This window comes from Pseudomonas flavocrustae (genome assembly GCF_029872515.1).
Classification (GTDB): Bacteria; Pseudomonadota; Gammaproteobacteria; order Pseudomonadales; family Pseudomonadaceae; genus Chryseomonas; species Chryseomonas aestiva.
In genome coordinates, this window is sequence record NZ_JAPDIQ010000010.1 from 110196 (window position 1) to 166049 (window position 55854).

Here is a 55854-nt window from a genome sequence, read left to right on the forward strand (position 1 = left end):
TCGGCACGGCCCCGAGCTGTTTAAGCTCGAAAAAGCCGGGCGTCGCGGGATCGCGGTGACCCATTCGGATCACGTCGCTACACGGGGAGTGGCCTGTCATGACCAACGAGAAACTCAAGCCGACCCTCGGCACCCTGCACCTCTGGGGCATCGCCGTGGGGCTGGTGATCTCCGGGGAATACTTCGGCTGGAGCTACGGCTGGGGCGTCGCCGGGACCCTGGGCTTTCTGATCACCGCGCTGGTGGTGGCGGTGATGTACACCTGCTTCATCTTCAGCTTCACCGAACTGACCACCGCCATTCCCCATGCCGGCGGGCCCTTCGCCTACAGCCGGCGCGCCTTCGGTCCTACGGGGGGTACCATCGCCGGCATCGCCACCCTGATCGAATTCGTCTTCGCGCCGCCGGCCATCGCCATGGCCATCGGCGCCTACCTCAACGTGCAGTTTCCCACCCTCGATCCCAAGCTTTGCGCGGTGGCGGCCTATTTCATCTTCATGACGCTGAACATCCTCGGGGTGAGCATCGCCGCCACCTTCGAGCTGGTGGTCACGGTGCTGGCGGTGATCGAGCTCTTGATCTTCATGGGGGTAGTGGCGCCGGGCTTCAGCCTGACCAACTTCACCAGCGGTGGCTGGGCTGGCCAGGATCAGTTCTCCCTGGCCGCGGTGGGTGGCATGTTCGCCGCCATTCCCTTCGCCATCTGGTTCTTTCTCGCCATCGAGGGCGCGGCCATGGCCGCCGAGGAAGCCAAGGACCCCAAGCGGACCATTCCCAAGGCTTACATCGCCGGCATCCTCACCCTGGTGACCCTGGCCATCGGCGTGATGATCTTTGCCGGCGGGGTGGGCGACTGGCGCGCCCTGTCCAACATCAACGACCCGCTGCCGCAGGCCATGAAGGGCGTGGTGGGCGAGGGTTCGGTGTGGCTGCACCTGCTGGTGGGCATCGGCCTGTTCGGCCTGGTGGCCAGCTTCCACGGCATCATCCTCGGCTATTCCCGGCAATTCTTCGCCCTGGCTCGTGCCGGCTTCCTGCCCCGCGGCCTGGCCAAGCTGTCGCGCTTCCAGACCCCGCACCGGGCGGTGCTCGCGGGTGGCGTGGTGGGCATCGCCGCCATCTTCAGCGACGGCGTGATCAGCCTGCAGGGCCTGACCCTGACCGCCGCCATGATCACCATGAGCGTGTTCGGCGCCATCGTCATGTACATCATGAGCATGCTCAGTCTGTTCAAGCTGCGCCGTAGCGAGCCGAACCTGGAGCGTACCTTCCGCGCCCCGGGCTATCCAGTGGTGCCGGCCATCGCCCTGGTGCTGGCGGTGGTCTGCCTGGTCGCCATGGTCTGGTACAACCCGGTGATCGCCAGCGTCTTCGTGGTGCTGATGGTGATAGGCGCGCTGGTCTGCGGTCTCAGCCGTAGACAGGGCGACATTGCACCCGACGCTGCCTTCGGCGAGGCCTGAGAGCCTGTTCAAAGTCTGCTGCGCGTCGGCCAAGCGGCGTTGAAAATGGTTTCGGAATGCTCATTTACCACTCGTAAACTCGAGCGCGAGTCCGATCCGCTTCCTCAGCCATTTTCGCCTTGTTTGTCTCTAGCTTGCGAGCCTTTGAACAGGGTCTGCGCAGCGCAACCCGAGGAGGTAGCATGAGCGGTTTCCAGCACAGCGTGGGCGGCCAGACCTGGCGTTTCGCCGATCTCAAGGAGCTGCTGGCCAAGGCCACCCCGGCGCGTTCCGGGGACGTCCTGGCCGGGGTCGCCGCCGGCAGCGACGTGGAGCGGGTGGCGGCGCAGATGGCGCTGGCCGAAGTGCCGCTCAAGCACTTTCTCAGCGAGGCGGTGATCCCTTACGAGGCCGACGAGGTCACCCGGCTGATCCTGGATACGCACGATGCCCAGGCCTTCGCCCCGGTCGCCCACCTCACCGTGGGCGGCTTCCGCGACTGGCTGCTGGGTGCGGCGGCCGACGAGACCAGTCTCGCCGCCCTGGCCCCAGGGCTGACCCCGGAAATGGTCGCCGCGGTGTCCAAGATCATGCGCATCCAGGACCTGATCCTGGTGGCGCAGAAGGTCCGGGTGGTGACCCGCTTTCGCAATACCATCGGCCTGCGTGGACGACTGTCGACCCGGCTGCAGCCCAATCATCCCACCGACGATCCGGCCGGCATCGCCGCCAGCGTTCTCGACGGCCTGCTCTATGGCAACGGCGATGCGGTGATCGGCATCAACCCGGCCACCGACAGCACCAGCGGCATCTGCGAACTGCTGAAGATGCTCGACGCCGTGATCCAGCGCTACGAGATTCCCACGCAGGCCTGCGTGCTGACCCACGTCACCACCAGCATCGCCGCCATTGAGCGCGGCGCACCGGTGGACCTGGTGTTCCAGTCCATCGCCGGGACCCAGGGCGCCAACGAGAGCTTCGGCATCAGCCTGGCGCTGTTGCAGGAAGGCTATGAGGCCGGGCTGTCGCAACGCCGTGGCAGCCTGGGCGACAACCTCATGTATTTCGAGACCGGGCAGGGCAGCGCCCTCTCGGCGGGGGCCCACCACGGGGTCGACCAGCAGACCTGCGAGGTGCGCGCCTACGCCGTGGCGCGCAAATTCAAGCCGCTGCTGGTGAACACCGTGGTCGGCTTCATCGGCCCCGAGTACCTCTATAACGGCAAGCAGATTATCCGCGCCGGGCTGGAGGATCACTTCTGCGGCAAGCTGCTCGGCGTGCCCATGGGTTGCGACATCTGCTACACCAACCATGCCGAGGCCGACCAGGACGACATGGACATGCTGCTGACCCTGCTGGGTGCGGCGGGCATCAACTTCATCATGGGTATCCCGGGCTCGGACGACGTGATGCTCAACTACCAGACCACCTCCTTCCACGATGCCCTCTATGCCCGCCAGGTGCTGGGCCTGCAACCGGCACCGGAATTCGCCGCCTGGCTCGACCGCCTGGGCATCCTGCGCCTGGAGGACGGCCGCTTCCGCCTCGGCGAGGGCTTGCCGGCACCATTCCAGCGGGTATTGGCGCAGATTTGAATGGTTTTTCGTAGGTTGGGCTGAGCGTTAGCGAAGCCCAACGTTGCCAGGCTCGACTCGTGCCTGTTGGGCTTCGACGGTGGGGCTGTCTCAACCCAACCTACGAAAGGCCGAGTGCCCTGTCCATCCCGTACCTGTTGGGCTTCGACGATGGAGCTGTCTCAACCCAACCTACCAAGGAGGTTGCCATGAAGGACTCCGACACCGCCCGTCCCGATCCCTGGGCCGAATTGCGTCGCCTGACCCCGGCGCGCATCGCCCTGGGCCGGGCCGGCACCAGTCTGCCGACGTCGGCCCAGCTGGACTTCCAGGCCGCCCATGCCCAGGCGCGCGATGCCGTGCACCTGGCCTTCGATCACCAGGCGCTGCGCGAAGGCCTGACTGCCCAAGGCCGCGAGACCCTGGTACTGAAGAGCGCCGCGCCGGATCGCCACACCTATCTGCAACGGCCGGATCTGGGGCGCAAGCTGTCCGCGGAGTCCGCTCGCGAACTCGGCGCCTATGCCGCCGAGCATCCCGAGGGCTTCGACGTCGCCGTAGTCATCGCCGACGGCCTCTCGGCCCTGGCGGTGCATCGCCATGCGCTGCCGTTCCTGGAGCGCCTGGTCGACCAGGCCGGGGCCGAGGACTGGCGCTGGGCACCGGTGACCCTGGTGGAGCAGGGCCGGGTAGCCGTGGGTGATGAAATCGGCGGGCTGCTCAAGGCGCGCCTGCTGGTGATGCTGATCGGCGAGCGCCCTGGTCTGAGTTCGCCCGACAGCCTCGGCCTCTACTTCACCTACGGCCCGCGCCCGGGCCTCAACGACGCCTATCGCAACTGCATCTCCAATGTGCGGCTGGAAGGCCTCGCCTATGGCCTGGCGGCGCACAAGCTGCTCTACCTGATGCGCGAAGCGGATCGCCGCAAGCTCTCCGGCGTGCAACTCAAGGACGAAGCCGAGGTGCCGCTGCTGGAGGGTGACGAGGAGAACGCCCGGATCGGCAACTTCCTTACCGCTCAATGAGCGGGACTGGCCGTCATCCTGCCTTGAGCGTCTTGCGCAGGAAGTACCGCGCAAAGCCCGGCGGATAGTCCGCCAGTTCGCCGAACACCTCGTAGCCCAGCCGCTCGTAGAAGCCGCGGGCCTGGAATTCGTGGGTGTCGAGCCAGGCGCCGTGGCAGCCGCGGGCCAGGGCTTCGGCCTCGGCGCGCCGCAGCAACTCGCGGCCGGCGCCCTGGCCGCGAGCGGCTTCCTCCACCGCCAGCAACTGCACATAGAGCCAGCCATAGCTGGTGTAGCCCCAGAGTCCGCCGAGGGATTCGCCGCCACGGGTCAGGCTGATGACCAGGGCCCGGTAGCCGCTCGGGCCAGCCTGGCTGTCGTTGTAGCGTCTCAGCGGCGCGGCGATGGCCTGGCGCAGGTCTTCGCGCGCTTCGTCGGTCAGGTGGTAGTCCAGTAGCGCTGCGGGCATGGCGATGGTCTCTGGAAGGGTCTGCCCGAGCATAGCGCAGCACCGCTGCGTGACCGCCGGGTTCTGCCGCTTTCGCCGCGCCGGCCTTGGGGTAGCATGACCCTTTGCCCATTTCGCGGGGGAGCCATGGACATACGTGAAGGTCGCGCCCGGGTCGGTGCTCTCGAACTGGCCTATGAGGACTGGGGCGATCCCGCCGATCCGCCGCTGCTGCTGATCATGGGCTTTGGCGCCCAGCTGCTGCTCTGGCCGGAAGGCTTCTGCGAGGCCTTGGTACGCCGGGGCCTGCGGGTGATCCGTTTCGACAATCGCGACGTCGGCCAGTCCTCGCGGCTGAGCTGGCCGGGTGGACGGCCGCCTTCGCTGTGGCCGGTGCTGGGGCGGGCGCAACTGGGCAAGCCCAGTGCGGTGCCCTATCGCCTGGAAGCCATGGCCGCCGATGCGGTCGGGCTGCTCGATCACCTGGGGCTGGAGCGCGCCTTCGTGCTGGGCGGCTCCATGGGCGGCATGATCGCGCAGATCCTCGCCGCCGACTGGCCGCAGCGGGTCGCGCGGCTCGGCATCCTGTTCTCGTCGACCAATCAGCCGCTGTTGCCGCCGCCCTCGTTCAGGCTGCTTGGCAGCCTGCTGCTGCGGCCGCCGACCGATCTGCCGGCGGAAGCGGCGCTCGCCCGGCAGAAGGCCCTGCTGCGCGGTATCGAGAGCCCGCGCTATCGGCAGCGCGAGGTGGATCTCGAACGACTGGTGCAACGGATCCTGGCGCGCGGGGTGGATGTGGACGGGGTGCAGCGGCAGCTGTTCGCCCTGCTCGGCAGCGGCGATCTGCGGCCCTTTGCCCGGCGCATCCAGGCGCCGACCCTGGTGGTCCATGGGGCGCGGGATCCGCTGTTGCGTCCGGCCTGTGGCCGCGCCGTGGCCCGGACCATTCCCGGTGCCCGCTTCGAGTTGATACCCGACATGGCCCACGACCTGCCGGCACCGCTCTGGCCGAGACTGAGCGAGCTGTTCGCCGACTTCTTCCTGGCGCCCTGAGCCGGGCTTCAGCCTCTGAGGCGCGGGCGCAGCCCGTCGATGAGCAGGGTTTCCAGGCCGCGCAGAACCTCGTCGAAGAAGGCTGGATCCTGCAGGGTACGGCCACAGAGTGCCTGCACCTGGACCCTGAAGTCCGCATAGTGTTGGGTGGTGGCCCAGAGGCTGAACATCAGCTGGTACGGGTCCACCGGTGCCAGCCGGCCGGCATCGATCCAGGTACGGATCACCCGGGCCTTCTCGTCTATCAGATCGTGCAGGCTGCCCTGCAATTCCGGCAGCAGCAGCGGCGCGCCCTGGACCATCTCCAGGCAGAACAGCCGGGACTCGGCGGGATAGTCGCGGGACATCTCCAGCTTATGGCGCAGATAGCCGCGCAGGGCGTCGAGGGGATCCTGGTCTTCGCTGAAGGTGCGCAGGGGACTCAGCCAGGTCGCCAGCAACTGGCGCAGCACGGCGACATAGAGCTCTTCCTTGCTGCTGAAATAGTAGAGCAGGTTGGTCTTGGAGACGTCTGCCTGCAGGGCCACCTGATCCAGGCTGGCGCCGTGCAGGCCGAAGCGGGAAAAGATATCGAGCGCGGCGCCGAGGATCTGGGCGCGCTTGGCTTCTATCTGACGCTGCCGGCGTTGCTGGGCGGCAGGGCTGGGTTGACGCGGCTTGCGTGGCGGAGGATCACTGGCCTGACTCACGAACTGCTCCTTGGGCCTTCTTGGACATCTGACGCGGACCGACCGCTGGACGAGCAGGAGGGCCGGCTTCAGGCGCGGTCGTTGAGATTCGCACCTTCCTGGTGACGAATCGTCGGCGGACGCCAGAGGGTAGCGCGCCGGTCTCCAAACTCTAGCATGGCCCGACATCCTGCATGCCCCGGATTCGGGCGCCTTGCACAAACTAGGTGCTCTGATCTGGACCAAATGGTCTGGATATATTTCTAGATTTCCCCCAAGTGTTTGATTGGCTTGAAATTTCAAGACTTGGCAAGCTTTCTGCTCCGATCCTGCAGCCACGGCGCATCTCGATGCGCCTCGATTCCTGACTGCGGGAGAGTGCGAGCGATGAACATCGGTGTCTTCATTCCCATCGGCAACAACGGCTGGCTGCTGTCGGAAAACGCGCCCCAGTACCGGCCCACCTTCGAGCTGAATCGCGAGATCGTGCAGCGCGCCGAGCACTACGGCTTCGACTTCGCCCTGTCGATGATCAAGCTGCGCGGCTTCGGCGGTAAGACCGAATTCTGGGACCACAACCTGGAGTCCTTCACCCTCATGGCCGGGCTGGCGGCGGTGACCTCGCGCATCAAGCTGTTCGCCACCGCCGCGACCCTGACCCTGCCGCCGGCCATCGTCGCGCGGATGGCCGCCACCATCGACTGCATTTCCGGTGGCCGCTTCGGCGTCAATCTGGTCACCGGCTGGCAGAAACCCGAATACAGCCAGATGGGGCTCTGGCCGGGGGATGAGTTCTTCGCCAGCCGCTATCAATACCTCGGTGAATACGCCCAGGTGCTGCGCGACCTCTGGGGCACCGGCCAGTCGGATTTCCAGGGCGCGCACTTCCGCATGGAGGACTGCCGGGTCAGTCCCCAACCCCAGGCGCCCATGGAGATCGTCTGCGCCGGGGCGAGCGACGCCGGCCTGGCCTTTGCCGCCGAACACGCCGATTACAGCTTCGTCTTCGGCAAGGGCGTCAACACGCCCAAGGCCTTCGCCCCGGCGGTGGAGCGGCTGCAGGCGGCCACCGCCAAGACCGGGCGCGAGGTCTCTTCCATCGCCCTGTTCATGATCATCGCCGCCGAGACCGACGAGGCCGCCCGCGCCAAGTGGGAGCACTACAAGGCCGGTGCCGACGAGGAGGCCATCGCCTGGCTGGGCGCCCAGGCCGCCGCCGACACCAAGTCCGGCAGCGACACCAACGTGCGGCAGATGGCCGATCCGACCTCGGCGGTCAACATCAACATGGGCACCCTGGTGGGTTCCTTCGCCAGCGTGGCGCGGATGCTCGACGAGATCGCCGAGGTGCCCGGAGCCAGTGGGGTGCTGCTGACCTTCGACGACTTCGTCCAGGGCGTGACCGACTTCGGCGAGCGTATCCAGCCGCTGATGCAGAGCCGTCGTCACGTCGACCTGCTCAAGGAGAGTGCCTGATGAATGCCGTGGAAACCCTGGCGGGCTATGCCTTGCCTGCGAGCGACACCGAAGCCGTGACGCTGCCGGCGCGACCCGAACCGCTGCGGCTCAAGGCCAGCGAGACCGCCCTGATCGTGGTGGACATGCAGAATGCCTATGCCAGCCAGGGTGGCTACCTGGATCTGGCCGGTTTCGATGTCTCGGCCACCGGCCCGGTGATCGAGAACGTCGCTGCGGTGGTGGAGACCGCCCGCGGCGCGGGTATCCAGGTGGTCTGGTTCCAGAATGGCTGGGACCCGGAGTATCGCGAGGCGGGCGGGCCGGGTTCGCCCAACTGGCACAAATCCAATGCCCTCAAGACCATGCGCAAGCGACCCGAACTGCAGGGGCAGCTGCTGGCCAGGGGTGGCTGGGACTATGCCCTGGTCGACCGGCTGCAACCGGCGGCCGCGGACCTGGTGGTGCCCAAGACCCGCTACAGCGGCTTCTACAACACCCACCTGGACAGCCTGCTGCGCGCCCGTGGCATCCGCAATCTGGTGTTCGTCGGCGTGGCCACCAATGTCTGCGTGGAGTCGACCCTGAGGGACGGCTTCTTCCTCGAATACTTCGGCGTCTGCCTGCACGACGCCTGCCATCAGGCCGGGCCTCGTGCGGCCCACGAGGCCGCACTGTTCAACATCGAGACCTTCTTCGGCTGGGTCGCCAGCTGCGCCGACTTCCACACCACCTTCGCCAAGGACTGAGCCACCATGCCCAAGCAAGCCGTGATCCCCGCCGGTACCGGTACCCCCATCGCCCCCTTCGTGCCCGGCAGCCTGGCCGATGGCGTGCTCTATGTCTCCGGCACCCTGCCGTTCGATGCCGAGAACAACGTGGTCCACGTCGGCGACGCCGCCGCCCAGGCACGCCACGTGCTCACCACCATCCAGGGCGTGGTGGAGGCGGCTGGCGGCAGCATGGCCGACGTCACCTTCAACATGATCATGCTCACCGACTGGGCGAACTACGCCGCCATCAACGCGGTGTACGCCGAATTCTTTCCCGGCGAGAAGCCGGCGCGCTATTGCATCCAGTGCGGCCTGGTGAAGCCCGACGCCCTGATCGAGATCGCCAGCATCGCCCATGTCGGCTAGCTCCCGCGCCGTACCTACCCCCTCTCCCTCTGGGAGAGGGCTGGGGTAAGGGAAGCCCCAACCACTGAACCACCGAGGACCGCCCATGCACTTCGAACTCCATGGCCGCCAGGACCCGGCGGCCGAGACCCTGCTGCTCAGCTCCGGGCTGGGCGGCGCCGGGGCCTTCTGGGCGCCGCAGCTGGCGGCCCTCGGCGAAAGATTCCGGGTGGTGGTCTACGACCAGACCGGCACCGGCAGGAGTCCGGCCGAGCTGCCGGCGGATTACCGCATCCAGCATATGGCCGAGGACCTGCTGGCCCTGGCCGATCGCCTGGAACTCGACAGCTGCCTGTTCATGGGCCATGCCCTGGGCGGTCTGGTGGGCCTGCAGGCCAACCTGCTGCGTCCGGGCCTGATCCGCCGCCAGGTGCTGGTCAATGCCTGGAGTCGACCCAATGCGCATACCGCGCGCTGCTTCGCCCTGCGCCAGCGCCTGCTGCGCGACAGCGGCGCCGCGGCCTATGTCCAGGCCCAGGCGATCTTTCTCTATCCGGCCACCTGGATCGCCGAACACGGCGAGCGCCTGACCGCCGACGAAGCCCATGCCCTGGCGCACTTCCCCGGCGAGGCCAATGTGCTGCGGCGCATCGGCGCGCTGCTGGCCTTCGACCTGGACGCCGAGCTGGCGCGCATCCCGGTGCCGACCCTGGTGCTGGCCAATCGCGACGATGTTCTGGTGCCCTGGACCTCGTCCCAGCGGCTGGCCGCGAGTCTGCCTCGGGCCAGCTTCCAGTTGCTGGAGTGGGGCGGCCACGCCTCCAGCGTCACCGATTCCGCCACCTTCGACCGGGTGGTGCTCGACTATCTCAGCCAAGATCTGGAGGCGTAACGCCATGTCCGTTGCCCATGCCTTGCCCCTGTCCGCCGCCAGCCCCGCCGCCCCGGTCGAACGCGACCTCTTCCGCGGGGCCATGGCGCGCCTGGGCGCCGCGGTCAACCTCGTCACCACCGATGGTCCGGCCGGACTGGCCGGCTTTACCGCCACCGCCGTGTGCAGCGTCAGCGATACTCCGCCGACCCTGCTGGTCTGCCTCAACCGCAGCGCCTCGGTGCACCCCGCCTTCAGTGCCAACGGCGTGCTCTGCGTCAACGTCCTGGCCGCCGGCCAGCAGGCGCTGGCCAACCTCTTCGGCGGCAAGACCGCCATGGCCGAACGCTTCGCCGCGGCGCGCTGGACCCGCCTCGCCACGGGGGCGCCGGTGCTGGACGGTGCCCTGGTGGCCTGCGACTGCCGCATCGCCGAGGTGCAGTCGGTGGGTAGTCACGATCTGCTGCTCTGCGAGGTGCTGGGGGTGGCCGAGCCGGGTGGCGAAGGCGGATTGCTGTACTTCGACCGGCGTTATCACGAGCTGGCTTAGCCAGGGCTGCCGGACTTCGGCGCTGGCGCCGTCTCAGCGCCAACCTGCGTCAGAACGTCCGACGAACCCGCTCCTCAGGCGCGCACCAGCAGCGCCTTGTCGCCTCCCTCACGCACCCAGAACAGCGTCGCCCCGGCCACGGCGGCGGGCATGAACAGGGCGTTCAGCCCGGGCACCAGCAGCGCCAGGTAGGTCACCCCGCCAAAGCCCAGGCAGCGCAGGCGGCGGGTGCGCAGCCAGGCGAGCATGCTGCGGAAATCCAGCTGGTGGTTGTCGGCGGGGAAGTCGATGTACTGCACCGCCATCATCCAGACGCCGAACAGGATCCACAGCGGCGCGGCGATCAGGTTCAGACCGGGGATGAAGGTCAGCACCAGCAGGCCCAGCGCACGCGGCAGGTAGTAGCCCAGCTTGCGCAGTTCACGCTGCAGGGTGCGCGGCACCATGGTGACCAGTTCGGCGAGATTGAACGGCGGGAAATCGTCCTGGCCGCGTACCATGACCTCGACCTTTTCCGCGAGAAAGCCGTTGAAGGGCGCCGCCACCAGGTTGGCCAGCATCGTGAAGGTAAAGAAGATGATCGCCAGCAGCAGGAGCACGAACAGTGGCCAGAGCAGCCATTCGACGAAGCTCGCCCAGGCCGGCAGGCTCGGCATCAGCTGCTCCAGCCAGCCCTCGAAGCCGCGCACGGCAAAGGTGAGGATGGCCGCGTAGAGCAGCAGATTGATGGTGAGCGGGATGACCACGAAGCGGCGCATGCCGGGGCGAGTCACCAGGCGCAGCCCTTCGGCGAAATAGGCGGAGCCGGACAGCGGAGCGACAGCCATGAAGATTCCTGACGGGGAGCGGGAATGCACAGCTTACCTCAGGGCTCGATTGCCGCAGCGGTCGACATAGGCGCGCCCTATGGTCTGGATTTAGAATGGTCGCTTCTGTGGAGGGGCGGTACCCGTTAGGCTGAGCCCCATCCCTGGACCCGGTGTCCGCCTATCGGCGCCGGTCGCGCCGTCGCCAGGAGCGACCGGCGCTGCGGAACGGCTCCGCACGCACACCGGCCGGCATGCCCATGGGGCGCGCCGGCCTCTCTACTCTTAGGTCTGCCGGAGATCCCGGCAGGGAGAATGTCATGTCTGAAGCCAGCACCTCGCGCCATTCGCGCCTCATCATCCTCGGTTCCGGTCCGGCCGGTTACACGGCTGCGGTCTATGCCGCCCGCGCCAACCTCAAGCCGCTACTGATCACCGGCATGCAGATGGGTGGCCAGCTGACCACCACCACCGAGGTCGACAACTGGCCGGGCGATCCCCACGACCTGACCGGTCCGGCGCTGATGGAGCGGATGCGCGAGCACGCCGAGCGCTTCGAGACCGAGATCGTCTTCGACCACATCAATGCCGTGGACTTCGGTGGCAAGCCCTACACCCTCAAGGGTGACAGCGCCACCTACACCTGCGACGCCCTGATCATCGCCACCGGCGCCAGCGCCCGCTACCTGGGCCTGGCCAGCGAAGAGGCCTTCATGGGCAAGGGCGTGTCCGCCTGCGCCACCTGCGACGGCTTCTTCTATCGCAACCGCGAGGTGGCGGTGGTCGGCGGCGGCAACACCGCAGTCGAGGAAGCCCTGTACCTGGCCAACATCGCCAGCAAGGTGACCCTGATCCACCGCCGCGAGACCTTCCGCGCCGAGAAGATCCTGCAGGACAAGCTGCGCGCCCGGGTCGCCGAAGGCAAGATGGCGCTCAAGCTCAACGCCAGCGTCGACGAGGTGCTGGGTGACAACATGGGTGTCACCGGGGTGCGGATCAAGAACAACGATGGCAGTACCGAAGAGCTGCAGGTGGCCGGTCTGTTCGTCGCCATCGGCCATACCCCCAACACTGGGCTGTTCGAAGGCCAGCTGGACAGCCACGACGGCTACCTGGTGGTGAAGGGCGGTCGCGAGGCCAATGCCACCGCCACCAACGTACCCGGCGTGTTCGCCGCCGGCGACGTGGCCGACCACACCTATCGCCAGGCCATCACCTCGGCCGGTGCCGGCTGCATGGCCGCCCTGGACGCCGAGCGCTACCTGGACGGCCTGGGCGATCTGCAGGTCCTCTGAGGCCTGAGCAGCGTCTGACAAAGAAAACCCCGGCACTGGCCGGGGTTTTCGTTTTCGGGGGCTTCCGGCGTGCGCCAGGGTCCGGCTTGGCGGCCTTGACGACCCTGCTGGAAATGCAGCGAGCCCCGGCCGATTGGTCGGGGCTCGTTGTTTGGGGTTTTTCCTCACCCCGGCCCTCTCCCAGGGGAGAGGGGGAAGGCGGACCTCTTACTTGCCGTATACCGGCAGGCGGGCGCAGACGGCCTGGACCTTCTCACGCACGGCGTCGATCACGGATTCGTCGCCCATGTTGCCGAGGATGTCGCAGATCCAGCCGGCCAGCTCGCGGCACTCGGCTTCCTGGAAGCCACGGGTGGTGACGGCCGGGGTGCCGATGCGCAGACCGGAGGTGACGAAGGGCGAGCGCGGATCGTTCGGCACCGAGTTCTTGTTCACGGTGATGAAGGCGCGACCCAGGGCGGCGTCCGCGTCCTTGCCGGTGATTTCCTGCTTGATCAGGCTGAGCAGGAACAGGTGGTTGTCGGTGCCGCCGGAGACGACGTCGAAGCCGCGCTCGATGAACACGCCGGCCATGGCCTGGGCGTTCTTGATCACCTGCTGCTGGTAGGTCTTGAACTCGGGCTGCAGGGCTTCCTTGAAGCACACCGCCTTGCCGGCGATGACGTGCATCAGCGGACCGCCCTGGGCGCCGGGGAAGACCGCCGAGTTGAGCTTCTTCTCGATGGCTTCGTTGGCCTTGGCCAGGATCAGGCCGCCGCGCGGGCCGCGCAGGGTCTTGTGGGTGGTGCTGGTGACCACGTCGGCGAAGGGTACCGGGTTCGGATAGACACCGGCGGCGACCAGGCCGGCGAAGTGGGCCATGTCGACGAACAGGTAGGCACCCACGGCATCGGCGATGGCGCGGAAGCGGGCGAAGTCCAGCACCTGGGAATAGGCGGAGTAGCCGGCGACGATGATCTTGGGCTGGTGCTCGCGGGCCAGGCGCTCGACTTCGGCGTAGTCGATCAGGCCCTGCTCGTCGATGCCGTACTGGACGGCGTTGTACAGCTTGCCGGAGGAGGACACGGTGGCGCCGTGGGTCAGGTGACCGCCGTGAGCCAGGCTCATGCCGAGGATGGTGTCACCGGCTTCGATCAGCGCCAGGTACACGGCCGAGTTGGCCTGGGAGCCGGAGTGCGGCTGGACGTTGGCGTAGTCGGCGCCGAACAGCTGCTTGGCGCGGTCGATGGCCAGTTGCTCGACCACGTCGACGTATTCGCAGCCGCCATAGTAGCGCTTGTGGGGATAGCCTTCGGCGTACTTGTTGGTCAGCACGCTGCCCTGGGCTTCCATGACCGCCGGACTGGTGTAGTTTTCCGAAGCGATCAGCTCGATGTGATCTTCCTGACGCTGGGCTTCCTGCTGCATGGCGGCATACAGGTCGGCGTCGAAGCGGGCGAGGGTGGTTTCACGGCTGAACATGGCGGCAGGGTCCCCTGAGGCATGGCGAAGAGCGAGCCCGATCGGGCTCGTGAGGGGCGACATTCTACCCCATCGCGGGAACTCTGAGGTATGAGCGCCGGTCATGCGCTGCCGCCATCGGTCTCATGTCAGGACGGGGAACAGCCCCTGGTGCTCCAGCCGCTCGCGCAGCAGATCCGGCGGCAGCGGACGGTCGAAGAGGAAGCCCTGCACCTCGTCGCAGCCATGGAGGCGCAGGAATTCCAGTTGCGCCGGCTCCTCTACGCCCTCGGCGATCACCGAGAGATTGAGGCTGTGGGCCATGGCGATGATGGCCCGGGCGATCTGCGCATCCTGCTCGCCGTGGGGCAGGCCGTCGACGAAGCTGCGGTCGATCTTGAGGATGTCGATGGGGAACTGCTTGAGGTAGTTGAGCGAGGAATAGCCGGTGCCGAAGTCGTCGACCGCGATGCACAGGCCCAGGCTCTTGAGTTCGCCCAGCAGCTGCAGGGCCTCGCCGACGTCGCGCATCAGGATGCTTTCGGTCAGTTCCAGCTCCAGGCAGGCCGGCGCCAGGCCGGTCTCGGCGAGGATCTCGGCGATGCGCTGGCCGAGCTGGCCATCGCTGAACTGGCGGGCGGAGAGATTCACCGAGACCTTGGGAATGCGCACCCTGGCCGCGTGCCATTCGCGCATCTGCCGGCAGGCCTCGCGAATCACCCAGTCGCCGACCTGGACCACCAGGCCGATCTCTTCCAGCACCGGGATGAATTCCGCCGGCGAGACGTGGCCGCGCACCGGATGCTCCCAGCGCAGCAGGGCCTCGACCCCGGTCAGGCGCCGGTTGTCGCAACGGTACTGCGGCTGGTAGTGCAGGCGGAATTCACCCTGCAGCAGGGCGTGCCGCAGATCGGCTTCCAGTTCCAGGCGCTCCAGGGCGCGGGCGTTCATCTCGGCCTGGTAGAACTGGAAGTTGTTCTTGCCCATCTCCTTGGCGTGGTACATGGCGGTGTCGGCGTTCTTCATCAGCTGGCTGAGTTCATGGCCGTCCTGGGGCGAGAGGGCGATGCCGATGCTGGCGGAGACGAAGAATTCGCGGCCTTCGAGCACGAAGGCCTCGGACAGCTGGGAGAGGATCTGCTCGCCGACGCGGATCGCCTGGGCCAGGGCGACCTCGCGGCTTTCCAGACCGGACAGCAGCAGGGTGAATTCGTCGCCACCCATGCGCGCCACGCTGTCCTCGGTGCCGACGCAGGCGGTCAGGCGCATGGCCACGTCCTTGAGCAGGCGGTCGCCGGCGGCGTGGCCGAGGCTGTCGTTGATCGGCTTGAAGCGGTCGAGGTCGAGGAACATCAGCACCACCCAGCTGCCGTTGTGGCGGCTCTGCTGCAGGGCGTTGTGCAGGCGATCCTGGAACAGGGTGCGGTTGGGCAGCAGGGTCAGGGCGTCGTAGTAGGCCAGGCGGTGGATGCGCCTTTCGCTGGCCTTGCGCTCGCTGATGTCGACGAAGAAGCAGACATAGCTCATCAGGTCGCCGTCGTCGTCGCGGATGGCGGTGATGCCGACCCAGGAGGGGTAGGGCTCGTTGTCCTGGCGGCGCTGCCAGAGTTCGCCTTCCCAGCTCTCCTGGGTGCGCAGCTGCTGCATCACGTGCTGCAGCTGGTTGGCTTCCTGCTTGTCCGCGCAGAGCATCATCGGCTGCTGGTCGAACACCTCTTCGGGACTGAAGCCGGTGATGCGGGTGAAGGTGCGGTTGACCCGCACGATGTAGCCGGCCGGGTCGGTGACCAGGATGGCGCCGGCGGAGTGGTCGAACACCGTGGCCGCCATGCGCATGTCCTTTTCCGTGCGGCGCTGGGCGGAGATGTCGCGGCAGATGCCGAGCAGACCGGCGAAGCGCTCGTGGTCGTCCCATAGCGGCTTGAGGCGCAGCTCGATCTGCAGGGTGTGGCCCTGGGCGTGCAGGCAGTCGAGCAACAGGGGCGCGAAGTGTTCCCGGCGCAACTCGGCCAGGGCGCGCGGATTGTCGAGGCTGCGCAGCAGCCGCTGCAGGGTGCGGCGCACCTCCTGCCACTGGCGCGAGTGCACCACCAGTTCGGCCAGGGTGCGCTGTTGCAGCTCGCCGACGGGATAGCCGAGCAATTCCTCCACCGAGGGACTGATGTAGTTGAGCACCAGCTGGGCGTCGGTGGTGAAGATGACGTCGCTGATGCTTTCCGCCAGCTGCCGGTAGCGATTCTCGCTTTCGCGCAGGCGCTCGCTGGCCCGCACCATGTCGGTGACATCCAGGGCCAGCCCGACCACGCTTGCCGCGGTGCCGTCCGCCGCACGGGCGAGGCGCTGCTCGCGCACGTCGAACCAGCGCCAGCCGCCGTTGCGGTGCTGCCAGCGCAAGAGGCTGCTGCTGGGCTGGTCGGAGAGCGTCGGCCGCATGCTCACCACCCGCTCGTGCAGTTCGAGGTCATCCGGGTGCAGGCGCGCGCGCCCGAGGCTGGCGAAGGCTTCCGGCGGATAGCCGAGCTTGAGGGCCAGCGAACGACTCTCGTAGGTCAGCTCGCCGCTGGCCACGTCATAGGTATAGAGGGTGTCGGGGATGGCGCTGATCAGATTCGACCAGAAGCTGTCGCGCTCGAGCAGGCGCAATTCGCCGAGCTTGCGCTGGGTGATGTCGTTGAGGCTGAGCAGGGTCGCGTCGAGGTGCCGGGGGTCGGCTGGCAGGTGCATGGTCAGCCAGAGGTGCCGTTCGCCCTCGGCAGTGCCGATGCAGGTCTCGAGTTCCAGTACCTGCTGGCCGGAGAGCAGGCCGGCCAGCAGGCGGTATCTCTTGCCACCGAGCTGGACGCGGGAGTCACCCACCAGCCGCGCCCAGGCCTGGTCGAGGTGCTCGATGCCGAGCATTTCCAGGGCGCGCTGGTTGATCTCGGTGATGCGCACCTGGCGGCCCAGGCTGTCCAGGACTTCGGGCTCGCGGGCGAACAGCTCCGCCAGTTGCTCGGGGCGCTCAAGGCCGAGGGCCTGCATGTGCGGCTGGACGGCGCTCAGATCCACCACGCAGATGCCGGTGTGCACCCCGTTGAAGATGCTTTCGTAGCGCTGCCGGGTGGTCTGGATGGTCTCCAGGTTGCGCTGCTGTTCGGTGACGTCGCGCAAGACCCAGACGAAGCCATCCTGGGTCTGGGTGCGGTCGCGCAGGACCCGGGCACTGGGCTGGCTGTCCGCCAGGGCGTGGCAGCTGACCGCGAAGCGCCGCGGCTGGCCTTCCACCGCCAGGGTGACCAGGGCGCCGCTGTCACGCTCGGCGGCCGTCAGGGCGACCAGCTCGGGCAGCAGGCTGGCGAGGAAGAATTGCTGGGCGTCATTGGCGGCGATGCCCAGCAGCCGCGCGGCGGTGGCGTTGACATGCACCAGGCGACCGTCGGCCTGGGTCATACAGACGGCTTCCTCGATCCCGTTGAGCGCGATGCCGGCCAGGCGCAGGCCGCGTCGCGAGGCGAGGGTCAGGGCGCGCAGGCCACGTTCTTCGCGCAACAGCAAATAGAGCAGGATGACGGCCACCAGGCCGGACAGGCTGAACAGCGCCAGGCGGCCGAAGGAGGCCCCCAGCAGCGTGGTGCCCATGTCTTCGGCGGGATGGCTACCCACTACCTGCCAGTTGCTGTAGGCCAGCTCCTGGCGTACCTCGTCGACGCTGTTCGCCGCCGGGGCTTCTCCGCCGCGGAACAGCAGGGTGCCCTGGGAGCGATCTTCCAGGCGCCAGTCGAGGCCGGACGGTACCCGGGTAGGCCGCCACAGGGGTTCGAGCAGGGGGGCGCTGGTCAGCACCCACCAGCCGTTCTGCAGTTGTGGATCGCCGGCCAGCAGCACATAGAGGGGCGCGGCGGTGGCCTGAGCGTTGAAGCCGTAGCGGAAGTCGGCCTGGCCGGCGCGCGCGATCAGTTGCTGGATGAAGGCGGCGTCCGGCGTATCGCCCAGGCGCGCACTGCGCAGGTTGGCGTTGGCCGGCAGCCAGCGTACCTGTTGCAGTCCGGGAAAGAAGTCCTTGAGGCCGAGCAGCAGATTGGGGGCCAGCGGCAGGGTGGGGTCCAGCGACCAGCGCAGGGTGCTGCGCACCGCCTGGGCCTTGAGCGCCAGCCCGAATTCGACGGTGTTGGCCAGCTGTCGGGTCAGGCCATCCAGCTGTTCGCGCCGCAGCGTCTCGCGCTCGGCCACGCTGGCGAGGGCCTGCCAGAACATCAGGGCCAGCATGGCCACCAGCGAGAGGATCAGCAGACCGCGGGTCAGGCGTCGCGAAGCGGGGGCGAGCGGCTCTTCCGGCAGCGAGGAGGGCGGGCTGTTCACGACGGACTGCGTTCCTGCAGAGGCGATGGCCGTTCGGCTGCGCCCGATTCCGCGGGGCAGGGATGGCCTATGATAAGGGACCGGACGGTGTCTCCGCCGGTTTTTTCCGCGTGATCAGCACCGGCGCTTTCGTCGCGCGGGGTTTCGACAGCGTTCGCTGCTGACGCCATACTGTGTCCCCTGTTTTTCATTCCGGTCCCAAGGTCCCACCATGGCTCAATACGTCTACACCATGCACCGGGTCGGCAAGGTCGTGCCGCCCAAGCGTGAAATCCTCAAGAACATCTCCCTGTCGTTCTTTCCCGGCGCCAAGATCGGCGTGCTCGGTCTGAACGGTGCGGGTAAATCGACGCTGCTGCGCATCATGGCCGGCGTCGATACCGAGATCGAAGGTGAAGCGCGGCCGATGCCCGGTATCAATGTGGGTTATCTGCCGCAGGAACCGAAACTTGATCCCGAGCAGACAGTTCGTGACGTGGTCGAGGAAGCGGTCGGTCAGATCAAGCAGGCCCAGGCCCGGCTGGACGAGGTCTATGCCGCCTACGCCGAGCCGGATGCCGACTTCGACGCCCTGGCCGCCGAGCAGGCCAAGCTGGAAGCCATCCTCCAGGCCGCCGACGGCCACAACCTGGAGCGCCAGCTGGAAGTCGCCGCCGATGCCCTGCGCCTGCCGGCCTGGGACGCCAAGGTCGGCGTGCTTTCCGGTGGCGAGAAGCGGCGCGTTGCGCTGTGTCGCCTGCTGCTGTCGGCCCCCGACATGCTGCTGCTGGACGAACCCACCAACCACCTGGACGCCGACTCGGTGGCCTGGCTGGAGCACTTCCTCCACGACTTCCCCGGGACCGTGGTGGCCATCACCCACGACCGCTACTTCCTCGACAACGTCGCCGGCTGGATCCTGGAACTGGACCGCGGCCAGGGCATCCCCTTCGAGGGCAACTACTCCGGCTGGCTGGAATCCAAGGCAGCGCGCCTGACCCAGGAAGCCAAGCAGGAAGCCGCCCACGCCAAGGCCATGAAGGCGGAACTGGAATGGGTGCGCTCCGGTGCCAAGGCCCGCCAGTCCAAGTCCAAGGCCCGCCTGCAGCGCTTCGAGGAAATGCAGTCCCAGGAATTCCAGAAGCGCAGCGAGACCAACGAGATCTACATCCCCGCCGGTCAGCGCCTGGGCGACAAGGTCATCGAGTTCAAGAACGTCAGCAAGGGCTATGGTGATCGCCTGCTGATCGACGACCTGAGCTTCGTGGTGCCCAAGGGCGCCATCGTCGGCGTCATCGGCGGCAACGGCGCCGGCAAGTCGACTCTGTTCCGCATGATCATGGGCAAGGAGCAGCCGGACGCCGGCAGCATCGAGATCGGCGACACCGTGCAACTGGCCAGCGTCGACCAGAGCCGCGAGAATCTGTCCGACACCAAGACCGTCTGGGAGCAGGTCTCCGACGGCTCCGACGTGATCAAGATCGGCAACTACGAGGTGCCTTCGCGCAGCTACGTGGGTCGCTTCAACTTCAAGGGCGCCGACCAGCAGAAGTTCGTCAAGGACCTCTCCGGCGGTGAGCGCGGTCGTCTGCACCTGGCGCTGACCCTCAAGCAGGGCGGCAACGTGCTGCTGCTGGACGAACCCTCCAACGACCTGGACGTGGAAACCCTGCGCGCCCTGGAAGACGCCCTGCTGGACTTCCCCGGCGCGGCCATCGTGATCTCCCACGATCGCTGGTTCCTCGACCGCATCGCCACCCACATCCTCTCCTACGAGGACGATTCCAACGTGGTGTTCTTCGAAGGCAACTACACCGAGTACGAAGCCGATCGCAAGAAGCGCCTGGGCGAGGCCGCGGCCCAGCCCAAGCGGGTCAAGTACAAGAAGCTGGCCTAAAAAGCTCTCCACGATCTGCTGCGCGTCGGCCAAACGGCGTTGAAAATGCCCTGGGTGGCCAGCCCCGTCGGAATGCTCATTTACCGGTGTGGGCTCCGCTTCCTCAGGGGTTTTCGCAGGGCCGCCTAGGCCTTGTTTGTCTCTAGCTCGCGAGATCGTGAATAGCTTCTCAAGCGCCAAGCGAAACGCCGGCAGGGAAACCTGCCGGCGTTTTCTTTTGTCTCACGCTATATACTTTAGGCTATAACGCCCTGGCGGATCGGATCCGCCGCCCCCAGGATCAGGCCGGGACCCCCAGGATCACATGAGACGCCTTGAACACCGCCGTAGCGGCCACGCCCGGTGCCAGCTGCAGCTCCTGCACCGCGTCACGGGTGACCATGGCCACCACGCGGCTGCCACCGGGCAGGGCGATGACCACCTCGGCGTTGACCGCGCCATCGCCGATGCTCTCCACGGTTCCGGCCAGGCAGTTGCGCGCCGACAGGCGCAGTCCGCTATCGGCGCTCATCACCATCACCCAGGGCGCCTTGACCAGGGCCACCGCCGACCTGCCCGGCGCCAGTTCCAGGCTCTTCACGCTGTCCAGGGTAACCACGGCCACCAGCTCGGTACCGCCGGTCAGGGTAAGGGTCACCTCTGCATTCACCGCGCCTTCGCGCACCTGGCTGACGGTTCCCGGGAAGACATTGCGGGCACTGACCTTCATTGGATATCGCTCCTGAACGTTGGGGAAGAGGCAGGGGGCGCCACTCTAGGTCGGAGCGTTGTAGTCATACAACCCGGACGCCGGGAGTCCCTGACATGAGCGCCTCGCCCTTCATTGCCCACCTGTCGCTGGAAAGCAGTGTCGGCGCCGAGCTGACCCAGACCCGTATCCGCCTGCTGGAGGCCATCGCCGCCACCGGCTCCATCAGCCAGGCGGCCAAGCGGGTGCCACTGTCCTACAAGGCGGCCTGGGACGCGGTGGACCAGATCAACAACCTCTCCGCCCAGCCCCTGGTCGCCCGCAGCGCGGGGGGCAGCGGCGGCGGCGGCACCCGGCTGACCGCCTATGGCCAGCGTGTGGTGGCCTTCTATCGGGCGCTGGAGCAGCACTACCAGACGACCCTGGACCAGGTGGCGGCCGGACTGGACGAGGCCAGTCGCACCGAAGTGGCCGATTTTCGCCAGTTGCTGCTCAACCTCAACTGGCGCAGCAGCGCCCGCAACCAGTTTTCCGGCGTGGTCGAGGCGCTCGAACAGGGCGATGTGGAAAGCGCCGTGGTGCTGCGCCTGGACGATGCCACGCGACTCACTGCCCTGGTCACCCGCGACAGCGCCGCGCAGCTCGGCCTGGCGCCAGGTCGCGCCGTGGTGGCCCTGGTCAAGGCTTCGGCAGTGCTGATCGGCACCGATCCGGGGCTGCGCCTGTCGGCGCAGAATCTGTGGTGGGGAGAGGTCGAGCGCGTCCATGAGGGACCGATCAACCACGAGGTGGTGCTGGCGCTACCGGCCGGTCGCCGCGTCACCGCCACCCTGACCGCCACTAGCAGTCGCCAGCTGGGACTCGTCCCGGGCCTGGCCGCCTGCGCCTGTTTCAGCTCCGCCAGCGTCCTGCTGATGAGCGCATCCTGACCATCCCAAGGAGCCCGATCCGATGACCACCAGCCGTTCCCGCCTGTTGCTTTCCCTGCTCACCGCGACGCTGGCCGCGCCCGCCCTGGCCGACGAGGTCCAGGTGGCCGTGGCCGCCAATTTCAGCGCACCGCTCAAGGCCATCGGCGAGCAGTTCACCCGGGACACCGGCCATCAGCTGGTGATTTCCAGCGGCGCCACGGGTCAGCTCTACACCCAGATCAGGAATGGCGCCCCCTTTGCGGTCTTCCTCTCCGCCGACGACAGCACCCCGGCCAAGCTGGAAAGCGAGGGCGCGGCGGTCAAGGGCTCGCGCTTCACCTATGCCATCGGCACCCTGGCGCTCTGGTCGCCCAGGACCGGCTACGTGGACAGCGAAGGCGCGGTGCTCAAGCAGAACGCCTTCGCCCACCTGGCCGTGGCCAATCCCAAGACCGCGCCCTATGGCCTGGCCGCCACCCAGGTGCTGGCCAAGCTGGGCCTGACCGAGGCGGTCGCGGCCAAGCGGGTGGAAGGTCAGAACATCACCCAGACCTACCAGTTCGTCGCCACCGGCAATGCCGAGCTGGGTTTCGTTGCCCTGTCGCAGATCTATCAGGACGGCAAGGTCAAGGAAGGCTCGGCCTGGATCGTACCGGCCGAGCTCTATGCGCCGATTCGCCAGGACGCCGTGTTGCTGGACAAGGGCCAGGATCAGCCGGCAGCCAAGGCGCTGCTGGCCTATCTCAAGGGACCCCAGGCGGCCACGGTGCTCAAGGCCTACGGCTACCGGCAGTGATCCCATGAGCCTGAGCGCGGCGGACTGGGCGGCGATCCGCCTGACCCTGGAACTGGCCAGCGTGACCACGCTGCTGCTGCTGGTGCTGGGTACGCCCCTCGCCTGGTGGCTGGCGCGCACCCGCTCCTGGCTCAAGGGGCCGGTCGGTGCCCTGGTGGCCCTGCCGCTGGTGCTACCGCCCACGGTGATCGGCTTCTACCTGCTGCTGGCCATGGGGCCGGAGGGCTGGGTGGGACAGGCGACCTCGGCCCTGGGGCTGGGGCGGTTGCCCTTCACCTTCGCCGGGCTGGTGGTGGGCTCGCTGTGCTATTCGCTGCCCTTCGTGGTGCAGCCGCTGCAGAACGCCTTCGAGGCCATCGGTCCGCGCCCCCTGGAGGCCGCGGCCACCCTGAGGGCCAGTCCCCTGGATACCTTCTTCCACGTGGTGCTGCCGCTGGCGCGGCCGGGCTTCGTCACCGCCGCCATCCTCGGCTTTGCCCATACCGTGGGCGAATTCGGCGTGGTGCTGATGATCGGCGGCAACATTCCCGGGCGGACCCAGGTGGTCTCCACCCAGATCTTCAATCACGTGGAAGCCATGGAGTATCCCCAGGCGCATCTCCTGGCCGGCGGCATGCTGGCCTTTTCCTTCGTGATCCTCCTGCTGCTCTATGGCCGTCGCGGGCGGTCGGCCTGGACATGAGTCTCGCCGCGCGCTTCGAACTGCGGCATGCCGACTTCGTGCTGGCTGTGGACCTCGCCCTGCCAGGCAGCGGCGTCACCGCCCTGTTTGGGCCCTCGGGTTCGGGCAAGACCAGCTGCCTGAGGTGCGTGGCCGGACTCGAACCCGCCGCCCGCGGGCGTCTGGTGGTGGCCGGGGAGACCTGGCAGGACAGCGACCGCGGCCTGTTCCTGCCGCCGCACCGACGCGCCCTGGGCTATGTCTTCCAGGACGCCAATCTGTTCGAGCACCTGGACGTGCGCCGCAACCTGCTGTTCGGCTGGCAGCGGGTCGCGCCGGACGAGCGCTGGCTGGCGCTAGAGCAGGTCATCGAGCTGCTGGGCATCGAGGGACTGCTTTCGCGGATGCCGGCGCGCCTGTCCGGCGGCGAACGCCAGCGGGTCGGCATCGCCCGGGCGCTGCTGACCAGTCCGCGGCTGCTGCTGATGGATGAACCCCTGGCGGCGCTGGACGCCGAGCGCAAGGCGGAGATCCTGCCCTACCTGGAGCGCCTGACCCGTGAGCTGGCGCTGCCGATCCTCTATGTCAGCCATGCCCCCGACGAGGTGGCGCGACTGGCCGATCACCTGGTGCTGCTGGAGCGGGGTCGGGTGCTGGCCAGTGGGCCGACCACCGAGGTACTGGCGCGCCTCGACCTGCCCATCGCCCTGGCCGATGACGCCGGGGTGGTGCTGGAAGGGCGGGTGCTCGGCCATGATCCGGACTACGGCCTGCTCAGCCTGGGCTTGGCCGGCGAGCAGCGCGTGCTGCTGGCCCATGCCCCGCTACCGCCCGGCCAGGCGCTGCGCATCAAGGTACTGGCGCGGGATGTCAGCCTCAGCCTGGAGCGCCAGCACAGCAGCATCCTCAATGTGCTGCCGGCAACCATCGCCGAGATCGCCCCGACCCGTTCGCCGGCCCAGGTGCTGGTGCGCCTGGACCTGGGCGGCGCGGCGCTGCTGGCACGGATCACCCGCTATTCGCTGGAGCGGCTGGCGTTGCAGCCGGGGAGCCGGGTCTGGGCGCAGCTCAAGTCGGTGGCGGTCCTGGCTTGATGCCTTACATAGGCGTTCCCATATGTAAGAAAAAACCTCTGCTCTTACATATGGGGACGCATATGTAAGAGCAGGACATCAGCGCATGAACAGGCGGAAATAGCGCTCGAAGAGGAACAGGCGATTGCGTCCATAGCCTGTTGTCTCGACCAGTACGCCTAGCTCTTCGAGCTTACGAATCAGAATATTAGCGCTCTGGTGGGTAACGCCCAGATGCTCGGCTGCTTCGTTCACACTGAGCATGGGGCGCTGGTACAGATACAGCAGTAGACGCTTGGCATTTTCCGCACGGCCACCCAGGGCGAGGATTTGATGCTCGACACCCTGGCGTAACGCCATGATTTCCATGAAGGTGTTCTTGCTGCTGGTGGCGGTCTCGGCAACGGCTGTCAGAAAGAAACGTAGCCAATGGAGTAGGTCGTTGGAGCTGCGGACCACCGTCAAGGCGTCATAGTAGGCACCACGATTGCGTTCGAAGAAGTCGGACAGGTACAACGCGGGCTTATGCAGCAAGCCTTTGTCTACCAGGTAGAGCGTGATCAGCAAGCGACCGATTCGACCGTTGCCGTCTAGGAAAGGGTGGATAGTCTCGAACTGGTAGTGGCTCAGTGCAATACGTATGAGATCGGGTACCAGGATCTGCTCGTTGTGCCAGAACTTCTCCAGATCACCCATCAGCTCAGCGACCTGATCGGGATGAGGGGGCACGAAGACAGCGTTGTTCAGGTTGCTGCCGCCAATCCAGTTTTGCGAGCTGCGAAATTCGCCAGGTAGCTTGTGCGCGCCGCGTACGCCCTGCATCAACACTGCATGGGTCTGTTTGAGCAGGCGAATGGATAGCGGCAAATGCTCCAGGTCGGATACTGCAGTGTTGATGGCCTCGATGTAGTTCTGCACTTCCTGCCAGTCGTCGCGCTTTTCGGGCGCCACTTGTTCCCGACGCATGATGGCTTCGTCCATCTGCGTTTGGGTCCCTTCGATACGACTGGAGGTATTGGCTTCCTTGGCAATGTGCATGCGGATGAAAAGATCCACGTCCGGCACCATCAGGGAAAGTGCATTCAATTCCGCCAGTGACCGAGAGGCTCGCTCCAGAAGGGTATTGAGTTGAGGATCCAGCCATTGCCATTCGCAGTTGATCGGAGCAGGGGAAAAGCTCTTGTATTGATACTGCTGCAGCCAATGGCCGGACACGAACTGTTCGACTTGCATCCTGCGAGGATCCTCATGGCGATTGGGGGCCTGGCTGTACCAGGGAGTAGGAAGAATCCTATTGCAAAGCAAAATGAACGGGTTGAGTAGGGGTATCTGAAGGGACTGCTATCGGCCTGCTCTAGAGCTGGACAGCCGCTCCAGCAGGAAATCCACCAGCACCCTGACCGCCGCTGGCAACTGGCGATCCGGCGGATAGAGCAGCCAGGCGGTGCCCTGGTAGGGGCCGAGGTATTGCCAGTCGGGCAGCACCCGCCGCAGACTGCCGGCGGCCAGGCCGGCTTCGGCGGCGAAGGCCGGCAGGCAGGCGATGCCCAGGTCGGCGAGGGTCGCCTCCAGGCGCACGCCGCTGTGGTTGCAGGCCAGGCGGCCGCGCACCGTCACGCTTTCCACCCGGTCGCCGCAGCGCAGTTGCCAGCGCTGGTCGCCCGGGGTTTCGCCGAGGTAGAGGCAATCGTGCTCGGCCAGTGCCTGGGGCTGCTGCGGCGTGCCGCGGCGCTGCAGATAGGCCGGGCTGGCGCAGAGCACGAAGTCCATCTCGCGCAGTGGCCGGGCGACGAAGCCGGCAGGCGGCTGCTCGGTGATGCGCACCAGCAGATCCTGGTCGTCGGCGATGGGATCCAGCGGGCGATCGTCCAGGCGCAGTTGCAGATCCACCTGCGGATAGCGCTGGAAGAATTCCGGCAGCAAAGGAGCGATCAGCCGGTAGCCGACCGCCTTGGGCACCGCCAGTCGTACCTGCCCGCGCGGTTCCTCGCTGTGCTGCAGGCCACTGTCCAGCGCCGCACCGGCGGCAGCCAGCAGCTGACGGCAGTGGCCGAGTACCTCGCGGCCGGCTTCGCTCAGCCGCAATTGGCGGGTGGTGCGCTGCAGCAGACGCACCCCCAGCTCCCGTTCCAGCCGCGCGACCTGACGACTGACCGCCGAGGGTGTGGCGTCCAGCAGCCGGGCGGCCGCGGTGAAGCTGCCGGTCTCTACCACCTTGGCGAAGGCGACCATGCAGGGCAGCAGGGGGAGGGCGCGCAGGAGATCCATGCCGAAGTCCGCCAGAAGCAATAGGGCTGGAAAGGCTGCCATTGCTTCCCCGGGGGAACAAGAGCTATGCACGCTGGCGGGCTTATCGTGCTGGTCAGGGGCGGGCACACTGGCGGCCTGATTCAGGGAGAAGCTGTCATGTCGCAACGCTCCACCTTCGGTCTCGCCGAAGGCCTGCTGCTCGCTACCGCCCTGGTCTGGGGGACCAGCTACGCCGTGGTCAAGGACGCCGTGATGCTCTATCCGGTGCTCGGCTACCTGGCGCTGCGCTTCTGTCTCACCGCGGCGCTGCTACTGCCAACCCTGAAGGGCGAGGGCCGGCGGGCCTGGCGACCCGGGGTGCCGACCGGGCTGCTGCTATTGGCGATCTTTCTCGCCGAGACCTATGGCGTGGCCCTGACCAGCGCCAGCAACGCCGCCTTTCTCATCAGCCTCTGCGTGGCCCTGACGCCCTTCGCCGAGTGGTGGCTGCTCGGTCAGCGCCCCGAGGCCCGCGCCCTGGGCGCCGCGGGGCTGGCGGTGGCGGGCGCCGGGCTGCTGACCCGTGGGGTGACCCTGAGCTTCAACCTGGGTGACGGCCTGATCCTGCTGGCGGCCGTATTGCGCGCGGTCAATGTCTGCGTGGTGCGTCGGCGTCTGCAGCAGGCCAGTGCCCCGGTGCCGGCCCTGGCGCTGACCGCCGTGCAGACCGGGGTGGTGGGCCTGGCCTGTCTGCTGCTGTTCGCCCTGGGCCCGGGCCTGGCACCGCTGCCCATGCAAGCGGGCTTCTGGCTCGCCACCGGCTACCTGGTGCTGTTCTGCACCCTGGGCGCCTTTCTCGCCCAGAACTTTGCCCTGGGCCGCACCAGCGCCACCCGCGTCGCCCTGCTGATGGGCGCCGAGCCGCTGTTCGGCGCGCTGTTCGCCAGCTTCTGGCTGGACGAACGCCTGGGCCTCTGGGGCTGGCTGGGCGGCCTGCTGATCGTCATCGCCTCGCTGTGGGGGACGTTGCCGCGGCGGACGCCAGACCGTTCGGCCCCGGCTATTCGAACACGATCCGCGGAAAATAGAAGCTGACCACCCAGTTGGGCACGTCGACGATCTCGCTGATGCGCAGATCGCCGCAGACCGAGCAGAGCAGATAGGCCTGCTCCGCCGGCAGGTTGCGGGTCTGCCCGAGCCAGTCGATGGCGCCGCTGACGGCCATCCGCGCCGCGGCCAGCAGGTCGGGTCCGACACCGGTGAAGACCTCGTAACCGGCGCCGTCGAGGTGTCGGGTGACCGGCCCCGGGGTGCTGAAGCGGGGCATGGCCAGCGGTCGCCCCTTGATCAGCTCGAAGGTGGCGGTGACCGCCATGGCGCTCTCGATGGCGGTGCCGCAGACCTCGCCATCGCCTTGGGCGGCATGGGTGTCGCCAATGGAAAACAGCGCCCCGGCGACCTCCACCGGCAGGTAGAGGCTGGTGCCGGCGGCCAGGTCGCGGATATCCAGATTGCCACCCACCCGCCGTGGTGGCACCACCGAGTGCAGACCTGGCGCCGCGGGAGCCACCCCCAGGGTGCCGGCGAAGGGCTTGAGCGGGACCCGCGCCAACTCGCCGAAGGCGGCCGGCTTCTGACCGCTGCGGTCGTAATGCCAGAGCTGCAGCACCGGGTCCGGAAACTGGTCGGCGAGCAGGCCGAAGCCGGGAATGTTGGCGGTCCAGCCAAAGCCGCTGGGGGTGAAACTGTCCAGCGTCACCTTGAGCACGTCGCCCGGCTCGGCGCCCTCGATCCACAGCGGACCGCAGACCGGATTGACCCGCTCGAAGGGCAGGGTGGCGATGTCGGTGGCACTGGACTGTGCGTGGAAGTGGCCGTCCGCCGCATCGCGGCAGGCAAAGCTGACCGTCTCGCCCGGCGCGACCTCCAGCGCCGGGGGGAGGCTGTGGTCCCAGCCGCAATGGCAGTGCTGGCTGTGCAGGGTCTTGATCATCGGGAGCCTCCGCGTCGGTTACGGCCTAATGGACGGCGTCGTTGGCCTTGAATTCCGTGGTCCGGCCGCTGAGCCTGAGGAAGGCCAGCACGGCCAGGCCCAGCACCATCCAGCAGCTGCCGCCGACCTTGGCGTAGACGTCGGCGTTGAACAGCACATAGGCGAGGATGATGAAACCGACCAGCGGGACCAGCGCATGCAGCAGCGGGCGACCGGCGCCGCGGTGATGCCAGGCCACTGCCACATGCAGGAGCAGGAAGGCGGTCAGCGCACCGAAGTTGCACATGGAGGCGAGCAGGTTGATCTGTCCGACAAAGAACAGCCCCAGCATTAGACTCAGGGCCGCCACCAGCAGGATGGCACGCTGCGGCACCCGGGTGGTGGGATGGATCTGCCGCAGGAACTGCGGCATCTGGCGATCACGGGCCATGGCGAACAGCAGGCGCGAGGTGGCGGCCTGGGCCACCAGGGCGTTGGCGATGGCGGCGCCGATGGCCACCGCCAGGGCGATCACCACCTGCAGCCAGGGGCCGGCGATCAGCCGACCGATCTCGTAGAAGGCGTTGTTCGAGGCATCGGCGTCGGGGTACTGGATCAGGTTGGGTTGCAGCAGGGCGGCCAGCCAGGTCTGCACCATGAACAGCGCGGCCACCAGGGTCAGGGCCAGCAGCGTGGCGCGACCCACCACCCGGCTGCCGCCGCGGGTTTCTTCGGAGAGGGTGGAGATGGCGTCGAAGCCGAGAAAGGACAGCACCGCCACCGACAGCGCGCTGAAGATCAGTGGCAGGGAGAATTCCTGGGGGTTGTACAGCGGCTTCAGGCTCCACTCGGCGCCATTCACGCCGCGGCTGATGGCCAGGGACGCCAGCACCACGAACACCAGCAGCACCGCCAGCTGGCCGTAGAGGAACAGCCGGTTGGCACGGGCGGTGGTCTCGATGCCGCGCAGGTTGACCAGGGTGTTGAGGCCGACGAAGAAAACGATCCACAGCGGCTGGGGAATGACCGGGATGACGTTGGCCATGGCGTTGGCGCCGATCACATAGAGCAGGGTGGGCACCAGCAGGTAGTCGAGCAGGATGGCCCAGCCGGCGAGAAAGCCCAGGGCCGGGTGCAGGCCGCGACCGACGTAGGCGTAGACCGAACCGGCCACTGGAAAGGCGCGCGACATCTGCTGGTAGCTGACCGCAGTGAACAGCATGGCGACGAAGCCGATCAGGTAGGTGAGGGGCACCATGCCGTGGCTGGCGTCGAACACCCCGCCAAAGATGGAGAAGGGCGCGATGGGCACCATGAACACCAGGCCGTAGATGAGCAGGTCCTTCAGCCCGAGCTGGCGCTTGAGTTCCTGGGTGTAGCCGAAGCGAGCGAGGTCGGCGGCGTCGCCGGACGGAGCGTGCTGAGTCATGGGGCTTCCTCGAAGGGGCGGGGTAGGCTCGACTCTAGGCCAGGGTGGGGCCTGGCCCCATCCACAAAAGTGCTAGGTTTGCAGCAGGCCGGGGGCGACTGGCAGAGCCTTTGCTTCGCTTTCCCCATCGCCATCAAGGCAGGAGCTCCAAGATGCATGCCGATCTGCTCACCGTCAGCAGCCGCCTCGCCGGGCTGCCCACGCTCGACGCCTGTCTGGATGCCGTCCAGGCCAGTGCCGACCACCTGGGCTGCAAGGCGCTGATCTACGACTACGCCCCGGTGCCCCTCAGTCACGACGGGGTACTCATCACCCCCTCGGTGTTCAAGGTACGCAACGCCCCGGCGGACATGCAGGCCTTCTGGTGCGAGCGCGGCTACTACCAGATCGACCCGGTGCAGCAATGCGCCAGTCGGCGTGCGGCGCCCTTCGTCTGGTCGTTTCGCAGCGAAACCCGCAGCGCCCTGCGCGAGTACCTGGGTGACAGTCATCGCCCGGTCACCTGCTATGTGCGGGACAGCGGCCTGGCCACCGGGGTGACCGTGCCGCTGCACCTGCCGGGGGGCGCCTTCGCCACCCTGACCGGCATCCTCGATGCCGAGGCCCCGGACGCCGAGGCCGCCGGCGAAGCCTGCCTGGGCGCCTTCCTGGTGCTGGCCCATGCCTTCCAGGCCCGGGCCGACGAGTTGCTCGCCCCGGCCGAGCGCCGCTGCGGCCAGGTCCGCCTGACGCCGCGCGAGCGTGAGTGCCTGCAGTACTCGGCCAAGGGCCTGACCGCCAAGCGCATCGCCGCCACCCTCAACCGCTCCACCGCCACGGTCAACCTGCACCTCAACTCCGCCGCCCGCAAACTGGGCGCACGCAACAGGGTCGAGGCGGTGGTGCGGGGATTGCACTATCGCCTGGTCGAGGTCTGAGAGCCTGTTCAATGTCCCGCGAGCGAGAGCCAAACAAGGAGTAAAGGGCTGAGGAAGCGGATCGGACCCGCGCTCGGGTTCACGAGAGGTAGCTGAGCATTCCGACCGGGCTGGCGACCCAGGTCATTTTCAACGCCGTCTGGCCGACGCGCAGCGGCCGTTGAACAGGCGCTGAGCGACTTGGCCGGATCCGTGGGCCGTTCGACCTTGTGACACCGCCGCGGCGGCCCGACACTGGGGCCTCATCTGCCCAGGAGTGTCCCATGAGCGCTGCCCGTCCTCCCGTCCCGCCGTTCACCCTCGAATCCGCCCAGCAGAAGGTCCGCGCCGCCGAAGATGGCTGGAACAGCCGCGATCCGGCCAAGGTGGCCCTGGCCTATACCGTCGACAGCCGCTGGCGCAATCGCGCCGACTTCCTCCAGGGCCGCGTCGCCATCGAGGCCTTTCTCACCCGCAAGTGGCAGCGCGAGCACGAGTACCGGCTGATCAAGGAACTCTGGGCGCATGACGGCGCGCGCATCGCCGTGCGCTTCGCCTACGAATGGCGGGACGAAGACGGCCAGTGGTACCGCGCCTACGGCAACGAGAACTGGCACTTCGACGACCAGGGCCTGATGGCCGAGAGACACGCCAGCATCAACGACCTGCCGATCACCGCGGCCGAGCGGCTGTTTCACTGGCCCCAGGGGCGGCGGCCGGATGACCATCCCGGCTTGAGCGACCTGGGTCTCTGACCGGAGGCGGGCGGCTAGCCCGGGCGTGCCTGGTCCTGTACAAGGACCTCTGGCCGCCAGGACCGCAAGACGATGCACTACCGCAACCTGCTCCGCCGCCTCGACCTGGTCTCGCTGCAGCTGCTGCTGGCGGTGCACGAGGAGGGCACCCTGACCCGCGCCGCCGAGCGCGAGATGATCGCCCTGTCCGCCGCCAGCAAGCGCCTGCATGATCTGGAGCGGTCGCTCGACATCGAACTCTTCGAGCGCAACGCCAAGGGCACCACCCTTACCCCGGTCGGCGAGACGCTGCTGCATTACGCCAAGCGCATCCTTGCCGACGTCGAGCGCATCAGCATCGACGTCGGCGAACACCTGCAGGGCGTGCGCGGCTACGTGCGGATGATGGCCAACATCTCCGCCATCATCGAATTCCTCCCCGAGGACCTGCAGGCCTTCACCGTCGGCCATCCCCAGGTCAAGATCAGCCTGGACGAGCGACCCAGCGCCGGGGTGGTGAAGGGCGTGCTGGAAGGCGCCGCCGACCTGGGCATCTGCTCCTCGGACACCGACACCCGCGGCCTGCTGGCCGTGCCCTACCGGCAGGACACCCTGGTGGTGGTGATGCGTCCCGATCATCGCCTGGCCGCCCGCGCACGGCTGGCCTTCGCCGAGACCCTGGACGATGACCACGTCGGCCTGCACGCCGACAGCTTCATCAACCTGCGCACCAAGGCCGCCGCCCGCAGTCACGGCAAGGCCTTGCGCCTGCGCATCCATGTACCCGGCTTCGATGCCGTGTGCCGCATGGTGCAGGCGGGTTTCGGGCTGGGCGTGCTGCCGCTGCAGGCCTTCGAACTCATCGGGCGACCGCTCGGACTGATCGCCGCGGCGCTGGATGACGACTGGTCCCAGCGCAGCCTGGCGCTGGTGGTCCGCGACGTCGAGACGCTGTCGCCGGTCAGCCGGCTGCTCTACGACCACCTGCTGGAGGTCTGAATCCGGGTCTTCGCGATTCGCGAAGACCCCTTGCCGAAAGACGTTAACCACCGGCTGCTCTATTGTCCTAGCATCGGCCTCATTCCAATAACAAAGAGGCTCGCCCGCCATGACGGCTCTCACCGGACTCCGTGTCATCGAGATCGGCACGCTCATCGCCGCCCCCTTCGCCGCCCGCCTGCTGGCCGAATTCGGCGCCGAAGTGATCAAGATCGAAGCCCTGGACAAGGGCGATCCCCTGCGCAAGTGGCGCAAGCTGCACGAGGGCACCTCGCTCTGGTGGTACCTGCAGTCGCGCAACAAGAAGTCCCTCGCCCTAAATCTGCGTTCCGCCGAAGGCGTGGCCCTGGTCAAACAGCTGGTCGAGGGCGCCGACGTGCTCATCGAGAATCTGCGCCCGGGCGCCCTGGAAAAGCTCGGCCTGGGCTGGGACGTGCTGCACGCCCTCAATCCCAAGCTCACCCTGGTGCGCATCTCCGGCTACGGCCAGACCGGCCCCTATCGTGATCGCCCCGGCTTCGGTGCCATCGGCGAGGCCATGGGCGGCATCCGCTACACCACCGGTACTCCGGGCGTGCCGCCGGCGCGGGTCGGGGTCAGCCTGGGCGATTCCCTGGCTTCCATGCACGCGGTGATCGGCGCCCTGATGTCGGTGCTGCGGGTCAAGACCGGCCAGGGCGATGGCCAGGTGGTTGACGTCTCCCTGGTCGAGAGCGTCTTCAACGTCATGGAAAGCCTGGTACCCGAATACTCCATGCTCGGCCATGTGCGCGAGCGTACCGGTGGCGCCTTGCCCGGTATCGCCCCGTCCAACACCTATCCCACCGGCGACGGCGGTTTCGTGGTGATCGCCGGCAACAGCGATCCCATCTATGTGCGGCTGATGCAGGCCATCGGCCGACCCGATCTGGCCGAGCGCCCGGATCTGGCGCAGAACGACGGGCGCGCCCGCCACTGCGAGCTGATCGACGAGGCCATCGCCGCCTGGACCGGCAGTCGCGGCATCGACGAGGTGCTGGAGATCCTCGAAGGTGCCGAGGTTCCGGCCGGACGCATCTATTCCGCCGCCGACATCGTCACCGATCCCCATTACCAGGCGCGGGAGATGCTGCTGGACACCACTCTGCCCGACGGCGCCACCCTGAAGATGCCGGGCATCGTACCCAAGCTGTCGGCCACCCCGGGCCAGGTCAACTGGCAGGGTCCGACCCTCGGTGAGCACACCGATGGCCTGCTGGCCGAACTGGGGCTGAGCGAAGCGGATATCCAGCGACTCAGAAAGAGCGGGGTGGTGCAATGAGTAGCGAACGCCTGATCGTCCAGGAAGTCGCGCCCCGTGACGGCTTGCAGATCGAGCCGAGCTGGGTGGAAACCGCCGACAAGATCGCCCTGATCGACGGGGTCTCCGCGCTGGGTTTCTCGCGGATCGAGGCCGGTTCCTTCGTCTCGCCCAAGGCGGTGCCCATGCTGCGCGACGGCGAGGCGGTGTTCCAGGGCATCGCCCGCCGGGCCGGGGTGACCTATGTCGCTCTGGTGCCCAATCTCAAGGGCGCCCAGCGCGCCCTGGCGGCAGGCGCCGACGAGCTGAACCTGGTGCTCTCCGCCAGCCAGACCCACAATCGCGCCAACATGCGCATGAGTTGCGAGCAGTCCCTCGCCAGCTTCGCCGAGGTGGTGCAGCTGGCCAAGGGGCAGGCGGTCTCGCTCAACGGCACCGTGGCGACCACCTTCGGTTGCCCCTTCGAAGGACGCATCGACGAAGGCTGGGTATTCGAACTGGTGCAGCGCTATCTGGCGCTGGGCATGACCGGCATCACCCTCGCCGACACCACCGGGATGGCCAATCCGCGACAGGTTGCGCGGATCGTCCGCCAGGTGCTGGAACTGATCCCGGCGTCCGCCCTGACCCTGCATTTCCACAACACCCGTGGCCTGGGCCTGAGCAACGTCCTGGCCGCCTACGAAGCCGGCGCCCGGCGCTTCGACGCCGCCCTCGGTGGCCTCGGTGGCTGCCCCTTCGCCCCGGGCGCCTCCGGCAATATCTGCACCGAGGACCTGGTGAATCTCTGCGCCGAGATCGGCGTGGAGACCGGCATCGACCTGCAACGGCTGATCGAGTTGTCGCGCACCCTGCCGGCGCTGCTGGGGCACGACACCCCCGGCCAGGTGGCCAAGGCCGGGCGCAATTGCGATCTGCATCCGCCGCCCGCGACCGCTGGCTGAGCCGCACCCGCTTTCATTCGTTCGCCCTGACTACAACAACAAAGGAGCGCCAGTCTGGCCGCTCCCGGGAGACCGCTATGCCCTTATCCGCAACCTCCGCCGCCGCCGTGGCGGCCGCCGAACAGGCCATCGTCCGCAAGGTCGCCTGGCGGCTCATGCCGCTGATCATGATCTGCTACCTGTTCGCCTTCTTCGATCGCATCAACATCAGCTTCGCCAAGTTCCAGCTGCAGGCCGACCTGTCGCTGAGCAACACCGCCTATGGCCTGGGCGCGGGACTCTTCGTGGTGGGCTATGTGCTGTTCGAGGTACCCAGCAACATGATGCTGTACAAGGTCGGCGCTCGGCGCTGGATCGCGCGCATCATGATCTCCTGGGGCATCGCCACGGCGCTGATGATGTTCGTCACCACCGAATGGCAGTTCTATGTGCTGCGCTTCCTCATCGGCGCCATGGAAGCCGGCTTCGCGCCGGGCATCCTCTACTACCTGACGCTGTGGTTTCCGCAGAGCTATCGCGGGCGCATCACCTCGACGCTGTTCCTCGCCTCGGCCTTCGCCGGGCTGATCGGCGCCCCCGTCTCCGGGGTGATCCTCGGCCAGATGGACGGCCTGCTCGGCATTCGCGGCTGGCACTGGCTGTTCCTGGCGGGTGGCATCCCCTGCGTGCTGCTGGGCGTGCTGGTGCTGCGCCTGTTGCATGACCGCATCGCCGATGCGCCCTGGCTCAACGCTGACGAGAAGACCTTCCTGGCCAGCCGCATCGCCAGTCATGAAAACAACAGCCATGGCTCGCTGCTGGCGGCGATCCGACTGCCGGGCTTCCTGCTGCTCGCGGTGATCTACTTCCTGATCCAGGTCGCCTCCTATGGCCTCAACTTCTGGGCGCCGCAGCTGATCCGCAGTGCCGGGACCGAGAGCCCCACCCTCATCGGCCTGCTGACCGCCGTGCCCTACGTCTTCGGCGCCATCAGCATGGTGGTGGTGGGCCGGCTGTCGGACGCCAGCGGCGAGCGGCGCAAGTTCGTCTGCGGTCTGGTGATCGCCGGCGCCCTGGGGTTCTTCAGCGCGGGACTCTTCGCCGATCACACCACCTTCCTGATCCTGTCCCTGGCCCTGATGGGCGCCGGCATCATCGCCGCCATCCCGACCTTCTGGTCGCTGCCGCCGAAACTGCTGGCCGGCGCGGGTGCAGGGGCCGCGGGGGGTATCGCCCTGATCAACACCCTGGGGCAGCTCGGTGGCATCGTCAGTCCGGTGATGGTGGGCTACATCAAGGACATGACCGGCAGCACCACCCCGGCGCTCTATCTCATCGGCTGCACCAGTCTGCTGGCCGCCGGCCTGATGTTCTGGGCACTGCCGCAGAGCCTGCGGACCTCGGACAAGATCGGCGCCCGCCCGCCGGAGCCCGCGCCGGTCGAGGATGCCGCGCTGCTGGGCGACAAGCGCTCCCTCAACTCCTGAGGCTAGAGTTCCGGCGCGCGCCAGCGCCGGACCAACCGCAGCACCAGCACGAAGAACACCGGCACGAAGACCAGCGCCAGGGTGGCGCTGAGCATGCCGCCGATCACCCCGGTGCCCACCGCCTGCTGGCTCGCCGAGCTGGCACCGGTGGCCAGGGCCAGGGGCACCACACCGAGAATGAAGGCCAGCGAGGTCATGACGATGGGTCGCAGGCGCAGCCGGGCGGCGCGACAGGTGGCCTGGTACAGGTCCAGGCCGCCATCGTGCAGGCGCTTGGCGAATTCGATGAGCAGGATGGCGTTCTTCGCCGTGAGACCGATCACCGTGATCAGGCCGACCTTGAAGAAGACGTCGTTAGGCATCCCCCTCAGGGTCACCGCCAGCACCGCGCCGAGCACGCCCAGGGGCACCACCAGCAATACCGCGGTGGGAATCGACCAGCTTTCATAGAGCGCCGCCAGACAGAGGAACACCACCAGCAGCGACAGCCCCAGCAGCAGCGGCGCCTGGCCGGCGGAGAGGCGTTCCTGCAGCGACAGCGCCGTCCACTCCAGGGCGAAGCCGCGCGGCAACGCGGTGGCCAGGCGTTCCAGTTCGGCCATGGCCTCGCCGGTGGTGTGACCGGGCAGCGGTTCGCCGGACAGGCTGATGGCGGGATAGCCGTTGTAGCGCGACAGCTGCGCCGGGCCCTGGGTCCAGTCGGCGCTGACGAACGCGGACAGCGGCACCATGCGCCCGCGCTCGTTGCGTACCTCCAGGCGCAGCAGGTCGTCCACCTGGCTGCGGCTGCCCAGCTCGGCCTGCACGATCACCTGCTGCATCCGGCCGCGATTGGGGAAGTCGTTGACATAGCTTGAGCCCAGGGCAGTGCCCAGGGTCTCGCCGAGGGCGGCGAAGCCCACCCCCAGGGCGGCGGCCTGGCGGCGATCCACCACCAGCTGCACCTGGGCGCTGTCGGCCAGGGCGGTCTCCCGCACGTAGGCGATGATCGGATTGCCCGCCAGCCGGGCCTGCAACTCATCGCGCGCCGCCTTGAGCGCCGCCTGGCCGCGATTGGATCTGTCCTGCAGGCGCACCTCGAAACCGCTGGAAGTGCCCAGGCCTTCCACCGGTGGCGGCAGCACGGCGAAACCCTGGGCTTCGCTCTCGCCGGCCAGGGCGGCGTTGGCGCGTTCGGCGATGGCCGCGGCGGAGTCGGTCGGGCCGCGGGCGGACCAGTCCTTGAGGGTGGTGAAGGCCAGGGCGGCGTTCTGGCCGCTGCCGGAAAAGCTGAAGCCGAGCAGCACGAGGTCGTTGGCCACCCCGGGTTCGGCGGCGTAATGGCGTTCCAGTCGCTCGAGCACCTTGAGGGTGCGTTCCTGGGTGGCGCCGGGCGGCAGCTGGATGTCGGTGATCAGATAGCCCTGGTCCTCGCTGGGCAGAAAGGCGCCGGGCAGGCGGCCATAGAGCGCCACCAGGGCCACCAGCAGGACGGCGAACAGCAGGAGATTGGGCAGCAGCCGGCGGATGGCGCGGGCCACCCAGCCTTCGAAGCCGGCGGTCAGGCGCTCGAAGCCCCGGTTGAAGGCGCCAAAGAAGCCGCCGCGGGCATGGGTACCCTGGGGAATCGGCTTGAGCAGGGTGGCGCACAGCGCCGGGGTCAGACTCAGGGCGAGAAAGGCGGAAAGGAGGATGGCCACCGCCATGGACGCCGAGAACTGCCGATAGATGACGCCCACCGAACCGCTCATGAAGGCCATGGGCACGAAGACCGCGGTGAGCACCAGGGTGATGCCGACGATGGCGCCGGAGATCTCGCCCATGGCCTTGCGGGTGGCGGCGCGTGGGTCGAGACCCTCGCTGGCCATCAGCCGCTCGACGTTCTCCACCACCACGATGGCGTCGTCCACCAGGATGCCGATGGCCAGCACCATGCCGAACAGGGTCAGCACATTGATCGAATAGCCCAGCGCCAGGAGCACGGCGCAGGTGCCCAGCAGGGCCACCGGCACCACCAGGGTCGGGATCAGGGTGTAGCGCAGATTCTGCAGGAACAGGTACATCACCGCGAACACCAGCGCCATGGCCTCCAGCAGGGTATGGATGACCTGGGTGATGGATATCTCGACGAAGGGCGCCGTGTCGTAGGGGATGTCGTATCTCATGCCCGGCGGAAAGTACCGGGACAGCTCGGCCAGCTTGGCGCGCACCGCCTTGGCGGTGGCCAGGGCGTTGGCGGTGGGTGCCAGCTGCACCCCGACCGCCACCGAAGGCTTGCCGTCCAGCCGCGTGCCGAAGTTGTAGCTCTGGCTGCCCACCTCGACCCGGGCCACGTCGCCCAGGGTCACGCTGGAGCCATCGGCCCCGGCGCGCAGCAGGATGCCGGCGAACTCCGCCGGGTCGCTCAACTGGCCCTTGATCAGCACCGGCGCGCTCAGCTCCTGGCCAGCGGGGGCGGGCAACTCGCCAAGGCTGCCGGCCGCCACCTGGACGTTCTGCTCGGCGATGGCGCGGGTCACGTCGGCCGGGGTCAGACCGACCGCCACCAGCCGACTGGGATCGAGCCAGACGCGCAGGGCGTGCTCGGCGCCGAACAGCTGGGCCTTGCCCACCCCGTCCAGGCGGCGCAGTTCGTTGACCACGTTGCGCGCCAGATAGTCGCTCAGGGCGGTGGTGTCGAGGCGCTCATCGGTGGCGGTAAGGGTGACGAACAGCAGGTAGCCGGCGGAAGTCTCCTCGATCTGGATGCCCTGCTGGGTGACCGCGCGCGGCAGGCGCGGCTCCACCACCTTGAGGCGATTCTGGATGTCCACCTTGGCCAGTTCCGGATCGGTGCCGGGCTGGAAGGTCACGGTCAGGGTGGCGCTGCCCTGGCTGCTGCTGGAGGAAAAGTAGAGCAGATGGTTGACGCCATTGAGTTCCTGCTCGACCAGGCTGACCACGCTCTCGTCCAGGGTCTGCGGCGAGGCGCCCGGATAGCTCAGGGTCAGCTCGATCTGCGGCGGCGCCACATTGGGATACTGGGCCACCGGCAACTGCGGCAGGGCCAGCAGGCCGGCGAGCAGGATGAACAGCGCCACCACCCAGGCGAACACCGGGCGGTCGATGAAGAAGTTGGCCATCAGCGCACCTCCGCCGCGGTGGCCTGGGCTTCTTCAGGCTCCACCACCAGGCCCGGCTGCGCCTGTTGCAGGCCGGAGAGCAACACCCGCTCACCGGCGGCGAGACCGGACTCCACCACCCAGCGCCCTTCGACCACCGGGCCCAGACGCACCTCGCGCAGGGCCACCCGGTTTTCGGCGTCCACCACCCAGACATGAGCCCCACCATCGACGCTGCGCCGCACCGTCCGTTGCGCCACGCTCAGGCCCTGGTCGAGGCGCGCCTGCTCCAGGCGCACCCGCACGAAGCTGCCCGGCAGGAGGTCGTGCCGCGGATTGGGAAACTGGCTGCGCAGGGTGATCTGCCCGGTGCTGGCGTCCACCGCCAGATCGGCGAACAGCAGGCGGCCGCTCTCGGGGTAGGGGCTGCCGTCCTCCTGCAACAGGGTCACCCGGGCCTGATCCGGCGCCACCTGCTGCAGACGACCATCCCGCAGCGCATCGCGCAGGGTCTTGAGCTGGCGGGTCGACTGGGTGACATCGGCATGGATGGGGTCCAGCTGTTGGATGATCGCCAGGGGCGTGGCATCGCCCTGGCCGACCAGGGCGCCTTCGGTGACCAGGGCCTTGCCGATGCGCCCGGCGATGGGCGCTTTGACCGTGGCATAGCCCAGGTTCAGTCGCGCCCGCTTGAGCGCTGCCCGGGCCGCTGCCACCTCGGCCTGCGCCTGCAGGCTGGCACCGCGGGCATTGTCCTGCTCCTGGCGACTGATCGCCTCGCTCTCCACCAGCGCCGCATAGCGCTCGGCCAGCCGCTGCGCCTGGAAGGCGCTGGCCTCGGCCTTGCGCAGGGCGGCCGCGGCGCTGTCCACCTCGGCCTGCAGCGGCGCCGGATCGATACGGAACAGCACCTCGCCGGCCTTGACCTCGCTGCCCTCGCGAAACACCCGCTGCAGCACGATGCCGGCGACCCGTGCCCGCACCTCGGCGGTCCGTGGCGCCACCAGGCGGCCACTGAGTTCGCTGGCGATGGCCAGGGGCGTCGGTTGCAGTGTCTCCACCTGCACCCTGGGCGCGGGCGGGGTGGCGGCGTCCGGGGCCGGACGGTCGCAGGCGGCGAGCAGCAGGCAGAGCAGCACGAGGCTGCCGAGGGCAGGGCGGGACAGGGACATCGGGGCTTCCTCCAGAAGAGCGCCATGGTAGGCGTCTCGCTCAAGCCACCCTGTAAACGTCTGTAGGTCTCTTGTGAAAGAGTGTTAAGCCGTGCGCCCGCCCGCCCGGGGCTCGGCTATGCTCGGCACTTGCCCGCCACGAAGACCTGCCGTGATCCCCTTGCTCATCGTCGAAGACGACACCGCCCTGGCCGAGCTCATCGCCACCTACCTGGGCCGCCAGGGCTATGCCGTGACGGTGATCGGTCGCGGCGACGAAGCCCTGGCCGCGGTGCAGCGACTGCGCCCACAGCTGGTGGTGCTCGACGTCATGCTGCCCGGGCTGGACGGCCTGCAGGTCTGTCGCCAGCTGCGCGCGACCCAGCCGAGCCTGCCGATCCTGATGCTCACCGCCCTGGACGACAGCCACGACCAGGTGCTGGGGCTGGAGATCGGCGCGGACGACTACGTCAGCAAGCCCTGCGAACCGCGGGTGCTGCTGGCACGCATCCGCACCCTGCTGCGCCGCTGCCAGCTGGTCGAGGCGCCTGCCGATGACCGCCTTACGATCGGTCAGCTGCAGCTGCTGCCGGGCGAGCGTCAGGTCTGGTGGCGCGACCAGCTGGTGGAGCTGTCCTCCACCGAATTCAACCTGCTGGCGATCCTCATGCGCCATGCCGGCGAGGTACTCAGTCGCGACCAGCTGATCCAGCAGCTGCGCGGCATCGAATTCAACGGCGTCGACCGTTCGGTGGATGTGGCCATCTCCAAGCTGCGGCGGCGTTTCGAGGAGCATCCCGGCGAAGCCCGGCGGATCAAGACCGTCTGGGGCAAGGGTTATCTGCTCTCCCGGGCCGAGTGGGACTAGTGTGGTGTCTCAGAAGTTAACTGCACAATTTTGGCGGCGCTTTTTGATTCTGAGCGTCGTTGCCCCTCCTCGCCATAGCCCTGCTATGACTCGTCGCGGCGCCTAGCCCATAAGCAAAAATCACTCGCCAATTCTTGCGCGAACTTCTGAGGCACCACACTTGATGCTCAAGATCCTCGTCCGCCTCTACCTCATCCTGCTGGTGACCTACGGCGCCGCCAGCTACCTGGTGCCCGAGGCGTTGATCAGGGTGTTCGACGAGCGTTACAGCCGCTACGCCCTGGAGCAGTTGCACGGCCCGCTCAGCCTGGCGCAGCGCGCCTTCGTTACCACGCCGCCGGCGCGCTGGCCGGCGGTACAGCAGGAACTGGCCACGGATCTGGCGCCCATCACCCTGCGCCTGGTCGCGCTCGAGGATCCGGTCTTCACCGTTGCCGAGCGCAGGGCGCTCGAAGCCGGCGAGCGGCAGGTGCGCCTGGGCGACTATGGCGAGCCCAGCGCGGCCCTGGTGCCGCTGCCGGCGGAGCAGGTGCTCTGGGTCGGCATCCCCGAGGCGCCCACCGACATCGCCCTGACCTACTGGGCCATGAACGCCCTGATCGGCGCCGCGCTGCTGGTCTGTCTCTATGTCTGGCTGAGACCGCACTGGCGTGACCTGGAACGGCTGCGGCGTACCGCGGCGCGCCTGGGCAAGGGCCATCTGGGCGAGCGCACCGCCATCTCGCCGCGCTCGGACATCGGCGAGGTGGCGCGGGCCTTCGATGACATGGCCCAGGAGCTGGAGGCGCTGATCGTCCAGCAGCGCGACCTGCTCAACGCCGTTTCCCATGAATTGCGCACGCCGCTGTCACGCCTGGAGTTCGGCCTGGCGCTGCTGCAGGCCGATCCGCTGCCGGCCGAGACCCAGCGGCAGCTGGAGCAACTGGTGCGTCACGTCCGCGAACTGGATGCCCTGGTCGACGAATTGCTGTCCTTCGCTCGCCTGCAGAGCAGCCAGCAGCCGCCCGAACGCCTGAGCCTGGAACTCGAAGCCTTTCTCGACAGCGTGCTGGCCGACTTCGCCGAAGAGCAGGAACGCCGCGGTGTCGCGGTGCATCTGGACGTGACGCAGGCACCCAGGCGAGTGGAGCTGGCGCCTCGCCTCACCGCCCGTGCCCTGCAGAATCTGCTCGGCAACGCCTTGCGCTATGGCCAGCGCGAGGTCTGGGTAACGGTCCGCGGCGACGGCGAAGAGCTGCTGATCGCCGTCGAGGACGACGGCGAAGGCATTCCCGCGGCGGAGCGCGAACGGGTCTTCGAACCCTTCTATCGCCTGGATCGCAGTCGCGACCGCGCCACCGGCGGCTTCGGCCTGGGTCTGGCCATCAGCCGTCGCGCAGTGGCAAACCAGGGTGGCCGCCTGGACCTGAGCGCCGGCGCTCGGGGTGGCGCCCGGTTCGAGATCCGCCTGCCGTTGCAGCCGCGCCTGGGGCTCGCCTGAGGCCGCTGCGGCCCCTACACTTGGCGCCCCCGCCCGTTTCGGAATTGTCATGGCAGAGCCCTTCGACCGCCAGCCGCTGCAACCCCTGCTCGACCGTATCGCCGCCGCCGCACCGCGCCATTTCGGCGAAGGCGCGGTGGCCGACTACATCCCGGCCCTGGCCGAGGTGGCGCCGGATCAGTTCGGCATCGCCGTCTGCGACGTCAAGGGGCAGGTCTGGCGCGCCGGGGCGGCCGACACGGCCTTTTCCATCCAGTCCATCTCCAAGGTGCTCAACCTGGTGATCGCCATGCAGCGCCTGGACGAGCCGGACATCTGGACTCGCGTCGGCCGCGAACCCTCCGGCCATGCCTTCAATTCCATGGCGCAGCTGGAAGAAGAGAAGGGCGTGCCACGCAATCCCTTCATCAACGCCGGCGCCGTGCAGGTCTGCGAACTGCTGGTGTCGCGCATCATGTCGATCCACTGGATGATGCGCGAACAGGCGCGGCGCCTGGCCGGCAATCCGGCGATCAACTTCGACGACCGCGTGGCCCGTTCGGAGATGGACCACAAGGCGCGCAACGCCGCCCTGGCCTATCTGATGAAGGCCTACGGTAATCTCCATAGCGAGGTCGATGACGTCCTCGACGTCTATTTCCACGGCTGCGCCCTGGCGATGAGTTGCGTCGACGTGGCCCGCGCCTTCGCCTTTCTCGCCAACGGCGGGGTCAATCCCCAGGATGGCCAGGCCGTGGTGACGCCCCAGCAGACCCGCCAGCTCAACGCCCTGCTGCTGACCTGCGGCCTCTACGATGCGGCGGGCGACTTCGCCTGGCGCGTCGGCCTGCCGGGCAAGAGCGGGGTAGGGGGTGGCATCGTCGCCATCGTGCCCGGGCAGATGAGCATCTGCGTCTGGTCGCCCCGGCTGGACAGCTACGGCAACTCGGTCGCCGGCCTGCGCGCCCTGGAGACCCTGGTGGAAGGGCTGGGCGTGGCGCCGCTGGGCTAAGAAGCTATTCACATCTGCTGCGCGTTGGCCAAACGGCGTTGAAAAGCCCCTGGAAGGCCAGCCCCGCCGGAATGCTCGTTTACGACGAATGAACTCGAGCGCGAGCCCGGTCCGCTTCCTCAGGCCTTTTCGCGGGGCCGCCTAGGCCTTGTTTGGCTCTAGCTCGCAAGATCGTGAACAGCTTCTAATAGGCCATGGACAGGCTGAGAGTCACCTGGGGCACCACGCCGTCGGTCTCGCCCTCCGGACCGCTCAGGTCGCGCAGGGCGCCGTCGCGATAGAGCGCCAGGGCTTCGGCGCGAGCGCTCCAGCGCGTCTCGCCCCAGCGAAAGGGCTGTTCCAGGGCCAGGCCGGTGCGCGCATAGAGGCGGTCGCCGGAGTCCGCTCCATAGAAGCCGTTCCAGCCCACCCCCAGGGCGCTGGGGAAGCTCAGACGCAGGCCGCTGGCCGAGAGATCCAGGCCTGGTTCCAGGCTGCCCTGGGTGTAGAGACCGCTGTCACCCTGGGTGCGGGTGGTCACCGCAAGTCCCGGGCGCCAGGCGCCCAGGCCCGTATCGGCCTGGTAGGCCAGGGTCAGGCTGGCCTCTTGCGTGGTGGCGGCGACGTCGTTGGGGCTGCTCTTGACCGTGTAGACGAAGCCGACCCTCAGACCCTCGGCCGGTGACACCACCAGGCCCACCAGGTTGTTGCTCTCGTACCAGCGCCGCGGGCTGACCCGTTCCTCGCTGGATGGGCTGTGCAGGCCGTTGCTGCTGCTGAACACCAGCCAGGCATCGGCCACGCCGTCGCTTCCCTGGTGCAGATCCAGCGCGAAGCCCGCCTGCAGGTGCAAGGGGATGCGGTCGAGGCTGGCCGCGTCGTCATCGTAGTTGCCGCGGGAGAAGTCGCCGTTGCGCACGTCCATGCCCAGTTGCGGATGGAAGCGCCCGGAGTTTTCGCTGACCTCCACGCTGCCCAGGGCGGCATCTTCGCTTTCGATGGAGGGCACGCTGCGCGGCGCGGCGGTGGCCGTCAGAGCCAGACCACCTGCTAGCAGGCAGACGCAACGCAGGGGCGAAAAGAATGGCATGGCGGGTGACTCCGGGGGCGCGGGGCGCTCCGGGGGCGTGGCGCCATGAGCTATCGGACCGAGCCGTCGCAGAGCGGGTTCCGAGGCCCTAGAGCACCGGTGAGAACACCCGCGCCACCCGCATGGCGACCCGCCGCCAGCGGCGCAGGGCGGTGTTGTCCTCGGGGGTGAGTTCGCGGGAGCGACTGAAGTCCTGTTCCAGCATCTTGCGCACCTCCCAGGCGAAGGCGACGTCCATCACCATCACCATGACCTCGAAGTTGAGGCGGAAGGAGCGGTTGTCCAGGTTGGCGCTGCCCACCGCGGCCACGTCCTCGTCGATCAGCACCACCTTCTGGTGCAGGAAGCCCGGTCCGTAGCGGAACACCCGCACCCCGGCATGCACCGCTTCGAAGGCATAGAGATAGGAGGCGGCATAGACCACCTTGTGGTCCGGTCGCGAGGGCAGCAGGATGCGCACGTCGACCCCGCGCAGGGCAGCCAGGCGCAGGGCGGCCGAAACGGCTTCGTCAGGGATGAAATAGGGCGTGGTGATCCAGACCCGGTGGCGCGCCGAGTGGATGGCCTCGACAAAGAACAGCGAGCAGGTCTCCTGGTCGTCCGCCGGCCCGCTGGGCACCACCTGGCAGAGCACACCGCCCTCTTCGTAGCGTTCCGGCAGCAGCAGGGTGGGCAGCCGCCGGGTGACCCAGTACCAGTCCTGGGCGAAGGTCTCCTGCAGGGTGGCCAGGGCTGGGCCGCGCAATTCCAGGTGGGTATCGCGCCAGGGCGCCAGGGGCGGCTTGAGGCCCATGTATTCGTCGCCGACGTTGAGCCCGCCGGTAAAGCCCACCTCGCCATCGACGATGACGATCTTGCGGTGATTGCGGAAGTTGACCTGGAAACGGTTGATCAGCCCGCGTCTGTTGCTGAAGCCCTTCACCTCGCAACCGGCCTCGCGCAGCTTTTCCACATAGGCGCGCGGCAGGGCATGGCTGCCGATGGCGTCGTACAGCAGAAAGACCTGGACCCCGGCGTGGGCCCGGTCGAGCAGGGTGTTCTGCAGGGCCAGGCCGAGGGCGTCGTCGTGGATGATGAAGAACTGCACCAGCACCACCTTCTGTGCACCGCGGATGGCCGTGAGGATGGCGGCGAAGGTTTCCTCGCCGTTGATCAGCAGGCGCACCTGATTGTTGGCGACGCAGGGGGTACCGGTGAGGGCGGTCATGGCCCTGAGCTTGCGATTGGCCGCGCTGCACTGCTGGGCGGCCATGGCCTCGGCGATCCAGGGCCGCCAGTCCAGCTCGGCGGCCTGCCGCGCCATCTCCTCGTCGGCCTGGCGCCGCGCCTTCACATAGCTGTCGAAGCGCCGCCGGCCAAAGACCAGATAGGGGATCAGGCTGAGGAAGGGCATGAACACCAGCGCCATGGCCCAGGCCATGGCGCCCTGGGCGGTACGCACCGTGATGATGGCGTGGATCGCCGCGCTGATGCCGATCAGTTCGAGGACCAGGGCGATGTAGTGGAGATCGAGGGGCAGGGAAGGCACGCGGGCAGCTCTCGCTCCGGGGTGGATGTCAGAGAGGTTGGACCGCCCTGAGCACCACGAATTTCGGGGTGGCCGCGATCTGTTCGACGCGTCTGAACAGCCGCTTGAGTTTGGCGTGGTAACCCAGGTGGCGATTGCCCACCAGCCAGAGTTCGCCCTGCTCGGTCAGCGCCGCTCGCGCCTGCTGGAACATGCGCCAGGCGAGGAAGTCACCCACCACCTGCTGCTGGTGGAACGGCGGGTTGCAGAGGATCAGGTCCAGCGACCGCGGCGGCTGGTCGGCCAGGCCGTCGGCCGCGCGGATCGCCACCGGCCGGTCGCCGAAGGCCGCGGTCCAGTTCTCCCGTGCCGACTGCACCGCCATGTAGGACTCATCCACCAGGGTGAATTGCGCCTCCGGATTGGCCAGGCCACAGGCCAGTGCCAGCACGCCGTTGCCGCAACCGAGATCGGCTATCCGGGCCTGGCCCAGTTGCTGAGGCAGGTGCGGGAGGAAGGCACGGGTGCCGATATCCAGACCCTCGCGGCAAAAGACGTTGGCGTGGTTGACCAGGGTCAGCGGCGGTGCATCCAGGCGATAACCAGTCGGGTAGGGCGAGGTCACCGCTGGTCGCGCCTCGGGCGTGGCGGTCAGCAGCCGCGCCTTCTTCACCGCCAGCGACGCCTGCACCGGACCGATATGCCGCTCCAGCAGATCGCCGGCGGCGCGGGGCAGGTGCTTGAGCATGCCGGCGGCGATCACCCGCGCACCGGGCGCCAGCTGGCCGTGCAGGCGGATCAGTTGTTCCTCCAGCAACGCCAGGGTCTTGGGCACCCGTATCAGCACCAGATCGAAGGGACCGCCGGTCGCCTCGCTGGCCGGGACGAAGGTCACCGCCTCGGCGGCAAGGCCGTTGCGCGCCAGGTTGGCTACCAGCGCCAGGGCCGCCAGGTGCGAGTCGCCACTGGAGGTCACCCGGGCATGAGTGGCGAGGCTGGCGGCCAGGGCGCCGAAGCCGTCGTTGAGCACCAGCACCCGGGCGGCGGGGTCCAGGCCATCCTCCGCGACCTGTTGCAGCAGGTATTCGTCGGCGGCGTCGAAGGCCTGCAGGGGATCGTCGCGGCGTGGTGGCTGGCGGTCGAGTTCTAGGGTGGCGAAGGGCGAGACGAGAGAAGGCATGGTTTCTGTCGGTGTTTATCGGCGGCTCACTGCGGGACAATGGCGCCAGGCAATCGGGAAAAAGAGGCCAGTATGACCGCCACCGAAGACAAGTTCACCCGCGAGACGATCACCGCCGTCTGGCCCTGGAGCGATAACCTCTTCAGCCTGAGGACCACCCGCGACCCGCGCTATCGCTTTCGCGCCGGCCAGTTCGCCCGGCTGGGCGTGCGCAAGGTCGATGGCGACATCGTCTGGCGGGCCTACTCCATGGTCTCGGCACCCCACGACGACTTCCTCGAATTCTTTTCCATCGTGGTGCCGGGCGGCGCCTTCACCAGCGAGCTGAGCCGCCTGCGCGAGGGCGACGAACTGCTGGTGGAAAAGCAGCCCTACGGCTATCTCACCCTGGAGAGATTCGGCGGCGGTCGCGACCTCTGGCTGCTGGCCACCGGCACCGGTCTGGCGCCCTTCCTGTCGATGCTGCAGGAACCCGACACCTGGGAGCGCTTCGAGCGCATCGTGCTGGTCTACAGCGTGCGCGAAGCCCGCGACCTGGCCTACCAGGCCGTCATCCGCGGTTACGGCGAGGTGGAACACCTCGAAGGCCTCACCGACCGCCTGGTCTATGTCCCCGTGGTCACTCGCGAGGAGCATCCCGGCGCCCTGCGTGGCCGCATCACCACCCTGATCGAGAACGGCGAGCTGGAACGCGCCGCTGGCGTCGAACTCTCGCCCGAGCACTCGCGCATCCTCATCTGCGGCAATCCGGAGATGGTCGACGACACCCGCCAGTTGCTCAAGACCCGCGATCTGCAGCTGGCCCTGAGTCGCCGACCCGGCCAGGTGGCGGTGGAGAACTACTGGTAGATAGGGTGCGGTGTTTCAGAAGTCACTGCACAATTTTGACGGCGATTTTTGCGTGTACTTCTAAAACACCACACCCGGCGCACCGGCGTCTTTACGTTTTCTTCACAATTGGAAAAGGTTGGGCCTTTAGTTTTGGGCCCGCCTTGCTCTAGGATCGGAATTTCCAAGGCTACCTTTCGAGTTCCGATGAGCAGTGACAGATCCGAGCCGCCCCCGGCCCCTGTGCCAGGTGCGGCTGACACCCCCTCCCGCCTTATCCCCTCCGTGGCCGTTCGGCCCCTTCAGACGGAGGTCCGCTGCTGATGGAATGGATCGCCGATCCCACCGCCTGGTTGGGACTGCTTACCCTGATCGTCCTGGAAATCGTCCTGGGCATCGACAACCTGGTCTTCATCGCCATCCTCGCCGACAAGCTGCCGCCCGCGCAGCGTGACAGGGCGCGGGTGATCGGCCTGTCGCTGGCGCTGATCATGCGCCTGGGCCTGCTGGCCAGCATTTCCTGGATGGTGACCCTCACCGAACCGCTGTTCGAGGTCTTCGGCAAGGCCTTCTCCGGTCGTGACCTCATCATGCTGTTCGGCGGTATCTTCCTGCTGTTCAAGGCCACCACCGAGTTGCACGAACGGATCGAGGGCCATACCCACAAGACCGGGGGCAATCGCGCCTACGCGGCCTTCTGGCCGGTGGTCGCGCAGATCGTGGTGCTCGACGCCGTGTTCTCGCTGGACGCCGTCATCACCGCCGTGGGCATGGTCGAGCACCTGAGCGTGATGATGATCGCCGTGATCATCTCCATCGGTCTGATGCTGGTGGCGAGCAAGCCGCTGACCGCCTTCGTCAACGCCCACCCCACGGTGATCATGCTGTGCCTGGGCTTCCTGATGATGATCGGTCTGAGCCTGACCGCCGAAGGCCTGGGCTTCCACATTCCCAAGGGCTATCTCTATGCCGCCATCGGCTTCTCGATCCTCATCGAGCTGGCCAACCAGGTGGTGCGCTGGAAGCGCAAGCGCCAGTTGCACGAGCGCCTCGGCATGCGCGAGCGGACCTCCCAGGCCGTGCTGCGCCTGCTGGGCGGTCGCCTGCGCGAAGACGAGGTGGACGAGGACATCGCCGAGTTGATGGACGGCGAGAAGGGCGAAGGCCCGATCTTCGATCGCCGCGAGCGGCTGATGATCAGTGGTGTGCTGCAACTGGGCGAGCGCCCGGTGCGCACGGTGATGACCGCCCGCGCCGACGTCGACATCCTCGATGCCGATGCCGCCCCGGAGCGCCTGCGCGAGCAGTTGCTGGCCTCGGCCCACTCGCGCCTGCCGCTGGTGGTCAACGGCAATATCGATGAACCCCTGGGCTACGTGCACAAGAAGGAGTTGTTCACCGACATCCTGCAGGGGCAGACCCCCGACCTGCGCAATCGCGTACGTACACCCATCCATCTGCCGGCCCAGGCCTCGGTGCTCAGCGCCCTGGAGCAACTGCGTGCGGCCTCGACCCACGTGGCCTTTGTGGTCAACGAGTTCGGCGGCTTCGAAGGCTTGCTGACCCTGACCGACATTCTCGAGGCCATCGCCGGCGAACTGCCGGATGCCAGCGAGGACAGCCTGCCGGAGCTGGAAAAGGTGGAAAACGGCTATCGCGCCAGCGGTGGCCTGACGCTGCATCCACTGGCGCAGCGCACCGGCTTCCAGATCGCCGAAAACGAGGACTACCAAACTCTCGGCGGCCTGGTGGTGGACCTGCTGGGGCGCCTGCCGGTGGCCGGCGATCGCCTGGAATACCAGGGCTGGCAGCTGACGGTGGAGTCGGTCAAGGATCGGCGGATCGGCTGGATCCGCCTGGAGCGACCCGCCTCCTAGCGAGGCGGGTTCGACAAGGACATTACAGCGGGTTGACCGGCGGTTCCTGCTTCACCACAGGGGCTACCGTCGGCTGGCTGTTCTGTTCCTTCAGCAGGTCACGGATCTCGGTCAGCAGGACTTGGTCCTTGGTCGGACCGGACGGGGCGGCCTCCTGATGCAGACGCAGGCGGTTGAGCACCTTGATCGCCATGAAGATGGCGAAGGCGATGATCACGAAGTCGAAGATGGTCTGCAGGAACTTGCCATAGGACATCACCACCGCCGGTTGATCGCCCATGGCCGCGCGCAGGGTGATCGCCAGTTGCGAGAAATCCACGCCTCCCAGCAACAGGCCCAGTGGCGGCGTGATGATGTCGGCCACGAAGGACGACACGATCTTGCCGAAAGCCGCGCCCAGGATGATGCCGACCGCCAGGTCGACCACGTTGCCTCTCATGGCGAATTTCTTGAACTCGGCAATGATGCTCATGCTGCACTCCTTTGGATGGTTTCGAAGAGACGATAGACGATTGTGCTCGCTTCGCTCGGGTTTGGAACCCTGCGAGCGGTCCAGAGGTTCCCCGGCAGCGGCAAATCGCCGCGAAATCGGCAGCTGGTCGTGGCTGTCGCACTTTGTCGAAGGGGCCGGGTCCACCCTTGTACGCCGAGGGCTGCAACCCTCGCGACTTCCACTTCTCGCCCCCAAGGAGCCCCTGATGGTTGCCAAACACGACCTGCACAAAGACTTTCCCGAATACGCCGAGCAGCTGGACAGCCGTCCCCAGACCGATGCGGCCTTTGCCAAGCTGCTGGAAGACTACGCCAAGCTCGACCAGCAGATCCTCGATCTGGAGGAGGTGGAAGAATCCAGCGGCGACGAGGAACTGGGTCGCCTGCGGCGCGAACGGGTCCTGCTCAAGGACAAGATCGCTCAACAGCTGAAATACCCGTCCTAGCCGTGCCGGGCTCGGCCCTTGGTGCCGAGCCCACGTTTATGCGATTGGCAAGGGCCGCCGGCGTTGCCATCATGGCCTCCCAGGAGAGGACCGATGACCGACGAAGTGGCGATGTACCAGCAGTGGCACCTGTGGATCACCGAGGCGGCCGTGGAAGCCCAGCGCCGTCGCGTACAACTCGAATTCGCCGAATACAGCCGCCTGCTGGCCAACCTGCAGCTGCTCGAACAGGAGCGCTGGCAGCAGGCATTGCCGGTCTGGCTACGGGGCGATGTGGAGATGGTGTCGACGCTCAAGCACTAGCGCCAGAACCTCGCGACAGACCCTGATGACCAGGCGCTGAACGACCAGCGGTACCTGGCGGTCAATGGGGTACCCCAGGCGAATTTCGCCGGGTGAGCGAGGTTTATCCGGCCTACCTGGCCCTCCCAACGAGGATGTCCCCATGAAGCGTACCGCCCTGATCGCCCTGATGATGTTCGCCGCTGCACCCGTATTCGCCAAGGATCTGTGCGCGGCCCAGCTGCAGAAGCTGGACGATGCCAGCAAGATGAAGACCAACATGATCGGCCCGGGCAGTTCCCAGGCCCAGCAGATCGCCGGTTTCCGCAAGAGCGCCATGGAGGCACAGAAGGCCGGCGACGAGAAGAAGTGCATTGCCCAGGCCAACCAGGCCCTGACCATGCTGCGTCAGCCGGGTGGCGAGGGCAACTAAGGCTCAAGCCCGCTTTTGAGAGAGGCGCGCTCCCCCGGGATCGCGCCTTTTTACTGTCTATGCATCCAGTCGTGATATGCTGGGAATCTTCCTTTCTCGACTGGAGAACTTCGCCATGGCCAAGGCCAAGCGTCTCTACGGCTGCACCGAATGCGGCGCGACCTTTCCCAAGTGGGCGGGTCAGTGCGGCGAGTGCGGTGCCTGGAACACCCTGGTGGAAACCGTCGTCGAGACCTCCGCCGTGCCTTCCGGTCGCGCCGGCTGGGCCGGGGCGCAGGCGACCATCAAGACCCTGGCCGAGGTCAGCGTCGAGGAGACCCCGCGCTTCACCACCGACTCCACCGAACTCGACCGGGTGTTGGGGGGCGGCCTGGTGGATGGCTCCGTGGTGCTGATCGGCGGCGATCCCGGCATCGGCAAGTCCACCATCCTTCTGCAGACCCTCTGCCACCTGGCGGCGCGCATGCCGGCGCTCTATGTCACCGGCGAGGAATCCCAGCAGCAGGTGGCCATGCGCGCCCGCCGCCTGGGGCTGCCGGAAGACAAGCTCAAGGTCATGACCGAGACCTGCATCGAGACCATCGTCGCCACCGCCCGCCAGGAAAAGCCGCGGGTCATGGTGATCGACTCCATCCAGACCATCTTCACCGAACAGCTGCAGTCCGCTCCCGGCGGCGTGGCCCAGGTACGCGAGAGCGCGGCGCTGCTGGTGAGATTCGCCAAGCAGACCGGCACCGCCATCTTCCTGGTCGGCCATGTCACCAAGGAAGGCGCCTTGGCCGGGCCGCGGGTGCTCGAGCACATGGTCGACACCGTGCTCTATTTCGAGGGCGAGTCCGACGGCCGTCTGCGCATGCTGCGAGCGGTCAAGAACCGCTTCGGCGCGGTCAACGAACTGGGCGTGTTCGGCATGACCGACAAGGGCCTCAAGGAGGTCTCCAACCCCTCGGCGATCTTTCTCAACCGTGCCCAGGAAGCGGTGGCCGGCAGCGTGGTCATGGCGACCTGGGAGGGCTCGCGGCCGATGCTGGTAGAGGTGCAGGCCCTGGTGGACACCAGTCACCTGGCCAATCCGCGCCGGGTCACCGTGGGCCTCGACCAGAATCGCCTGGCCATGCTGCTGGCGGTGCTGCACCGCCATGGCAGCATTCCCACCTACGACCAGGACGTCTTCATCAACGTGGTCGGTGGGGTCAAGGTGCTGGAGACGGCGGTGGATCTGGCGCTGATGTCGGCGGTGATCTCCAGCCTGAGAGACCGCGCCCTGCCGCACGACCTGCTGGTGTTCGGCGAGATCGGCCTGTCCGGCGAGATCCGCCCGGTGCCCAGTGGCCAGGAGCGCCTCAAGGAAGCCGCCAAGCATGGCTTCAAGCGTGCCATCGTACCCAAGGGCAATGCTCCCAAGGATCCGCCGCCCGGTCTGCAGGTAGTCGCGGTGACCCGCCTCGAGCAGGCGCTGGATGCGCTCTTCGAATAGCCCTGGGCAGCATTTGTAATATTTTTTAAAACTCTCGGCGGGGCAGGGTGGTCTATCGGGCGCTTCCACGAACCCGGATATCCGCCATGCCTCGTCTGCTCCCGCTTTCCCTGTTCCTTGCCGGCCTTGCCACCAGTGCCCTGGTCCAGGCCGCCGATCCCAGCAGCTCCGCCCCGGCCAGTCTGGAGGTGGATCAGCTGGAGTGGCAGCATGCCGACGAAGGCAGCGTCTTCAATTGGGATCTGGAGGGCTGGGCGCTGGGCGGTGGTGCCAATCGCCTGGATTTCCGCAGCCAGGGCGAGCGTACCAACGGCCACACCGAGCAAGCCGAGGTGCAGGCGCTCTGGGGGCACAGCCTGGCCAAGGGCTGGGGCAGCGTGGCCGGCATCCGCCAGGATTTCAAACCCGGCTCGCCACAGACCTGGGCGGCCCTGGGCATCCAGGAGCACGATCCCGAGGATCTCGATATCGAGATCACCGCCTTCTTCGGCGAGAACAGCCAGACCGCCCTGCGCCTGGAGGCCGAATACGACTGGGCCCTGACCCAGCGGCTGATCCTCCAGCCCCATACCGAGCTCAACTTCTACGGTCGCAACGACGAGTCCCGCGGCCAGGGCGCCGGCTTTGCCGAAAGCGAGGCAGGCTTGCGCCTGAGATACCAGGTGACCCCGGAGGTCGCGCCCTATGTCGGGGTGTCCTGGAACGCCACCCACGGCAATACCGCCGCCATGGCGCGGGAAGAGGGCGAAGACACCCACGACGCGCGCCTGGTGGTGGGTCTGCATCTGGAGTTCTAAACCCGTTGGACTTCGTTTTCGCTCAACCCAACCTACGAGGCTACCGTCTAGGTTGGGTTGAGACGGCTTCATCGTCGAAGCCCAACAGCCAGGGCTGAGCCTCGCGCTCCGTTGGGCTTCGCTTTCGCTCAACCCAACCTACAAGGCTACCGTTGCAGGTTGGGTTGAGATGGCCTCATCGTCGAAGCCCGACAGCCAGGGCTGAGCCTCGCGCCTTGGGTTTCGCTTTCGCTCAACCCAACCCACCCAGGTGCTCAGGGCGTGCCCAGCGCCGCCAGCTCGCGCTCCAGCAGGGTCTCGTCGCCCAGGTTCAGCTCCACCAGGCGGCGCAGGTGGCTGATGGAATCCAGGTCGATCTGGCGACAGGCGAAGGCCAGCTGCTCGGGAGTTTCCCGCACCAGCTCCACGCCCATGGTCACCTGGGCCTCGTCGTTCAGCAGGACGCGCAGTTCATAGGTGGCGCTTGGCTGGGCCGACCAGTCGGCGGGCCGCGCCAGCAGCACGCCCTTGAGCGAGATGTCGTCGACGGGCGCTGCCCACTGGTGCTCACCCTGGTGCAACTGCGCAGGGGCATCGAAGGTGAAGCGGGTAAAGCGGCGACGCTCGTTGGTGTCGTTCATGGAAAGGCTTCCTGAGGTTTCCTGATCACTGTAGACGACCGTGGCCGTCCTGTATCGACTGCGCCTGGAAGGGTAGCCGGCTGCGGCCAGCGGAGCCACAGCGAGAGGGCTCATTGGTCGCCAGGGTGCGAGCAGTGGCCTTGGTCAGACGCTGGACGTGCCCTCGGGGCGCCAGCCGTACTCGCGCGCATGGCGGACCAGGTCGGCCGGCTTCTGGATGTCCAGCTTGCGGCGGATGCTCAGGCGATGGGTCTCCACCGTGCGCACGCTGAGCCCCAGTTGCTGGGCCATGGTCTTGTTGTTGAGCCCCTGGGCCATCAGCAGCAGCACCTGGCGTTCCCGCGGCGTGAGGTCGCCCTCGCTGGCGCCCCCTTCGCCCAGGCGGGCGGCGATGGCGCTGCTGTAGAAGCGCCCGCCGACCGCCAGGGCCTCCACCGCGGCGATGATCTCCTCCGAGGGTGCATCCTTGAGTACATAGCCGGCCGCGCCGACCCGCAGCGAGGTGCTTACGTATTCGCGATTGTCGTACATGCTCAGGATCAGTACCCGGGCGCGGGGTGCGCGCTCGGCGATCAGGGCGGTCAGCTCCAGGCCATTGATGTCCTTGAGGCCGATGTCCACCAGCAGGATGTCCGGATCGAGGCGCGCCAGCAGGTCGAGGGCCTCCGCGCCGCTGCCGGCCTCGCCGACCACGACGAAGCGCTCGATGGTGCCCAGCAGCGCCCGCACGCCGGCGCGGACCAGGGCATGGTCGTCGACCAGGAGGATGCGGATGGGCGTCATGTCGGGCTTTCCTCGTCGGCCGGGAGGTCCGAGCGTAGCAGAACCACGTCGAGGGTCGTGCCGCCGGGTCCGGACTGGATGGCGCAGCGACCCCCGAACAGCTCCACCCGCTCGCGGATATTGCGCAGGCCGATGCCGCCGCTGAGGCGCTCCACCTGGCCGGTATCGAAACCGCGGCCGTCGTCGTGCACGGTCAGGCAGATCCAGCGACCGCGGCGTTGCAGGTCGATGACCACGCGCCGGGCCGCGGCGTGGCGCTCGATGTTGGTCAGCGCCTCCTGGACGATGCGAAACAGGGCGACGTCCATGTCGCCGCCGGCGGGACTGTCGTCCAGGGTCTGCCGATAGTCCACGTCCAGGCCGCTGCGTTGGCGGAATTCCTCCACCAGCTGGCCGAGCGCGGCAGGCAGGCCGAGGGTGTCCAGCAGGGAAGGGTGCAGGTCGTGGGAGATGCGGCGGATCTCGCCGATGGCGGCGG

51 protein-coding genes (1 of these 51 cut by a window edge) are annotated in these 55854 nt (G+C 67.4%); 32 read left to right on the forward strand and 19 right to left on the reverse strand.

Annotated features, from left to right (window positions below; genetic code table 11):
- Positions 1 to 98 precede the first annotated feature (98 nt).
- From eat to eutC, 3 genes are all read left to right on the forward strand, one after another.
- Positions 99 to 1463, forward strand: coding sequence for an ethanolamine permease (gene eat, locus OMP44_RS20330; RefSeq protein ID WP_187981138.1), 1365 nt, complete (start codon positions 99 to 101; stop codon positions 1461 to 1463).
- A gap of 182 nt (positions 1464 to 1645) precedes the next feature.
- Positions 1646 to 3037, forward strand: coding sequence for an ethanolamine ammonia-lyase subunit EutB (locus OMP44_RS20335; protein WP_280310811.1), 1392 nt, complete (start codon positions 1646 to 1648; stop codon positions 3035 to 3037).
- A gap of 188 nt (positions 3038 to 3225) precedes the next feature.
- Positions 3226 to 4041, forward strand: coding sequence for an ethanolamine ammonia-lyase subunit EutC (gene eutC / locus OMP44_RS20340; protein ID WP_280310814.1), 816 nt, complete (start codon positions 3226 to 3228; stop codon positions 4039 to 4041).
- A 13-nt stretch (positions 4042 to 4054) separates the two neighbouring features.
- Here eutC and OMP44_RS20345 read toward each other — a convergent pair whose 3' ends face one another.
- Positions 4055 to 4489: a GNAT family N-acetyltransferase gene (locus OMP44_RS20345; protein WP_187981141.1), complete on the reverse strand. Its 435-nt coding sequence runs from the start codon at positions 4487 to 4489 to the stop codon at positions 4055 to 4057.
- A 126-nt stretch (positions 4490 to 4615) separates the two neighbouring features.
- Between OMP44_RS20345 and OMP44_RS20350 the strand changes: the two genes are divergently transcribed.
- Positions 4616 to 5521, forward strand: a complete 906-nt coding sequence (locus OMP44_RS20350; RefSeq protein WP_187981142.1) for an alpha/beta fold hydrolase — start codon at positions 4616 to 4618, stop codon at positions 5519 to 5521.
- A gap of 8 nt (positions 5522 to 5529) precedes the next feature.
- Here OMP44_RS20350 and rutR read toward each other — a convergent pair whose 3' ends face one another.
- Positions 5530 to 6210, reverse strand: coding sequence for an HTH-type transcriptional regulator RutR (gene rutR, locus OMP44_RS20355; RefSeq protein ID WP_133862169.1), 681 nt, complete (start codon positions 6208 to 6210; stop codon positions 5530 to 5532).
- A gap of 366 nt (positions 6211 to 6576) precedes the next feature.
- Here rutR and rutA point away from each other — a divergent pair, with 366 nt between their 5' ends.
- The 5 genes from rutA (at position 6577) to OMP44_RS20380 (ending at position 10183) form a co-directional block, all read left to right on the forward strand.
- The gene (gene rutA, locus OMP44_RS20360) at positions 6577 to 7665 is read left to right on the forward strand and encodes a pyrimidine utilization protein A (protein WP_027600944.1); all 1089 of its coding nucleotides are present in this window, start codon (positions 6577 to 6579) and stop codon (positions 7663 to 7665) included.
- Entirely contained in the window at positions 7665 to 8393 is a 729-nt protein-coding gene (gene rutB, locus OMP44_RS20365; protein ID WP_133862167.1) for a pyrimidine utilization protein B, read from the forward strand. Before rutA ends, rutB begins: the two co-directional genes overlap by 1 nt.
- A gap of 6 nt (positions 8394 to 8399) precedes the next feature.
- Positions 8400 to 8783: a pyrimidine utilization protein C gene (gene rutC / locus OMP44_RS20370; protein ID WP_187981143.1), complete on the forward strand. Its 384-nt coding sequence runs from the start codon at positions 8400 to 8402 to the stop codon at positions 8781 to 8783.
- 85 nt (positions 8784 to 8868) lie between these two features.
- Positions 8869 to 9654, forward strand: a complete 786-nt coding sequence (rutD, locus tag OMP44_RS20375; RefSeq protein WP_280310822.1) for a pyrimidine utilization protein D — start codon at positions 8869 to 8871, stop codon at positions 9652 to 9654.
- Positions 9655 to 9658: 4 nt separating this feature from the next.
- Entirely contained in the window at positions 9659 to 10183 is a 525-nt protein-coding gene (locus tag OMP44_RS20380; RefSeq protein WP_280310824.1) for a flavin reductase, read from the forward strand.
- 74 nt (positions 10184 to 10257) lie between these two features.
- Here OMP44_RS20380 and cysZ read toward each other — a convergent pair whose 3' ends face one another.
- Positions 10258 to 11010 (reverse strand): sulfate transporter CysZ, encoded by a 753-nt coding sequence (gene cysZ, locus OMP44_RS20385; RefSeq protein ID WP_133862164.1) that lies wholly within the window; start codon positions 11008 to 11010, stop codon positions 10258 to 10260.
- Positions 11011 to 11309: 299 nt separating this feature from the next.
- Between cysZ and trxB the strand changes: the two genes are divergently transcribed.
- A complete protein-coding gene (gene trxB / locus OMP44_RS20390) occupies positions 11310 to 12284 on the forward strand; it encodes a thioredoxin-disulfide reductase (RefSeq protein ID WP_133862163.1) in 975 nt (324 codons plus the stop codon).
- Between the two features lie 207 nt (positions 12285 to 12491).
- Here trxB and glyA read toward each other — a convergent pair whose 3' ends face one another.
- Together glyA and OMP44_RS20400 are read right to left on the reverse strand one after the other, a co-directional pair.
- Entirely contained in the window at positions 12492 to 13745 is a 1254-nt protein-coding gene (glyA, locus tag OMP44_RS20395; protein ID WP_280310826.1) for a serine hydroxymethyltransferase, read from the reverse strand.
- 123 nt (positions 13746 to 13868) lie between these two features.
- On the reverse strand, positions 13869 to 18062 hold the full coding sequence (locus tag OMP44_RS20400) for a sensor domain-containing protein (protein WP_280310828.1): 4194 nt from the start codon (positions 18060 to 18062) through the stop codon (positions 13869 to 13871).
- A gap of 211 nt (positions 18063 to 18273) precedes the next feature.
- Between OMP44_RS20400 and ettA the strand changes: the two genes are divergently transcribed.
- Positions 18274 to 19938 (forward strand): energy-dependent translational throttle protein EttA, encoded by a 1665-nt coding sequence (gene ettA / locus OMP44_RS20405; protein WP_158893649.1) that lies wholly within the window; start codon positions 18274 to 18276, stop codon positions 19936 to 19938.
- 280 nt (positions 19939 to 20218) lie between these two features.
- On the opposite strand, the gene OMP44_RS20410 is transcribed toward ettA, so the two are convergent.
- The gene (locus OMP44_RS20410) at positions 20219 to 20647 is read right to left on the reverse strand and encodes a TOBE domain-containing protein (protein WP_280310832.1); all 429 of its coding nucleotides are present in this window, start codon (positions 20645 to 20647) and stop codon (positions 20219 to 20221) included.
- Positions 20648 to 20742: 95 nt separating this feature from the next.
- Here OMP44_RS20410 and OMP44_RS20415 point away from each other — a divergent pair, with 95 nt between their 5' ends.
- From OMP44_RS20415 to modC, 4 genes are read left to right on the forward strand one after another with little or no spacing between them, the layout of a single operon-like run.
- Positions 20743 to 21555: a TOBE domain-containing protein gene (locus OMP44_RS20415; protein ID WP_280310833.1), complete on the forward strand. Its 813-nt coding sequence runs from the start codon at positions 20743 to 20745 to the stop codon at positions 21553 to 21555.
- A gap of 22 nt (positions 21556 to 21577) precedes the next feature.
- Complete coding sequence (gene modA / locus OMP44_RS20420; protein WP_187981149.1) at positions 21578 to 22333, forward strand: molybdate ABC transporter substrate-binding protein; 756 nt, start codon at positions 21578 to 21580, stop codon at positions 22331 to 22333.
- A 4-nt stretch (positions 22334 to 22337) separates the two neighbouring features.
- Positions 22338 to 23015 carry a molybdate ABC transporter permease subunit gene (gene modB, locus OMP44_RS20425; RefSeq protein WP_187981150.1) on the forward strand — a complete coding sequence of 226 codons (678 nt, stop codon included), beginning with the start codon at positions 22338 to 22340 and terminating at the stop codon, positions 23013 to 23015.
- Positions 23012 to 24088 (forward strand): molybdenum ABC transporter ATP-binding protein, encoded by a 1077-nt coding sequence (modC, locus tag OMP44_RS20430; protein ID WP_187981151.1) that lies wholly within the window; start codon positions 23012 to 23014, stop codon positions 24086 to 24088. Before modB ends, modC begins: the two co-directional genes overlap by 4 nt.
- 78 nt (positions 24089 to 24166) lie before the next feature.
- Here the strand turns inward: modC and OMP44_RS20435 are convergent, their stop codons facing one another.
- Together OMP44_RS20435 and OMP44_RS20440 are read right to left on the reverse strand one after the other, a co-directional pair.
- Entirely contained in the window at positions 24167 to 25300 is a 1134-nt protein-coding gene (locus OMP44_RS20435) for a Fic family protein (RefSeq protein ID WP_187981152.1), read from the reverse strand.
- 108 nt (positions 25301 to 25408) lie between these two features.
- Complete coding sequence (locus tag OMP44_RS20440) at positions 25409 to 26335, reverse strand: LysR family transcriptional regulator (protein WP_280310837.1); 927 nt, start codon at positions 26333 to 26335, stop codon at positions 25409 to 25411.
- Positions 26336 to 26473: 138 nt separating this feature from the next.
- Here OMP44_RS20440 and OMP44_RS20445 point away from each other — a divergent pair, with 138 nt between their 5' ends.
- On the forward strand, positions 26474 to 27391 hold the full coding sequence (locus tag OMP44_RS20445; RefSeq protein WP_280310839.1) for a DMT family transporter: 918 nt from the start codon (positions 26474 to 26476) through the stop codon (positions 27389 to 27391).
- Here the strand turns inward: OMP44_RS20445 and OMP44_RS20450 are convergent.
- Together OMP44_RS20450 and OMP44_RS20455 are read right to left on the reverse strand one after the other, a co-directional pair.
- Positions 27357 to 28289, reverse strand: coding sequence for an acetamidase/formamidase family protein (locus OMP44_RS20450; protein ID WP_280310841.1), 933 nt, complete (start codon positions 28287 to 28289; stop codon positions 27357 to 27359). The two genes, OMP44_RS20445 and OMP44_RS20450, sit on opposite strands and share 35 nt — an antisense overlap.
- Positions 28290 to 28314: 25 nt before the next feature.
- The gene (locus OMP44_RS20455; protein ID WP_280310843.1) at positions 28315 to 29697 is read right to left on the reverse strand and encodes an APC family permease; all 1383 of its coding nucleotides are present in this window, start codon (positions 29695 to 29697) and stop codon (positions 28315 to 28317) included.
- A 152-nt stretch (positions 29698 to 29849) separates the two neighbouring features.
- Between OMP44_RS20455 and OMP44_RS20460 the strand changes: the two genes are divergently transcribed.
- The 6 genes from OMP44_RS20460 to OMP44_RS20485 all read left to right on the forward strand — a co-directional run bounded on the left by OMP44_RS20460 (position 29850) and on the right by OMP44_RS20485 (position 36015).
- The gene (locus OMP44_RS20460; protein ID WP_280310845.1) at positions 29850 to 30614 is read left to right on the forward strand and encodes a LuxR family transcriptional regulator; all 765 of its coding nucleotides are present in this window, start codon (positions 29850 to 29852) and stop codon (positions 30612 to 30614) included.
- Between the two features lie 263 nt (positions 30615 to 30877).
- Positions 30878 to 31348: a nuclear transport factor 2 family protein gene (locus OMP44_RS20465; protein ID WP_133862145.1), complete on the forward strand. Its 471-nt coding sequence runs from the start codon at positions 30878 to 30880 to the stop codon at positions 31346 to 31348.
- A 72-nt stretch (positions 31349 to 31420) separates the two neighbouring features.
- A complete protein-coding gene (locus tag OMP44_RS20470) occupies positions 31421 to 32326 on the forward strand; it encodes a LysR family transcriptional regulator (RefSeq protein WP_133862144.1) in 906 nt (301 codons plus the stop codon).
- A 109-nt stretch (positions 32327 to 32435) separates the two neighbouring features.
- A complete protein-coding gene (locus OMP44_RS20475; RefSeq protein WP_280310847.1) occupies positions 32436 to 33626 on the forward strand; it encodes a CaiB/BaiF CoA transferase family protein in 1191 nt (396 codons plus the stop codon).
- Complete coding sequence (locus OMP44_RS20480) at positions 33623 to 34549, forward strand: hydroxymethylglutaryl-CoA lyase (protein WP_280310848.1); 927 nt, start codon at positions 33623 to 33625, stop codon at positions 34547 to 34549. The genes OMP44_RS20475 and OMP44_RS20480 overlap by 4 nt, the downstream gene beginning before the upstream one ends.
- Before the next feature lie 77 nt (positions 34550 to 34626).
- Positions 34627 to 36015 carry an MFS transporter gene (locus OMP44_RS20485; RefSeq protein ID WP_133862141.1) on the forward strand — a complete coding sequence of 463 codons (1389 nt, stop codon included), beginning with the start codon at positions 34627 to 34629 and terminating at the stop codon, positions 36013 to 36015.
- A gap of 2 nt (positions 36016 to 36017) precedes the next feature.
- Here OMP44_RS20485 and OMP44_RS20490 read toward each other — a convergent pair whose 3' ends face one another.
- Positions 36018 to 39116: a multidrug efflux RND transporter permease subunit gene (locus OMP44_RS20490; protein WP_280310849.1), complete on the reverse strand. Its 3099-nt coding sequence runs from the start codon at positions 39114 to 39116 to the stop codon at positions 36018 to 36020.
- Positions 39116 to 40267 carry an efflux RND transporter periplasmic adaptor subunit gene (locus OMP44_RS20495; RefSeq protein WP_280310851.1) on the reverse strand — a complete coding sequence of 384 codons (1152 nt, stop codon included), beginning with the start codon at positions 40265 to 40267 and terminating at the stop codon, positions 39116 to 39118. The genes OMP44_RS20490 and OMP44_RS20495 overlap by 1 nt, the downstream gene beginning before the upstream one ends.
- Positions 40268 to 40385: 118 nt before the next feature.
- On the opposite strand from OMP44_RS20495, the gene OMP44_RS20500 reads away from it, so the two are divergent.
- From OMP44_RS20500 to glsB, 3 genes are all read left to right on the forward strand, one after another.
- Positions 40386 to 41114 (forward strand): response regulator, encoded by a 729-nt coding sequence (locus OMP44_RS20500; RefSeq protein WP_431312667.1) that lies wholly within the window; start codon positions 40386 to 40388, stop codon positions 41112 to 41114.
- Between the two features lie 163 nt (positions 41115 to 41277).
- On the forward strand, positions 41278 to 42594 hold the full coding sequence (locus OMP44_RS20505; protein ID WP_280310853.1) for an ATP-binding protein: 1317 nt from the start codon (positions 41278 to 41280) through the stop codon (positions 42592 to 42594).
- Between the two features lie 76 nt (positions 42595 to 42670).
- Positions 42671 to 43585: a glutaminase B gene (gene glsB, locus OMP44_RS20510; RefSeq protein WP_431312668.1), complete on the forward strand. Its 915-nt coding sequence runs from the start codon at positions 42671 to 42673 to the stop codon at positions 43583 to 43585.
- Positions 43586 to 43769: 184 nt separating this feature from the next.
- On the opposite strand, the gene OMP44_RS20515 is transcribed toward glsB, so the two are convergent.
- The 3 genes from OMP44_RS20515 to OMP44_RS20525 form a co-directional block, all read right to left on the reverse strand.
- Positions 43770 to 44654: a hypothetical protein gene (locus tag OMP44_RS20515; protein ID WP_187981161.1), complete on the reverse strand. Its 885-nt coding sequence runs from the start codon at positions 44652 to 44654 to the stop codon at positions 43770 to 43772.
- 88 nt (positions 44655 to 44742) lie between these two features.
- Positions 44743 to 46182, reverse strand: a complete 1440-nt coding sequence (gene cls, locus OMP44_RS20520) for a cardiolipin synthase (RefSeq protein WP_280310857.1) — start codon at positions 46180 to 46182, stop codon at positions 44743 to 44745.
- A gap of 28 nt (positions 46183 to 46210) precedes the next feature.
- The gene (locus OMP44_RS20525) at positions 46211 to 47341 is read right to left on the reverse strand and encodes a methyltransferase (protein WP_280310859.1); all 1131 of its coding nucleotides are present in this window, start codon (positions 47339 to 47341) and stop codon (positions 46211 to 46213) included.
- Between the two features lie 72 nt (positions 47342 to 47413).
- Between OMP44_RS20525 and OMP44_RS20530 the strand changes: the two genes are divergently transcribed.
- Together OMP44_RS20530 and OMP44_RS20535 are read left to right on the forward strand one after the other, a co-directional pair.
- Complete coding sequence (locus OMP44_RS20530; protein WP_280310861.1) at positions 47414 to 48190, forward strand: ferredoxin--NADP reductase; 777 nt, start codon at positions 47414 to 47416, stop codon at positions 48188 to 48190.
- A 302-nt stretch (positions 48191 to 48492) separates the two neighbouring features.
- On the forward strand, positions 48493 to 50046 hold the full coding sequence (locus OMP44_RS20535; protein ID WP_187981165.1) for a TerC family protein: 1554 nt from the start codon (positions 48493 to 48495) through the stop codon (positions 50044 to 50046).
- Between the two features lie 22 nt (positions 50047 to 50068).
- Here the strand turns inward: OMP44_RS20535 and mscL are convergent, their stop codons facing one another.
- Complete coding sequence (gene mscL / locus OMP44_RS20540) at positions 50069 to 50518, reverse strand: large-conductance mechanosensitive channel protein MscL (protein ID WP_187981166.1); 450 nt, start codon at positions 50516 to 50518, stop codon at positions 50069 to 50071.
- A gap of 226 nt (positions 50519 to 50744) precedes the next feature.
- Between mscL and OMP44_RS20545 the strand changes: the two genes are divergently transcribed.
- The 5 genes from OMP44_RS20545 to OMP44_RS20565 all read left to right on the forward strand — a co-directional run bounded on the left by OMP44_RS20545 (position 50745) and on the right by OMP44_RS20565 (position 53973).
- Complete coding sequence (locus OMP44_RS20545; protein ID WP_007162691.1) at positions 50745 to 50984, forward strand: HP1242/YdcH family protein; 240 nt, start codon at positions 50745 to 50747, stop codon at positions 50982 to 50984.
- 93 nt (positions 50985 to 51077) lie between these two features.
- Positions 51078 to 51287, forward strand: a complete 210-nt coding sequence (locus OMP44_RS20550) for a hypothetical protein (protein ID WP_183633565.1) — start codon at positions 51078 to 51080, stop codon at positions 51285 to 51287.
- Positions 51288 to 51429: 142 nt separating this feature from the next.
- The gene (locus OMP44_RS20555; RefSeq protein WP_280310866.1) at positions 51430 to 51699 is read left to right on the forward strand and encodes a hypothetical protein; all 270 of its coding nucleotides are present in this window, start codon (positions 51430 to 51432) and stop codon (positions 51697 to 51699) included.
- A 115-nt stretch (positions 51700 to 51814) separates the two neighbouring features.
- Positions 51815 to 53176 carry a DNA repair protein RadA gene (gene radA, locus OMP44_RS20560; protein ID WP_017639095.1) on the forward strand — a complete coding sequence of 454 codons (1362 nt, stop codon included), beginning with the start codon at positions 51815 to 51817 and terminating at the stop codon, positions 53174 to 53176.
- A gap of 86 nt (positions 53177 to 53262) precedes the next feature.
- Positions 53263 to 53973: a copper resistance protein B gene (locus OMP44_RS20565; protein WP_158895664.1), complete on the forward strand. Its 711-nt coding sequence runs from the start codon at positions 53263 to 53265 to the stop codon at positions 53971 to 53973.
- A gap of 254 nt (positions 53974 to 54227) precedes the next feature.
- On the opposite strand, the gene OMP44_RS20570 is transcribed toward OMP44_RS20565, so the two are convergent.
- The 3 genes from OMP44_RS20570 to OMP44_RS20580 form a co-directional block, all read right to left on the reverse strand.
- Positions 54228 to 54593: a PilZ domain-containing protein gene (locus OMP44_RS20570; protein WP_187981169.1), complete on the reverse strand. Its 366-nt coding sequence runs from the start codon at positions 54591 to 54593 to the stop codon at positions 54228 to 54230.
- A 144-nt stretch (positions 54594 to 54737) separates the two neighbouring features.
- Positions 54738 to 55376, reverse strand: coding sequence for a response regulator (locus tag OMP44_RS20575; RefSeq protein WP_187981170.1), 639 nt, complete (start codon positions 55374 to 55376; stop codon positions 54738 to 54740).
- Positions 55373 to 55854, reverse strand: partial view of a cache domain-containing protein gene (locus OMP44_RS20580; protein ID WP_280310870.1) — the 3' portion only. It continues 892 nt past the right edge of the window; only the last 482 of its 1374 coding nucleotides appear in the window; its start codon lies beyond the right edge, outside the window — the gene reads right to left on this strand; its stop codon occupies positions 55373 to 55375. Before OMP44_RS20580 ends, OMP44_RS20575 begins: the two co-directional genes overlap by 4 nt.

What these genes read in the sequence shown, in the direction of transcription:
- OMP44_RS20485 (WP_133862141.1), top strand. Translation starts at nt 34,627, where the DNA reads ATGCCCTTATCCGCAACCTCCGCCGCCGCCGTGGCGGCCGCCGAACAG.
- OMP44_RS20335 (WP_280310811.1), top strand. Translation starts at nt 1,646, where the DNA reads ATGAGCGGTTTCCAGCACAGCGTGGGCGGCCAGACCTGGCGTTTCGCC.
- modA (WP_187981149.1), top strand. Translation starts at nt 21,578, where the DNA reads ATGACCACCAGCCGTTCCCGCCTGTTGCTTTCCCTGCTCACCGCGACG.
- OMP44_RS20565 (WP_158895664.1), top strand. Translation starts at nt 53,263, where the DNA reads ATGCCTCGTCTGCTCCCGCTTTCCCTGTTCCTTGCCGGCCTTGCCACC.
- OMP44_RS20440 (WP_280310837.1), bottom strand. Translation starts at nt 26,335, where the DNA reads ATGGATCTCCTGCGCGCCCTCCCCCTGCTGCCCTGCATGGTCGCCTTC.
- OMP44_RS20575 (WP_187981170.1), bottom strand. Translation starts at nt 55,376, where the DNA reads ATGACGCCCATCCGCATCCTCCTGGTCGACGACCATGCCCTGGTCCGC.
- OMP44_RS20450 (WP_280310841.1), bottom strand. Translation starts at nt 28,289, where the DNA reads ATGATCAAGACCCTGCACAGCCAGCACTGCCATTGCGGCTGGGACCAC.
- OMP44_RS20380 (WP_280310824.1), top strand. Translation starts at nt 9,659, where the DNA reads ATGTCCGTTGCCCATGCCTTGCCCCTGTCCGCCGCCAGCCCCGCCGCC.
- OMP44_RS20570 (WP_187981169.1), bottom strand. Translation starts at nt 54,593, where the DNA reads ATGAACGACACCAACGAGCGTCGCCGCTTTACCCGCTTCACCTTCGAT.
- OMP44_RS20500 (WP_431312667.1), top strand. Translation starts at nt 40,386, where the DNA reads ATGCTCGGCACTTGCCCGCCACGAAGACCTGCCGTGATCCCCTTGCTC.
- modB (WP_187981150.1), top strand. Translation starts at nt 22,338, where the DNA reads ATGAGCCTGAGCGCGGCGGACTGGGCGGCGATCCGCCTGACCCTGGAA.
- rutA (WP_027600944.1), top strand. Translation starts at nt 6,577, where the DNA reads ATGAACATCGGTGTCTTCATTCCCATCGGCAACAACGGCTGGCTGCTG.
- OMP44_RS20470 (WP_133862144.1), top strand. Translation starts at nt 31,421, where the DNA reads ATGCACTACCGCAACCTGCTCCGCCGCCTCGACCTGGTCTCGCTGCAG.
- OMP44_RS20550 (WP_183633565.1), top strand. Translation starts at nt 51,078, where the DNA reads ATGACCGACGAAGTGGCGATGTACCAGCAGTGGCACCTGTGGATCACC.
- OMP44_RS20525 (WP_280310859.1), bottom strand. Translation starts at nt 47,341, where the DNA reads ATGCCTTCTCTCGTCTCGCCCTTCGCCACCCTAGAACTCGACCGCCAG.
- OMP44_RS20530 (WP_280310861.1), top strand. Translation starts at nt 47,414, where the DNA reads ATGACCGCCACCGAAGACAAGTTCACCCGCGAGACGATCACCGCCGTC.
- OMP44_RS20460 (WP_280310845.1), top strand. Translation starts at nt 29,850, where the DNA reads ATGCATGCCGATCTGCTCACCGTCAGCAGCCGCCTCGCCGGGCTGCCC.
- rutD (WP_280310822.1), top strand. Translation starts at nt 8,869, where the DNA reads ATGCACTTCGAACTCCATGGCCGCCAGGACCCGGCGGCCGAGACCCTG.
- OMP44_RS20345 (WP_187981141.1), bottom strand. Translation starts at nt 4,489, where the DNA reads ATGCCCGCAGCGCTACTGGACTACCACCTGACCGACGAAGCGCGCGAA.
- radA (WP_017639095.1), top strand. Translation starts at nt 51,815, where the DNA reads ATGGCCAAGGCCAAGCGTCTCTACGGCTGCACCGAATGCGGCGCGACC.
- OMP44_RS20505 (WP_280310853.1), top strand. Translation starts at nt 41,278, where the DNA reads ATGCTCAAGATCCTCGTCCGCCTCTACCTCATCCTGCTGGTGACCTAC.
- OMP44_RS20415 (WP_280310833.1), top strand. Translation starts at nt 20,743, where the DNA reads ATGAGCGCCTCGCCCTTCATTGCCCACCTGTCGCTGGAAAGCAGTGTC.
- mscL (WP_187981166.1), bottom strand. Translation starts at nt 50,518, where the DNA reads ATGAGCATCATTGCCGAGTTCAAGAAATTCGCCATGAGAGGCAACGTG.
- ettA (WP_158893649.1), top strand. Translation starts at nt 18,274, where the DNA reads ATGGCTCAATACGTCTACACCATGCACCGGGTCGGCAAGGTCGTGCCG.
- modC (WP_187981151.1), top strand. Translation starts at nt 23,012, where the DNA reads ATGAGTCTCGCCGCGCGCTTCGAACTGCGGCATGCCGACTTCGTGCTG.
- OMP44_RS20495 (WP_280310851.1), bottom strand. Translation starts at nt 40,267, where the DNA reads ATGTCCCTGTCCCGCCCTGCCCTCGGCAGCCTCGTGCTGCTCTGCCTG.
- OMP44_RS20480 (WP_280310848.1), top strand. Translation starts at nt 33,623, where the DNA reads ATGAGTAGCGAACGCCTGATCGTCCAGGAAGTCGCGCCCCGTGACGGC.
- OMP44_RS20465 (WP_133862145.1), top strand. Translation starts at nt 30,878, where the DNA reads ATGAGCGCTGCCCGTCCTCCCGTCCCGCCGTTCACCCTCGAATCCGCC.
- cysZ (WP_133862164.1), bottom strand. Translation starts at nt 11,010, where the DNA reads ATGGCTGTCGCTCCGCTGTCCGGCTCCGCCTATTTCGCCGAAGGGCTG.
- OMP44_RS20475 (WP_280310847.1), top strand. Translation starts at nt 32,436, where the DNA reads ATGACGGCTCTCACCGGACTCCGTGTCATCGAGATCGGCACGCTCATC.
- eat (WP_187981138.1), top strand. Translation starts at nt 99, where the DNA reads ATGACCAACGAGAAACTCAAGCCGACCCTCGGCACCCTGCACCTCTGG.
- OMP44_RS20515 (WP_187981161.1), bottom strand. Translation starts at nt 44,654, where the DNA reads ATGCCATTCTTTTCGCCCCTGCGTTGCGTCTGCCTGCTAGCAGGTGGT.
- rutB (WP_133862167.1), top strand. Translation starts at nt 7,665, where the DNA reads ATGAATGCCGTGGAAACCCTGGCGGGCTATGCCTTGCCTGCGAGCGAC.
- rutC (WP_187981143.1), top strand. Translation starts at nt 8,400, where the DNA reads ATGCCCAAGCAAGCCGTGATCCCCGCCGGTACCGGTACCCCCATCGCC.
- trxB (WP_133862163.1), top strand. Translation starts at nt 11,310, where the DNA reads ATGTCTGAAGCCAGCACCTCGCGCCATTCGCGCCTCATCATCCTCGGT.
- OMP44_RS20410 (WP_280310832.1), bottom strand. Translation starts at nt 20,647, where the DNA reads ATGAAGGTCAGTGCCCGCAATGTCTTCCCGGGAACCGTCAGCCAGGTG.
- OMP44_RS20490 (WP_280310849.1), bottom strand. Translation starts at nt 39,116, where the DNA reads ATGGCCAACTTCTTCATCGACCGCCCGGTGTTCGCCTGGGTGGTGGCG.
- OMP44_RS20350 (WP_187981142.1), top strand. Translation starts at nt 4,616, where the DNA reads ATGGACATACGTGAAGGTCGCGCCCGGGTCGGTGCTCTCGAACTGGCC.
- eutC (WP_280310814.1), top strand. Translation starts at nt 3,226, where the DNA reads ATGAAGGACTCCGACACCGCCCGTCCCGATCCCTGGGCCGAATTGCGT.
- OMP44_RS20435 (WP_187981152.1), bottom strand. Translation starts at nt 25,300, where the DNA reads ATGCAAGTCGAACAGTTCGTGTCCGGCCATTGGCTGCAGCAGTATCAA.
- OMP44_RS20555 (WP_280310866.1), top strand. Translation starts at nt 51,430, where the DNA reads ATGAAGCGTACCGCCCTGATCGCCCTGATGATGTTCGCCGCTGCACCC.
- OMP44_RS20445 (WP_280310839.1), top strand. Translation starts at nt 26,474, where the DNA reads ATGTCGCAACGCTCCACCTTCGGTCTCGCCGAAGGCCTGCTGCTCGCT.
- OMP44_RS20535 (WP_187981165.1), top strand. Translation starts at nt 48,493, where the DNA reads ATGGAATGGATCGCCGATCCCACCGCCTGGTTGGGACTGCTTACCCTG.
- OMP44_RS20545 (WP_007162691.1), top strand. Translation starts at nt 50,745, where the DNA reads ATGGTTGCCAAACACGACCTGCACAAAGACTTTCCCGAATACGCCGAG.
- OMP44_RS20455 (WP_280310843.1), bottom strand. Translation starts at nt 29,697, where the DNA reads ATGACTCAGCACGCTCCGTCCGGCGACGCCGCCGACCTCGCTCGCTTC.
- glyA (WP_280310826.1), bottom strand. Translation starts at nt 13,745, where the DNA reads ATGTTCAGCCGTGAAACCACCCTCGCCCGCTTCGACGCCGACCTGTAT.